The organism is Pseudomonas sp. 210_17 TE3656 (assembly GCF_054821965.1).
Window position 1 is genome coordinate 2,735,549 of the sequence record NZ_JBTRBC010000001.1, and the last position, 49,452, is coordinate 2,785,000.

The following is a 49,452-nucleotide window of genomic DNA, read 5'->3' on the forward strand; positions in this document are numbered from 1 at the left end:
GGCCTTGTCCAGCAGCAGCAAGGCACGACCGCCGTTGGTGGCGTCGTTGGGGATCACCACGGTGGCGGTCGATGGCAGCTCATCGAGCTTCTTGTACTTGCTCGAGTAGGCGCCCAGCGGCTCCAGGTGCACACCGGCAACGCTGACCAGCTTGGTGCCCTTGGCCTTGTTGAACTCATCCAGGTACGGCTGGTGCTGGAAGAAGTTGGCGTCCAGGCGCTTCTCGGCAACCTGTACGTTCGGCTGGATGTAGTCGGTGAACACCTTCACCTTCAGGTCCACGCCTTCTTTGGCCAGGGCCGGTTTGACGAACTCGAGGATCTCGGCGTGCGGCACCGGGGTAGCAGCAACCGTCAGGGTATCGGCCTGGGCGGAGAAGGCCGCAACGGCGGCGACAACAGCAAGCAGCTTTTTCATCAAATCACTCCTTGTGAGGGCCGGTCCGGCCCCCGGTGCGTCGGCGTCGCCGACCCATGGGGTTACTTACGGGAAAAATGCACAACCAGTTTGTCGCCCACGCTCTGCAGTACTTGAACCAGTATCAGCAGCAGGACCACGGTGACTACCATCACATCGGTCTGGAAGCGTTGGTAGCCGAAGCGGATGGCCAGGTCACCCAGGCCGCCCGCGCCAACCACACCCGCCATCGCGGTGTAGGACACCAGGGTAATGGCGGTGACGGTGATGGCTGCGAAGATGCCCGGACGGGCCTCAGGCAGCAAGGCATTGGTGATGATCTGGCGAGTAGTGGCACCCATCGACTGGGTCGCCTCGATAATGCCGCGATCAACCTCACGCAAGGCAGTTTCCACCAGACGCGCGAAGAACGGCGTAGCTCCCACCACCAGCGGCGGGATAGCCCCGGCGACGCCCAGCGAGGTGCCGGTGATCAGCACGGTGAACGGAATCATCACGATCAGCAGGATGATGAACGGCAGCGAACGCAGCACGTTGACCACCAGCGACAGCAGCGCATACACGCCCTTCTGCTCGAACAACTGGCGCGGGCCGCAGAGGAACAGCAGCACGCCCAATGGCAGGCCGAGCAGCACGGTGAAGAACAGCGAGCCGAACAGCATGATCATGGTGTCGATGGTCGCCAGCCAGATTTCGGCCCAGTCGACGTTGGCAAAGAAACTCAAGGCGTCCATTAACGCAGTACCTCCATATGAACATCAGCCGCCGTGAAGCGGGCGAACGCCGCTTCCATGTCGCCGCCAGTGACGGCCAGGGTCAGCTGCCCATACGGGGTGTCTTTGATACGGTCGATGCGGCCAGCGAGGATGCTGTAGTCCACGCCGGTTTCGCGGGCCACAGTGCCCAGCAGCGGCGCGTAGGTGGAATCGCCCTGGAAGGTCAGGCGCACGATGCGCCCCGGTACATGGGCGAAGTCGTCGCGCTGTTCGTTCTCGTCGATCTGCTCGTCTTCCTGGACGAAGCGCTTGGTGGTCGGGTGCTGCGGGTGCAGGAATACATCAGCCACCGGACCATGCTCGACGATCTGCCCGGCATCCATGACCGCAACCCGGTCACAGACCCGGCGGATCACGTCCATTTCATGGGTGATCAGCACGATAGTCAGTTTCAGTTCACGGTTGATCTCTGCCAGCAATTGCAGGACCGAAGCCGTGGTCTGCGGATCGAGCGCGCTGGTGGCTTCGTCGCAGAGCAGGATTTTCGGCTTGGTCGCCAAGGCGCGGGCAATGCCGACGCGTTGCTTCTGGCCACCGGACAATTGCGCCGGATATTTTTTCGCGTGCTCGGACAGGCCGACACGGGCCAGCAGTTCACTGACACGGGCGTCGATTTCCTTGCGCGACAGCTCGCCGGCCAGGGTCAGTGGCAGCGCGACGTTATCGGCCACGGTCTTGGACGCCAGCAGGTTGAAATGCTGGAAGATCATCCCGACCTGCTGGCGGAAGCGCCGCAGGTCGTTGGCGTCGAACGCGGTGACATCTTCACCGTCAACGATGATCTTGCCGCCGCTTGGGGCTTCCAGACGGTTTATCAGGCGCAGCAGGGTACTTTTACCGGCACCGGAGTGGCCGATCAGACCGAACACCTGGCCGTCTTCGACACTCAGGTTGGTCGGGTGCAGCGCGGGGATGTCCCTACCGGCGACGCGGTAGGTTTTATGCACATTTTGAAACTCGATCACGTAGCGAACCTTGTGGGGCGCATGGAATATGGGTCAGCGGTTAGCCGGGGGGCGCATTTTAGCCTGTTCGTATAGAGGTTCTTAGCATTTATTTCGCAATTGACCAATGCTACGGGAATAACGCGATCAGTGGTCAAACCGAATGAACGCTCGCCGGGCCCGCCCTGTATCGGGCGTGGCAGCGGGTGGGGGCGCCACCCGGCTGCTCAAGGACGACGCGGAATCAGAACCGCCTGGGCAGGCTGGTTGCGATGGATTTCATGGGACTGCTGCAGGGCGAACTCGCTGTCGAGCTTATGCACGCGCTTGCCCAGCAGGGTCTTGAGCCACGGGGCGTCATCCTTGCGTGGCACCTGGAACACCACATCGCACTGGTAGTTCACTACATCAGTGGCGATGTCATCCAGTTGCCGGCGCATTTCGCGAATATTGGTGGTTTTCAATGCCACGACGGTGCTCGGTGCGCTCGGGTCGATAAGCTTGGCCTTGGGACGTGCTTCCGCTGCTTTGAGGGCCGCTTCGGCTTTTTCCAGTTCAGCCTTGCGGGCCTGGGCGATGGCGCCATTGACGCCGCCGGTCAGGGCCGGAGCCTTGGGCATCAGCGCGCGGGCACGGCTCAGGGCGGTGGCGGCGGCATTGACGTCGCCCTTTTGCAGGACGATCTGGCTGCGTTGCAGGTAGGCTTCGGCCAATTGCCGTTGGTGCTGCTCGACCCGGCTGTCATTGGGGTACTGGGCCTGCAGGGCGGCCAGCTGATCTTCGGCGGTGGCCAGCTCACTGCTGGCGATACTTTGCTCCAGCTGCTGCCAGGCATCGGCCTGGGCAGGCGTGGTGGCGTTATCGGTCGGGGTGCTGGAGCACGCAGCCAGGATCAGCGAAAACGCGGCAAGGAGCAGATAACGGGAGGCGAACGGCTTCATTCCTGCGACTCTCTATTTGCGCAAAAAGCGAGCAAGTCTACACCCAGTCCGTAGACTCGAAAATAAATCTTCAAGGCCCTGCGTGATTTAACTGTCGCAGGGTGCAACCGCCCTGGCTGCACCCTGCGGTTCAGCGCCGGGGCCAGGCCAGGCTCAGCAAGAATAGCACCGCGGCACAGACCACGATCGACGGGCCGGCCGGGGTGTCTTTGAACCACGACAATGCCAGGCCCCCGCACACTGCGGTAACCCCCAGCAGGCTGGCGCCCAGGGCCATCTGCTCGGGCGAACGGGCGTGACGTTGCGCCGCAGCGGCCGGGATGATCAGCAGCGAGGTAATCAGCAGCACCCCGACGATCTTCATCGCCACGGCAATCACCACCGCGATCAACAGCATCAAGGCTAGACGCAGCGCCGCCACCGGCAGGCCTTCGACCATCGCCAGCTCTTCATGCACGGTCACCGCCAGCAACGGGCGCCAGAGCACCACCAGCAACAGCAACACCGCCGCACTGCCGCCGAGGATCCAGGCCAGATCGCCGGGGCTGATCGCCAGCAGATCACCGAACAGGTAAGCCATCAGGTCGATGCGCACATCGTGCATAAAGCTCAGTACCACCAGGCCGAGCGACAGGGTGCTCGGGGCGAGAATGCCCAGCAAGGTGTCGGAGGCCAGCGCCTGGCGTTGCTGCAGCGTGACCAGCAGGATCGCCAGCAACAGACAGCCGACCGTTACCGCCAGCGCCGGGCTGATATCCAGCACGAAGCCCAGGGCTACGCCGAGCAGTGCGGCATGTGAAAGGGTGTCGCCGAAATAGGCCATGCGCCGCCAGACCACGAATGATCCCAAGGGGCCTGCCACCAGCGCCAGGGCCAAACCTGCGAGCAGGGCGTAAAGCAGAAAATCAGCCATGCTTGCAGTGTTCTCCGTGTACGTGGCCGCCTTGGGCCGGGGCAACCACCGAGCCATGCAGGTCGTGGGCGTGGTCGTGATGGTGATGGTAGATCGCCAGGCTTGGCGCATTGCTGCCGAACAATTCGACGAAGGCTGGATCGCCGCTGACCTGTTCCGGGTGGCCGGAGCAGCAGACGTGGCGGTTCAGGCAAACCACCTGGTCGGTGGTGCTCATCACCAGATGCAGGTCGTGGGAGACCATCAGTACGCCGCAGCCATGGCGGTCGCGCAAACGCGTGATCAGGCTGTACAGCTCGGCCTGGCCGGCGACATCGACGCCTTGAACCGGCTCATCCAGCACCAGCAGTTCAGGCTCGCGCAGCAGCGCCCGGGCCAGCAGCACACGCTGCATTTCACCACCGGAAATACCCTGGATCGGGCTGTCGATCACCTGTTCGGCACCGACTTCCTGCAACGCGCTGAGGGCGGCGGCACGGTCGACACCTGGTACCAGGCGCAGAAAGCGCAGGACCGACAGCGGCAAGGTGGCATCCACGTGCAGCTTTTGCGGCATGTAGCCGATGCGCAGGCGCGGCTTGCGCCAGACCTTGCCGGTGTGGGGCTTGAGCAAGCCAAGCACGGCGCGCACCAGGGTGGTTTTGCCGGCACCGTTGGGGCCGATCAGGGTGACGATCTGCCCGGGTTCGACGGCCAGGTCGATGCTGTCGAGCACGGCCTGTCCGGAGAAAGCCACGCCGACCTGTTCGAGGCGAATCAGCGCATTGCTCATCAGGCGCTCCGGCAGTTGCCGCACAAGCCGACCACTTCGACGGTTTGCGCTTCGACGCTGAAGCCGACGTCCTTGGCGCTGGCGACGATGGCGTTGCTGATGCTGGTCTGCTCCAGCTCGATCGCCACATGGCACTCCCGGCAGATCAGGAACTGCCCTTGGTGGGCATGCTCGGGGTGACTGCAGCCGATGAAGGCGTTGAGCGAGGCGATACGGTGCACCAGGCTGTTTTCCAGGAGGAAATCCAGGGCCCGGTAGACGGTTGGTGGCGCCGCGCGACGACCGTCCTGCTCGCTCAATACCGCCAGAATATCGTAGGCACCCAGCGGTTTATGGCTCTGCCACACCAGCTCCAGCACGCGCCGGCGCAGGGCGGTCAGGCGCAGGCCTTTGCGTGCGCACAGCACATCGGCCTCGGCCAGGGCGCTGTGGACGCAATGGGAATGGTCGTGGGGACGATTGGCCAACGGGGTTATAGGCATGAGCGGCGACGGTTCTGATTAGAGACGTTATTATGTTACCTGTTCCTGCCCCTTTGAGTGGTCATCGTGTCCCGATTTTTTGCCCTTTTTGTCGCTTTTATCACCACTCTGGTGATGGCCCAGGCACAGGCCGAGGTCCGTGTCCTGACCAGTATCAAGCCCCTGCAGCAGATCGCCGCGGCAGTTCAGGACGGCGTTGGCAGCCCTGAAGTGCTGCTGCCGCCAGGCGCCTCCCCGCATCACTACGCACTGCGTCCCTCCGACGTACGGCGGGTGGGTGACGTCGAACTGCTGTACTGGATCGGCCCGGACATGGAAGGCTTCCTGCCACGGGTGCTCAAGAGCCGCAGTAAACCCAGTGTGGCGGTGCAGGACCTGCCCGGCTTGCACTTGCGCCATTTTGGCGAGGATAGCCACTCGCATGATGAAGAGGGTGACGAGCACGACCACGATCACCGCCCTGGCAGTCTCGATGCCCACTTGTGGCTATCGTCAGCCAATGCCCGGGTGATTGCGGCGAAGATGGCCGCAGACCTCAGCGCTGCCGATGCGGCCAATGCCGCACGGTACCAGAGCAACCTGAAGGCCTTTGGCGAACGCCTGGATGCCCTGGATGCGCGTTTGAAAAAGCGCCTGGCCGGTATCAGCGGCAAACCGTTCTTCGTGTTCCATGAGGCGTTCGATTACTTCGAGTCGACTTATGGCATCAAGCACACCGGGGTGTTCAGCGTGGCGGCCGAAGTGCAACCGGGCGCTCAGCATGTGGCGGCGATGCGCAAACGCTTGCAGGAAGTGGGCAAGACCTGTGTGTTCAGTGAGCCACCACTGCGCCCGCGCCTGGCCGAGACGCTGACCGCAGGTTTGCCGGTGACCCTGGCTGAACTGGATGCGCTGGGCGGGACAGCGCCGGCCAGTGCTCAGGGCTATGAGCAGTTGCTGGAGACGCTGGGGAATGATCTGGCGGGGTGTCTGGAAAAGCTGTAGCGCCTTTTTCGCGGGGCAAGCCCGCTCCCACCGTGGGAGCGGGCTTGCCCCGCGATAGCTTACAAAGCAAACGGCAAGGCGATTTCCACCTGCTGGCGCGCTGCCAGGCGCACTTCAAAATCGGCCGGATCGTGAATCAGCACGTCCATTCCGGCAAACGACTCGGCAGCGATCAAGCGCGACAGCCAGAAACGCACGCAAGCAATGCGCAACATTACCGGCCACAGCTGCGCCTCAGCCGAGGTGAAAGGACGCAGCGCTGCATAAGCGCCCAACAATGCCCGCGCACGCGCTCCATTGATCTGTCCGGCATCGTCACAGCACCAGTCATTGAGGGTGATCGCCAGGTCATACAGCATCGGCCCCGAGCAGGCGTTGTAGAAGTCGATCAGACCGGTAAGGTGGGTGCCTTCGAACAGCACGTTGTCGCGGAACAGGTCAGCGTGCAGGTTGGCCCGCGGCAGGGCCATGATCTGCGCGTGGTGCTCAGCGATCTCGTCCAGGCAAGCCTGTAGCAGCTGGCGTTGCTCGGCGTTCAGGCGCGGCATCAGCTCGGCGCCGGTCTCCAGCATCCAGTCCAGGCCGCGGTCGGTCTTGCGCTCAAGGACCTTGTCACGGGTGGCCAGGTGCAGGTGGCCGAGTAGCTCGCCGATCTGCACACAGTGCTGGTTGTTGACGTCCTTGATGTGCTTGCCGGGCAGGCGCGGTTGCAGCAGCGCCGGTTTGCCGGCCAGCTCGCGCAGCGCCACGCCGTCATTGCCACGCAAGGCGTAAGGCACCGGCAGGTCAGCGTCGTGCAGTACATCAAGCAACTCGATGAAGAACGGCAGGTCCTGGATCGGCCCGCGTTCGACCAGCGTCAGCACGTACTCTCCCTGTTCCAGACTGACAAAGAAGTTGCTGTTCTCGGTGCCGGCGGCAATGCCCTGGAAGTCCCGCAGGCGGCCCAGGCCGTAAGGCGCCAGAAAGGTTTCCAGCTCAGGCCGGGTCAGGGGGGTGAAGACTGACATGATCAAAAATTGCCCATACGGGCACTTCAGCAGGGAAGTGCCAGGTTGATGTAAAGGGTACGCCTTACCACTCGAAGATTTTCCACGAGGGGATCAGCATGTCCGGATAGTCGGAGCGAATGAAATTGCCCTCCGAACCATCAGCGCGTACCAGGAAATAAGGCTTACCCCCTTTCGGGGTGACCTTGATTGCATACAGGAAGCCATTCTGACGGTACTCCTGAATGGTTTTGTCGCCTTCCGTGCGAATGGTTACTTCCGGATCAGCCGATGGCGCGTCTTCCGCTGCCAGAGTGACGACCGGAGTGACTGCCAGCAGGCTGAGCAGCAACAGGCGATTTAGTCTACGCATGATAACCTTGTCCCTTTGTCGTCAATGTTCCGGACATTCTAGCGCCGGGCCCGTCGAAAAGGTTGATTCTGCTCATGAGCCAAGCTCCCCTCGTCCTGGTGGACGGTTCCTCATACCTCTACCGCGCCTTTCACGCGTTGCCGCCGCTGACCACTTCCAAGGGCATGCCGACCGGTGCGGTCAAAGGCGTGCTGAACATGCTCAAGAGCCTGCGCAGGCAATACCCGGACAGTCTGTTCGCGGTGGTGTTCGACGCCAAGGGCGGGACCTTTCGCGACGAAATGTTCGCCGAGTACAAGGCCAACCGCCCAAGCATGCCGGACGATCTGCGGGTGCAGGTTGAGCCGTTGCACGCCAGCGTCCGCGCCTTGGGTTATCCACTGCTGTGCGTCGAGGGTGTTGAAGCCGACGATGTGATCGGTACCCTGGCCCGCAGCAGTGCCGCAGCCGGTCGTCCGGTGATCATCTCCACTGGCGACAAAGACATGGCGCAGTTGGTCGATGGCCACATTACGCTGGTCAACACCATGACCGGTACTGTCCTCGATGTGCCTGGCGTACACGAGAAATTCGGCGTCGGTCCTGAGCACATCATCGATTTCCTCGCCCTGATGGGTGACAAGGTCGACAACATCCCGGGTGTGCCTGGCGTGGGTGAAAAAACCGCCGTCGGCCTGCTCACCGGTATCGGTGGTGGCCTGCGCGAGCTGTACGAGAACCTCGACAAGGTTCCGGGCCTGGCCATTCGCGGCGCCAAGACTCTGCCTGCCAAGCTTGCGGAGCACCGCGATGCGGCCTTCCTCTCCTATGAACTGGCGACCATCAAGATCGATGTGCCGCTGGAGGTTGAGGTGGATGAGCTGGTCTGCGGCGAACCGGATCGTGATGCGCTGCTTGAGCTGTATACAGAGATGGAGTTCAAGAGCTGGATCGACGAAGTGCAGCGCGACGCCAAGCGCGCCGGTCAGGAAATCGTTGTCGAGACGCCTGAGGAAACTGTCGAAGCGAAATATGAAACCATCCTCGATCAGGCCCGCTTCGACGTCTGGCTGGAAAAGCTGCGTAAAGCGCCACTGTTCGCCTTCGATACCGAGACCACTGGCCTGGATGCGCAACAAGCGCAGCTGGTTGGCCTGTCGTTCGCAGTGCAGGCCCATGAGGCCGCTTATGTGCCGTTGACCCACACCTACATGGGCGTACCTGAGCAGTTGGACCGCGACACAGTGCTGCTGGCGCTCAAACCGCTGCTCGAAGATCCGAAAAAGCTCAAGGTCGGGCAGAACGCCAAGTACGACATGAACATCCTCGCCAACTGCGCCATCGGCGGTGATATCGCCAACGGCATCCTGATGCAGGGCGTGGCTTACGACACCATGCTTGAGTCCTATGTGCTCGACTCGACGGCTACCCGTCACGACATGGACAGCCTGGCGCTCAAGTACCTGAACCACACCACCATCGGTTTCACCGACATTGCTGGCAAAGGCGCCAAACAGCTGACCTTCGACCAGATCAGCCTTGAACAGGCCGGCCCCTACGCCGCGGAAGACGCCGATGTGACCCTGCGCCTGCACCAGGCGCTGCAACAGAAGCTGGCCAAGACCCCAAGCGTGTTGCCAGTGCTGAACGATATCGAGATGCCGCTGGTGCCGGTACTGGCGAAGATCGAGCGCCAGGGTGCGCTGGTCGATGCCAACCTGCTCGGCATCCAGAGTGTCGAGCTGGGCGAAAAGCTGGTGCAGCTGGAGCGTGAGGCCTTCGACATTGCCGGTGAGGAGTTCAACCTCGGCTCGCCCAAGCAGCTGGGCGTGATCCTCTACGAAAAGCTGGGCATGCCGGTACTCAACAAGACCGCCAAAGGCCAGGCTTCGACGGCCGAAGCAGTGCTGGCGGAGCTGGCCGAGATGGACTTCCCGCTGCCCAAGGTGCTGATGCAGTACCGCTCCCTGAGCAAGCTCAAAAGCACCTACACCGACCGCTTGCCGGAGCAGATCAACCCGCGCACCGGGCGTATCCACACTTCCTACCAACAGGCGGTGGCAGCCACCGGCCGTTTGTCGTCCAGTGACCCGAACCTGCAGAACATCCCGATTCGTACCGCCGAAGGCCGGCGAATCCGTCAGGCCTTCATTGCCGCGCCCGGCTACAAGCTGTTGGCGGCCGACTATTCGCAGATCGAACTGCGGATCATGGCGCACCTGGCCAAAGACGAGGGGCTGCTGCACGCCTTCCGCAACGACCTGGACGTACACCGGGCAACCGCTGCCGAGGTGTTTGGCGTCGACCTGGCCGATGTCACCACCGACCAGCGGCGCAGCGCCAAAGCGATCAACTTCGGCCTGATCTACGGCATGAGCGCCTTTGGTCTGGCCAAGCAGATCGGTGTCGACCGTAAGCAGTCGCAGGCCTACATCGATCGCTATTTCGCCCGTTACCCTGGCGTACTGGCGTACATGGAGCGCACCCGGGCACAGGCCGCCGAACAAGGTTTCGTCGAAACCCTGTTCGGTCGTCGCCTGTACCTGCCGGAAATCAACGCGAAGAACCCGGCCTTGCGCAAAGGCGCGGAACGCACAGCGATCAACGCGCCGATGCAGGGCACGGCGGCAGACATCATCAAGCGCGCCATGGTGGCTGTGGATAACTGGCTGACCGACTCGGGACTGGACGCCCGGGTGATCCTGCAGGTGCACGACGAACTCGTGCTGGAGGTACGCGAGGACCTGGTTGAGCAGGTGCGTGAACAAATTCGTCCACACATGAGCAATGCTGCAGCACTCGATGTACCGCTGCTGGTTGAGGTCGGTGTGGGGGCAAACTGGGACGAAGCGCATTAAAAATGCAGTTAAATGCGGGGAAAAGCTGCGGCATATCGTCGCGGCTTTTGGCCGGCCCAGAGGCTTGGTAGTAAAAAATATCTGCCCTATCGCAAATAGTTTTCAAACCTTTGGAACTAAACCGGTGAACCACGACTCAGAGTAACTGAATGGCTGGTGAAGCCCTTCGATGCTCCTATGTTGTGTTAAGTGTTGGCAGATATCTGGACCCCGCCCTAGCGGTCCGGAACTTGAACCCCGAACTTCCCCCTCCCCATACGAAGTCCGGGGTTTTTTTTGCCCGGCGTTTGCCGGGCAGCCCTTATTCTGCGGGCTTGTCCGCCAGTTCCATCCAGTTTGCCAACACCCCGTAGGCTTCTTCCAGGCCCTGGCGCTTGGGCGCCGAGAACAGCTGGATGGTCACCGTATCGCCCCAACCTTTGCGGATTTCCGCCTGCACTTTGAGCAGGGTGTTCTTGGCCGCGCCGAAGGTCAGCTTGTCGGCCTTGGTCAGCAGGATGTGCATCGGCATGCCGGCCGCCTGGGACCAGTCGAGCATCATCTTGTCGAAGTCGGTCATCGGATGGCGCACGTCCATCATCAGGATCAGGCCCTTGAGGCACTCGCGGCTGCCCAGGTAGGCCTCCAGGTGCTTCTGCCAGTGCTGCTTGAGCGGAATCGGCACTTTTGCATAACCGTAGCCTGGCAAGTCGACCAAACGCCGTTCATCGTCCAGACTGAAGAAATTCAGCAGCTGGGTGCGCCCCGGGGTTTTCGAGGTGCGGGCCAGGCTGGCGTGGGTCAGGGTATTCAGGGCGCTGGACTTGCCGGCGTTGGAGCGGCCGGCAAAGGCCACTTCATAGCCCTGGTCGTCCGGGCACTGGTCGACCTTGGCAGCGCTGAGGGCGAATTTGGCCTGTTGGCAGAGACCGAGGATGGGGTTTTTGACTTGCATGGTTTATCCGGTTGGGCGTTGCGCGAGGGGGTCTCGGCAAGCGGTGTCGTTTCCGTTTCAGTAACGGGAGTATATAATGCCCCAGTTTTTGTGTGCGCATTATCCCGGCGTAGGAGGATGTGCACGGGGGCGGTTGATTCAAGCTTGCGCAGTAGAACGCAGTGCAACCCCCAACCCTGAAAGGTCGTTCGTATGACGAAATGGCTGCTTGCTGCAGGTGTCTTGATACCGTTGTTCAGCGCTCAGGCTACACAGGATCCCCAGGCAGTGTACAAGCGAGCATGTGCCGCTTGCCATGCCGGACAGCTACCGCAGGCACCGCAACCAGGTGACCGGGCAGCATGGGAGCCGCGGCTGGCGCAGGGGATGGAGACGCTGGTGAAGCATGTCACACAGGGTTTCAAGGCTATGCCGCCGCGTGGATTGTGCATGGACTGCAGTGCCGAGGACTACCAGGCGATCATCCAGTGGATGAGCCGGAGTCCCGATACATAACTCTTTCACCCTTAGCCGTAGTTGGATTAGCTGATGAACAAACTACTCGTGAGTCTGCTGTTGACCTTGGGCGTCACTGGTGCAGCCAATGCCGCAGAGCCTATCAAAGGGGATGCCGCTGCTGGTCAGGCCAAAACTGCTGTATGTGGCGCGTGTCACAATCCGGACGGCAACAGCCTGGCGCCGAACTTCCCGAAACTTGCAGGCCAGGGTGAGAAGTACCTGGAAAAACAATTGCACGACATCAAGTCGGGCAAGCGTACCGTGCTGGAAATGACCGGCATGCTCGCAGCCTTCAACGATCAGGACATGGCCGACATCGCCGCCTATTTCGCCAGCCAGAAAGGCAGCGTCGGTGCTGCTGATCCGAAGCTGGTCGAACGCGGACGTGCCCTGTTCAACGGTGGTGACATCGAGAAAGGCCTGCCGGCCTGTACCGGTTGCCACTCGCCGAACGGCGCAGGTCTGGCCCTGGCCGGCTTCCCGCACCTGGGTGGCCAGCATTCGCAGTACGTGACCAAGCAGTTGACCGACTTCCGCGAAGGCAACCGCACCAACGATGGCGATGCCACCACCATGCGCACCATCGCGGCCAAGCTGAGCAACAAGGATATCGAAGCGCTGTCCAGCTACATCCAGGGTCTGCACTGATCCGCGCTTTAACGCTGGGTTAATACTGCGGCGTAAAGATGAAAAGGGTGGCTTCGGCCGCCCTTTTTTGTGCCCGCTGCCGTTACACTAACGAACTCGGGCCCGCTTCGACCTGTCTTATGGCAGGTCGCGTCGAGGCGACCAAATAGATTGCTCAGGAGTGAAGCATGCGTAATTTGATTCTCAGCGCCACGCTGGTCGCCGCCAGTGTATTCGGCATGACTGCCCAGGCTGCCGATCCTATTGTGGAGGGCAAGGAGTATGTCCAGCTGAGCAACGCGGTACCGGTGTCGGTGCCAGGCAAGATCGAAGTGGTCGAGCTGTTCTGGTACGGCTGCCCACACTGCTACAGCTTCGAGCCAGTGGTTAATCCTTGGGCCGAGAAGCTGCCGGCCGACGTCAACTTCAAGCGCATTCCCGCCATGTTCGGCGGCCCATGGGACGCCCATGGCCAGATGTTCCTGACCCTCGAAGCCATGGGTGTCGAGCACAAGGTTCACGCGGCAGTGTTCGAAGCCATTCAGGTTCAGCGCAAAAAGCTGACCTCGCCTGACGAGATGGCCGAGTTCCTGGCTACCCAAGGCGTCGACAAGGACAAGTTCCTCGCCACCTTCAACTCCTTCGCCATCAAAGGCCAGGTACAGAAGGCCAAAGAGCTGGCCAAGAAGTATGAAATCACCGGCGTTCCAAGCATGGTCGTCAACGGCAAATACCGCTTCGACCTCGGCACCGCCGGTGGTTCGGAAGGCGTCCTGAACGTCGCTGACCAGCTGATTGCCAAGGAGCGCGCCGCCAAGTAAGCGGCGACTACCATGCGCCGCTGGAGAGCTGAGCGAAGCGTTGGCCTGCACGATCCGCGGGTCAACGAACATCACCTGCAGGCTAACGGCCTGCCAGAGGATGGGCGACTGCGCCTGCTCAGTTTCAATATCCAGGTGGGCATCAGCACCGAACGTTACCGGCACTACCTGACCAAGAGCTGGCAGCACCTGCTGCCGCACACCGGGCGTGCCGGCAACCTGCAAAAGATCGGAGAGCTGCTCGGCGACTTCGACCTGGTGGCCCTGCAGGAAGCCGATGGTGGCAGCCTGCGCTCCGGCTACGTCAATCAGGTCGAACACCTGGCCCAGCTGGGCGCCTTCCCTTACTGGTATCAGCAGCTCAACCGTAACCTCGGTCGTTTTGCCCAGCACAGCAATGGCGTGCTCAGCCGCCTCAAGCCGCAACTGCTTGAAGATCACCCCCTGCCCGGCCCGGCCGGACGTGGAGCGATCCTGGTGCGCTTCGGCGAGGGCGAAGACGCGTTGGTGGTGGTCATGATGCACCTGGCGCTGGGCTCCAAGACCCGTGCCCTGCAGCTGGCCTACATCCGCGAGTTGATTGGGGGTTACCGCCATCAGGTTTTGATGGGCGACATGAACACCCACGCCAACGACCTGCTTGAGCGCTCTCCTCTGCGCGATCTGGGCCTGGTCGCACCCCAGGTGCAGGCCACCTTCCCCAGTTGGCGCCCGCAGCGCTGCCTTGATCACATCCTGCTCAGCCCGAGCCTGACCCTGGAACGGGTCGAGGTGCTGGCCCAGCCTATTTCCGATCATCTTCCGGTCGCGGTTGAGATTCGTTTGCCTGATGCCCTCGCTGTGGATACGCTGCCCGCTTTGAGCTAATTGCCATCACCCCTCTGCGGACCCAGGCATGACCGACGAAGCCCAGCGCTGGAAAGAAAAGTACCTCAAGAGTATCGAACAGCAAGAGAAGCTCGAGCGCCGTTGGGAAGCCCGCCTCGACCTGTTGCGCCGTGGTCTGGTGCGCAGCACCCTGGCCGCCGAAGGCAGCGACCGGGCGGTGGATCAGTGCATGAAGGAGATGCGTGAGGTCATCCGCACCGACAACATGGACGCCGCCCTCGCCGGGCTGATCCCGCGCCTGGAAAAAGCCGTGCTCGATTCCGAGCAACGCCGTGAGACCCGTATCGCGCAGGTCAGCACCGCCCTCACCTCATTGGTTACCCAGTTGCAGACCTTGCCGTTGCCCAGTGACGTCAGCCGGCCGCTGAAGAAGTTCGCCAAACAGGTCGAGGCCCGCGCCAGTCAATCCCGCGAGGTGCCGCTGCTGCTCGGTGAGTTGAGTGGCTTGCAAGGCCAGGCCCTGTCCGCGCTTGAGCGCCCTGAAGAGGCACAACGCCCTGGGTTGCTGCAGCGCCTGTTCGGTGGTCGCGAGGCTGAAGCGCAGGCGCTGCAACCAGCCCTGGCGGGCGCTGTGGCGTTTGCGCCAGAGACCATCGAGCCGCCGGCGCCAGTAGTGCATGCTCATCAAGACGTTGAGCCACAGGCCGAGGCCGTTGTCGATATCGACGAGTTGCGACCGCTGGAGGTTGTCACCGAATCGTTGGCGCCAACGCCGGTCGAAGCCGAAGACGAAGCCAGCGAGGCAGCGGAAGTCGAGCCTGGCCCGGCTGCCGACTTGCCAACGGTTCCAGCGTTTGAAGCCGAAGTGCCAGCACCGCTCGAGCTTCCCCCGGCAGCGAACGAGCCCGAACTGCCAGCGTTGCCCGAGCCCGGCCCGGACGAGCCTGAGGAAGATCAGCCTGAAGTCGCCCAAGCGTTCGATGAGGACCCTCACTACGCCCTGCCCGACGGCACCGAGCCGACCTACAGCTCGGTCGCCACGCATATCGAGGAAACCCTGCTCGGCCTGCTTGATGACCTGACCCTGCCCGAACGTCACAAGGCTCAGGCGCAATCAATGCGCGAACGTCTGGAGCATGGCCTGAACTGGTACGAGTTGTTGCCGGTGCTCGATGACCTGGCCGTGCTGATGCTGGCGATCAACGACAGTGGCCAGCATGAGTTTGAAGCTTATCTGCAACAACTCAACGAGCGCCTGGAGTCGTTCCAGAGCCATTTGCATGAAGCCAGCGAAGGCCATGCCGACAACACCTCCGCGGCGCGTGACCTGGACAGCCAGCTGCGTGAACAGGTCGATGGCCTGCAAAGCAGTGTGCAGGGCGCTGCCGATCTGGACAGCCTCAAACACATCCTGGAAAACCGCCTCGAAGGCTTGCTCGGCACCATGGACGAGCATCAGCAGCAGCGTGACCAGCGCGAACAGGACATGGCCAACCGCTTGCAAGGCCTGGCTGAACGGGTTGCGAACATGGAGCAGGAAGCCATGGGTTACCGCGAGCACCTGGAAGAACAGCGCCAGAAAGCCCTGATCGACCCGCTCACCGGTTTGCCCAACCGGGCCGCCTGGTCAGAACGGGTGGATCAGGAAGTGCTGGAATGGCAGGAAAGCGGTGGTCATCTGCTGATGGCGATCCTCGATCTCGATCACTTCAAGCGCATTAACGACAGCTACGGTCACCTGGCCGGCGACAAGGTCCTGAAGATTGTTGCCAACGTGTTGCGCAAACACCTGCGCAGCCGGGATTTCATCGCCCGCTTCGGCGGTGAAGAGTTCGTCCTGCTGATCCCGCAGACTGCCATGCCAATCGGTTACCAGCTGGCGGAAAGGCTGCGGGCGGCCATTGAGGCCTGCCCGTTCCACTTCAAGGGCGAGCGAGTGACCATTACCTTGTCGATCGGCATCAGTGCGTTTCGCAGTGGCGAGCGCAGCGAGGTAGTCCTCAAGCGCGCCGATGAAGCGCTGTACCGGGCGAAACATCTGGGCAGAAATCGGATCGAACAGGGGTAAGTGGCGGCTGCGTGGATACGTTATGCTATTGCATTGCAGATCATCACATGTGCCAGTCCCCATGAAAGCCATCATTACCGCGCTCCTGCTGTTGACCCTGGCAGGTTGCAGTAGCGGCTTGCGGATCGACCGCAGCCATACCTCCGTCAACCAGGACGGCCGTATTCAGTTTGTCGTGCTGCACTACACCAACGCGCCACTGCAGCGTTCGCTCGACTTGTTGACCCATGGTGAGGTCAGTAGCCATTACCTGATCGGTGACTCACCAGCGACCGTCTATCAACTGGTCGACGAAAGCCGTCGTGCCTGGCATGCCGGTGACAGCCAATGGGATGGCCGGACCTGGCTCAACTCCAGCTCCATTGGCATCGAGATCGTCAACCCCGGTTTTATCGATACTCCGACAGGACGGGTGTGGCAGCCGTACACCGAAGCGCAGATCGAAGCGCTGATCGCGTTGCTCAAGGACATCGTCAAACGCAACAATATTCAGCCCCGCTACATCATTGGCCACAGTGACATCGCACCGGCGCGCAAACTGGATCCGGGGCCGCTGTTCCCCTGGAAGCGCCTGGCCGATGCCGGTCTGGGTGTCTGGCCGGATGCGCGCGCGGTGGCTCAGCAGCAGGCGCGGTTCAGCGTCAATCCACCAAGTATCAGCTGGTATCAGCAGCAATTGGCGCGCTTTGGTTATGCCATCGAACAGACTGGCGTCTACGACGTCAGCACCAAGCATGTGCTCGCGGCATTCCAGATGCGCTTCCGTCCCCAGCGATTTGACGGTGTGGCGGATGCTCAAACGGCAGCGATGTTGCAGGTACTCAACAGCCGCTGAGCAACGGCGCCGCCAAACGGGCAGGCTGACTTGTCCGGCAGTTGCTATACCTCTTGGTATTCAACTGGATGCTTTTAATGTCAGCTGCCCTCTCCGTGCTGCGCCACTTGCTCTACCGTCCCTGGTTACTGGCCACACTTGCGGCTTCGGCCAGCGCAGTACTGTTGCTGGTCGCCAGCATCGGCGTAGCCATGCACCAGATGCAGCAAAGCGAAAGTGAGCAGATGAACGCCAAGGGCGAGCGTTTCCTTGAGCGTCTGGAACAGATTTTCGGGCAGTTGCGCGAAGGTGTCGACGAACTTCAGGCGCAACCTCTTCGCGGCTGTGATGCGGCGATGCTGGGTGTCCTGCAACAGATAGGCTTTCGCTACCGCTTCGTCTATGAAGCCGCCTATGTTGATGGCAACGTTGCCTGCTCCAACCGCATTGGCACACGTACCATCAAACCTTTGCGGCCCCCGGACATTCAGGGACCGACGTACAGCTATTGGCTCAATACCACTACCGAACCGGATGACAATCTCGCCGCGTTGATGCTTGGGCGCGGCAAGTTCGTGGTCGCGACCTCACGTGGGCATTTGACGGATGTGGTCGACTTGCCGCCGGAAGGCAGTTTGCTGGTGGTGCTGGATAACGGTACGCGTGCAGTGCCGGTACTTGGCCCGCCTCAGGCCTGGCCGCCCTCGGCCGATTGGCCACCGACATCCAAAGATGCCCTGCTGGAGCTGCCCGACCGCTTGATCTACCGCATGCCGACCAAATCGCCGGACTATCAGCTGGTTTTGATTGCCCCGCGTGCCAGTTTGCCATTGAAGATGAATGGCGTGCTTTGGTTGTTGTTTCCCGGCAGTCTGGTGCTGGCCTGGTCCCTGGGTTGGCTGGTGTTGCAACTGGTGCGTCAACGTCGCTCGATGAGTTCCGAACTGCAGGGGGCGCTGCGCCGCGGCGAGTTGCAGGTGTTATACCAGCCCATCTTCGAACTCAACAGCCGCCGTTGTGTCGGGGCCGAAGCGCTGGTGCGCTGGCGCCGGCCGGACGGCACCCTGACCAGTCCTGATCTGTTTATCCCGTTGGCGGAAAACACCGGCCAGATCCGGCAGATAACCGACTTCGTCCTGCAGCGCGTGCTCGAACAGCTGGGGCAGTTGTTGCGGGCCAACCGACAACTTTATGTATCGGTCAACCTGGCTGCCTGCGATGTCATGGTGCCGCGGATTGGTCGGGTGGCGGCGCGCTTGCTGGCGTTGCACCATGTCTCTGCCAGCCAGATTGCGTTCGAGGTCACCGAGCGCGGGCTGATCGACGTGGTAGTCGCCCGCGACAACCTGCAGGCCTTGCGCGCGGTGGGTCACCAGGTACTGATCGATGACTTCGGTACCGGTTACTGCAGCCTGGCGTACTTGCAGACCCTACCGGTGGACTGTCTGAAAATCGACAAGGCGTTTATCGACGCCTTGGGTCACGATGCAGCCAGCAGCGGTGTGGCGCCGCATATCATCCGTATGGCGCATGCCCTGCAGTTGCGGGTGATTGCCGAGGGAATCGAGTATGAAGACCAGGCCATGCTGCTCAACAGCGAAGGGGTGAATTACGGTCAGGGATGGCTGTTTGCGCATCCGCTCAGTGCCCGCCAGTTCGTTGAGCTGATTACCCGTGGGCGACGGATTGTTCCGCGGCGGATCGATGATGAAGCTTGATGCTGCGAGGCTTCAGACCGGCAAGGCCATGTAGAACTGAGTGCCTTGTCCGGGGCGTGAATAAACGCCCATGCGTCCTCCATGCAACTGGACGATTTCCTTGCACAACGCGAGCCCCAGTCCAGCCCCGCCTTTTTTGCGTCCGACCTGGACGAACGGTTCGAAGATCCGTCCCTGCTGGCTGTAAGCAATGCCTTCGCCGCTGTCTTCAACGCTGATGATGACCCGCTCGGCATGCCATCGAGCGTGCAGGCGAATGCTGCCGGCCACAGGGGTGTGGCGCACAGCATTGTCCAGCAGGTTATCCATGACCCGATCAAGTTGCGCTGCATCCGCCTGAATGTGCGGCAGCGGCGATGCCAGCTCCATCTGCAGCTCAATCTGTTTATCACCCGCAGGGCCGGCAAAGCGTTCGCAGGCACGCGTCAGTAGATCGTTGACGGCGCAGGGCATCAGTTCGAGCTTCTGCTGGCCGCTCTGGTAGCGGGAGAAGTTCAGCAGGTCGTTGATCAATTGGGTCAGACGCTGCATTTCCTCACCGACGGTATCGAGCAGGTCGGCCTCACGCGTCTGTGGCGCAAACTTCAGGCGCTCGCGCAGCAGTCCGAAAGCCATGTGCATGCCCGTGACCGGGGTGCGCAGCTCATGCGAGGCGCGCAAGACAAACTCGCTGCGCACGCGCTCGAAGGCACGTTGTTCGGTGACGTCGTGCAGCACCATGACCGCGCCGAGAATCTGCCCGTCGGGGTGGCAGACCGGAGTCAGGCTGTAAGCCAGTAAACGAAGTTCTTCCTCTACCTCCAGGCTCAGGTCCTCCGGCACCCGATCCAGGGGGGAGCCACGCAGCACCAGGCGCAGTTGTTCATCCAGCTCCGGGCGCTGCAGCGCCTCACCAAGCCCACGGCCCAGGCGGCTTTCGTTCCAGCTCAGTTGCCGCTGGGCGACTGGATTGATGTGCTCCAGATGGCCTTGGCGGTCGATGATCAGCAGGCCATCATCAATGCTGTCGAGTACCGCTTGCAGACGTTGTTGGCCGGCGAGCAGTTCATCGACGTTGGTTGCCTGATGTTTGCGCAGCGCTTCAGCCATCAAACCAAAACGCCGGGTCAGCTGGTTCATCTCCAGGGCCTGGGAGACCGGCAAGGTGACCTCGAAATCGCCCTGACCTATCTGATCGGCTGCTTTGGCCAGGGCTTCGATCGGCTGGCCAAAGCGTCGGGCGATGCCATGGGCGGTGACAAAGCCCAGGATCAGCACGCTCAGGCCCACCAGGCCGAGCAGGCCGGAGATCAACAACGCGCGATTATAGGTCAGCTGCTCGCTCTGGTTGATGTGCTCAAGGGCGCGCTTGTGGGCGTCGAGGAGGTCATTGCGCAGCACGCCGAAAGCTTGACCCAGAGGTTGCTCGGTGCCCAGGCCACGTGCCGGAACAGGCGTGTCGCGAAAAGCCTGGAGGTAGTGCTGATAATGGCGGTTGGTGTCGGCGAAGTCTTTACCGGCATTGTCATCACTTTGCTGGTTGAAGCCTTCGTCCAGCAAGTGCTGGAATTGAGCCTGCAGCCCCTCAAGCGTCTTCAGGTCTGCTGGCTCGTTGAGCATCAGCGTCAGCTGTTCTCCGAGGTTCTGCCGCAGTTTCAGGCCCAGATCGAGGGTCGCGGTGTTTTCGTGGATCAGGGCCTGCTGCGACCTGGCCATCTGCAGGACGCTGACCAGGCCTAGCAGCAAGCCCAACAAAGCCACGGTAATGAGCGCCGAAATGCTGAGAAAAAGCCGCGTACGCAGCTTCATCGTCCATTTCATAGGTTGTACTGCTTACGCTTGCGATACAGGGTCGAGGCATCGATTCCCAGGGTCTTGGCTGCCTGGTCCAGGGTTTCACTGGTGGCCAGCACCGCTTCGATATGGGCGCGTTCCAGTTCGTCCAGGCTCATTGCCGCGCCGATGCGCGGGGCATTGCTGATGGTCTGTTCGGCCATGCCCAGGTGGCCGATGTCGACCCGCTCCTGCGGGCAGATGATGCTGGCGCGCTCGACTACATTACGCAGTTCGCGAATGTTCCCTGGCCAGCGGTAGTTGAGCAGCGCCGCCTGCGCTTCGTCGCTGAAACCGCGAGCGGGCCTTGAGTACTCTTTGACGAAGCGTGCCAGGAAACGATCGGCAAGGTGCAGGATGTCTTCGCTGCGCTCACGCAACGGCGGCAGGTGCAAGGTGATGACATTCAGACGATACAGCAGGTCTTCGCGAAAGCGTCCGTCGCGCACCATGTCTTCAAGGTTGAGGTTGGTCGCAGCCAGGATACGTACATCGGCGCGGCGGGTGACCGGGTCACCGACCCGCTCGTATTCCTTGTCCTGGATAAAGCGCAGCAGCTTGGGCTGCAGTGTCAGTGGGAAATCACCGATTTCGTCGAGGAACAGGGTACCGCCATCGGCCTGATTGACCCGCCCCAGGGTGCTTTCACTGGCCCCGGTAAACGCCCCGCGGCTATGCCCGAACAGTTCGCTTTCCATCAGCTCGGTGGTGAGTGAAGGGCAGTTGATGGTGACGCAGGCTTTACGGGCGCGTTTGCTCCAGCCGTGAATCGCTCTGGCCAGCTCGCCCTTGCCGGTTCCGGACTCACCAAGAATGAGGATGTTGGCATCGGTGGTGGCGACCTGGCGCGCGGTCTCCAGCACCGCCATCATCGCCGGGCTGTGCGAGTCCAGGCCGTCCTTGGGTTTGTTGACTTCGCCTTCCAGTGCCTCCAGGCGTGCCGACAGCTGGCGCACTTCCAGCTGTTTGGCCGCAGCCAGGCGCAGTTGGTCAGGGCTACAGGGTTTTACCAGGTAGTCGGCCGCACCCGCCTGGATGGCGTCGACTGCGGTATCGACCGCCGAGTGGGCGGTGATGATGACGATCCGCATCCAGGGTGCCTGAATACGCATCTGCGCCAGTACATCGAGGCCATTGTCTTCACCCAGACGCAGGTCGAGAAAGCACAGGTCGAAGACCTGACGCTGCAGCAAGGTATCGGCCTGGGCCGCACTGTTGGCCGTGGCCACGGTATAGCCTTGATCTTCCAGGCAGTAACGAAAGGTACGCAGGATGGCGGATTCGTCGTCGACCAACAGGATACGGCCTTGATGTTCCTGGGTTGACTCCATTTCCTGCGCTCCTTTTAAGAATGTTCTCTATTAGTGCCGGAGAAATCGGGCAAGTTGCATGTTTTTTCCGATTTGTTCCGTTCACTGCAGGGTAGCTCATCATGCAAATCGCACGACCCCACGCTGGGTATCGTGCAGGATGCGCTCCGATGAAATCTGCGATTCTTTATATCTAGTTGATTTTATTGAATATTTTTTAAATGCGTGGCTGGCATGCACGCTGCAATGACTACTGCAGACAACAATCAATGCAGCAGGAGGAGCTCGGCATGATCCGCCAAATCGCCACCCTGGCGCAGATTTCTCCACTTCAGGTGCGCCAGGGCCTGTTCTTCAGTCTGGCGCTGCTGCTGACCCTCATTGCCGGCCAGCTCCACCACAGCTGGCAGCTTGTACAGGATGCTCGCGCAGTAGCTGCCCAGGCCGCCCTGATGATCAGGACTCCCGTGCCTGCCCAGACAGCGTTGATGCAATCGCAGCCTGCGGCAGTCAGCAGCATCCCGGCTGATGCCCGCGCGCCGCGTGATCGTTGGGTGTTCTGAACGTCACCAGAGGAATTCTTTCAACAACAGTAAGGAGAATCACCATGTTGAGTTGGGCTATCACCTTCCTGATTATCGCCATTGTCGCCGCCGTACTGGGCTTCGGTGGTATCGCCGGCGCCGCTACCGGAATCGCGAAGATCCTTTTCATCGTCTTCCTGGTGCTGTTCGTGGCTTCTTTCTTTTTCGGCCGTGGTAGAGGCTGAGTCATAACAGGTACTGAATGCGACTGGGCATTCACGTACATATATATAGAAGCTGAACCTTTTTCCGTTCCAGGCTTCTATGTTGTGCCCGCCTGAGGAAGGCCGGCACATGACCAAGGGGCCGGGCTGCTCTGATTGTTTCAGGATCGGAGGGGCCTAGGGGTACAAGGAGTGCCTCCGATGAGGGCCGGGTCGGGTGAAGCGGTGGCGGAAGTTCCAGGTCGGGTGGGTCCTCTCGGAGGGAAACGCTTGATCTGACTTCCGCATCGCTTTGGTAATCGTTCGCTTCCTACCGTTCTTTTCCGACTTTCCTACCAGAGGCGTCGACGCATATTTTTGCGCGACCGTACATCGATATTTTTTCAGCCTGCCCAGGTGTTCGAACCGAGGCGATTTCACGCATTCGGATTGTCGAACAATGACTTTATGCATTCAGCTGGATACGTCCAAATCTGCCGGAATGTGGCGCTTTGGCCATCGTCGGAATTCCGAACGGTAGTCGGGCAACCCATTGTGACGTACGTTTTGGCCGATAAACCTCATGCCGATTCGGCATGGGGTAGTCGTTTACGGCATTAGACGGAGCCCCCCCACGTCGGAATAGTTGCGCCTTTTTTCGCTGGCCTGAGCGTTCCTACGCTCGCTTGCGGTGACCTTTTACGGTTTCACCGGCGGATAGCCAAAAACGATACGGATCGCTGACAACAGCTCTGGATTGCGGTTATCAGCCTGGTGATCGGTTCCACTTGAAGAAAAGGTAACGACATGAAGAAGGCAAAGCTAAGCCTCGCCTGGCAGATCCTCATCGGTCTGGTACTGGGGATTGCAATCGGCGCTTTACTGAACCATTTCAGTGCAGAAAAGGCATGGTGGATCAGCAACGTCCTGCAACCTGCTGGTGATATCTTCATTCGCCTGATCAAGATGATCGTCATCCCGATCGTGATTTCGTCGCTGATCGTGGGTATCGCCGGGGTTGGCGATGCGAAAAAACTCGGCAGTATTGGCCTCAAGACCATCATTTACTTCGAGGTGGTCACCACCATCGCGATCGTGGTCGGTCTGGTCCTGGCCAACCTGTTCCATCCGGGTGCCGGTATCGACATGAGTACCCTGGGTACCGTCGATATTTCCAAGTATCAGGCCACTGCGGCTGAGGTTCAGCATGAACACGCGTTCATCGAGACCATCCTCAACCTGATTCCGTCGAACATCTTCGCAGCGCTGATGCGTGGCGAGATGCTGCCGATCATCTTCTTCTCGGTGCTGTTCGGCCTGGGCCTGTCGAGCCTGCAGGCAGAGATTCGCGATCCGTTGGTGAAAACCTTCCAGGGCGTTTCCGAAGCCATGTTCAAGGTCACTCACATGATCATGAACTACGCGCCAATCGGTGTGTTCGCGCTGATCGCCGTGACCGTTGCCAACTTCGGCTTCGCTTCGCTGCTGCCGCTGGCCAAGCTGGTCCTGCTGGTTTACTTCGCCATCGCCTTCTTCGGCTTCATGGTGCTGGGCTTGATCGCACGCCTGTTTGGTTTCTCGATCCTGAAGCTGATGCGTATCTTCAAGGACGAGCTGGTCCTGGCTTACTCCACTGCCAGCTCCGAAACCGTGCTGCCGCGCGTGATCGAGAAAATGGAAGCCTACGGTGCGCCGAAAGCCATCTGCAGCTTCGTGGTACCGACCGGTTACTCGTTCAACCTTGACGGTTCGACCCTGTACCAGAGCATCGCGGCAATCTTCATCGCCCAGCTGTACGGTATCGACCTGTCGATCAGCCAGCAATTGCTGCTGGTACTGACCCTGATGGTGACCTCCAAGGGTATTGCCGGTGTTCCGGGCGTGTCCTTCGTGGTACTGCTGGCCACCCTGGGCAGCGTTGGTATCCCGCTGGAAGGTCTGGCCTTCATCGCCGGTGTCGACCGCATCATGGACATGGCCCGTACCGCCCTGAACGTTATCGGCAACGCCCTGGCAGTGCTGGTAATCGCTCGCTGGGAAGGCATGTACGACGATGCCAAAGGCCAGCGCTACTGGAACTCGCTGCCACACTGGCGCAGCAAAGAAGCTGCACCTGCTGGCAAGACTGCCAACCACTAAGGTGCAGTTTGCCTGAACGAAGAGCCCCGACCTGGTCGGGGCTTTTTCGTTTCAGTTACACACATAGTGGCGGTGCAATGCCTGGCCCGGCCCGCTATCATTCGTCGCAACTTTGTGGGGGAACAACGGATGCTCAACGGCCTTTGGCTTGGCTTTTTCCTGGTCGCGGCCATCTCCGCGCTGGCGCAATGGCTGGTAGGCGGCAATGCCGGCATTTTTGCCGCGATGGTCGAGAGCATCTTCGCCATGGCCAAGTTGTCGGTCGAGGTGATGGTCTTGCTGTTCGGCACCCTGACCCTGTGGCTGGGCTTTCTGAAGATTGCTGAAAAGGCCGGCGTCGTCGACTGGCTGGCCAAAGTACTCGGCCCGCTGTTTGCCCGCCTGATGCCGGAAGTACCGCCCGGCCACCCGGCCCTGGGCCTGATCACCCTGAACTTCGCCGCCAATGGCCTGGGCCTGGATAACGCCGCCACACCCATTGGCCTCAAGGCCATGCGCTCGCTGCAGGAGCTCAACCCCAGCTCGACCACCGCCAGCAACGCGCAGATCCTGTTCCTTGTACTTAACGCTTCGTCGCTGACCCTGCTGCCGGTGACCATCTTCATGTACCGCGCTCAGCAAGGCGCACCGGACCCGACCCTGGTATTCCTGCCGATCCTGCTGGCCACCAGTGCCTCGACTCTGGTCGGCCTGCTGTCGGTGGCGGTGATGCAACGCTTGCGTCTGTGGGATCCGGTGGTCCTGGCTTATCTGGTGCCGGGCGCCCTGCTGTTGGGCGGCTTCATGGCGTTTCTGGGCACCCTGTCGGCCACCGCTCTGGCCGGCTTGTCGTCGATCCTGGGCAACCTGACGCTGTTCGGCCTGATCATCCTGTTCCTGGTGATTGGTGCGTTCAAGCGGGTGAAGGTCTATGAAACCTTCGTAGAGGGCGCCAAGGAGGGTTTTGACGTCGCCAAGAGCCTGCTGCCCTATCTGGTCGCCATGCTCTGCGCCGTCGGCGTGCTGCGCGCCTCAGGCGCTCTGGAGCTGAGTCTGGACGGTATCCGCCATGTGGTGGAATGGCTGGGGATGGATACGCGCTTCGTCGAGGGATTGCCTACCGCACTGGTCAAGCCGTTCTCGGGCAGCGCGGCACGGGCGATGCTGATCGAAACCATGCAGACCCATGGCGTCGACAGCTTTCCGGCGCTGGTGGCAGCGACCATCCAGGGCAGCACCGAAACCACCTTCTACGTGCTGGCGGTGTACTTTGGTGCCGTCGGTATCCAGCGAGCCCGCCATGCGGTGGGCTGCGCACTGCTCGCCGAGCTGGCCGGAGTGGTCGCGGCCATTTGCGTCTGCTACTGGTTCTTTGCCTGAGCCTGGTTGGCCTGGGCCAGCGTCCAGGCCACCAGTTGCGCCATCAGTTGGTCACTGGCGCTGCCGAAACCGTTGACCACTGCCGGCACTTGCTTGTCGCTCAGCGGCTGACGCACTTCAAAGCGGCGGCTGGCGAGGATGCGCTGGCTGCGCCCTTGCACCAGGCGGGCGTCATAGCGGATCACCACGGCCAGGCCGTCGGCGCTGTACTCGCTCTGGAACGCCTGTAGCTCGCCAGCCAGTTCATAGTCAGCCTGCAGGTTGCTGTCATCGGCACTGAGCCGGGGTACGCGGCCATCGCGCTGGAAGGCATCGAGCATGCGGTTGCGCAGCAGCAAGGGGGCCGGATCGCTCCAGCGTGCGCCTTTGTAGTTACTGATCAGGTTGCCTTGAGGGACCACGGCAATTTTCGGGTTGTTCAGGGCATCACTGGCCAACGGCTTGTTCAGTCGCAGCGACCAGCTGGCTGCAGCGCTCCCAGATGTGGCCTGGCTGGTTTGCGCTGAAGGCAGGCGATAGACATCAGCAGGTTCGGCCTGCGGCAGGATCGAGCAGGCACTGCCCAGGCTCAGCGCCACAGCCAGGGCCAGGTAGCGGCAGGTACGACTCATGGCGTGAACTCCTTGTTGGTATCTCGGCCGAGCAGGTAGCCGCTGGGGTTGGCTTCCAGGCGCTGGGAAATCGCTTTCAGCGAGTTGAGGGTCTCGCGCAGCTCACGGATGGCCGGAGCCAGCTGGTTCAGGCCCTGGGCGCCACCGTCGAGGGCTTCGCGGTTGTCGTTGAGCAGGCTGTTGATGGTGGCTGTGCTCTGCGCCAGCGACTGCATGGCCTGTTCGGCGCTGCCGAAGGCTTGCTTGCCCTGGTTGTTGAGCAGGCCATTGGCATTGCGCATCAGTTCGCTGGTTTGCTCGAGCATGGAGCTGGCCTGGTTACCGACCTGGGCCAGTTGCTGGATCGCAGTGCGGATATCCCCGCGTTGCTCGCTGAAGGCTGCCGAGGTCTGCTCCAGGTGATTGAGGGTGTTGCTCAGGCTCTTGGCGTTGTCTTCGGAGAACAGCTGGTTGGCGTTATGCACCAGCATGTTGATGTTGGTCAGCAGGTCGCTGCCGTCATCGAGCAGCCGGGCAATCGGCGAAGGCGAGGCAACAATCACTGGTAGTTTGCCGTCTTTGCCCTTGAGCTCCGGGCTTTGCGGCGTACCGCCACTGAGCTGGATGAAGGAGGTGCCGGTGATACCGGTCAGGGTCAGTTTCGCACGGGTGTCTTCCTTGACCGGGGTATCGGCGCTCAGGCGCACCTGGGCCAGGACCCGGCGCGGGTCCTTGGGATCCAGGCGCAGGCTGGTGACGTCACCTACCTTGATACCGCTGTACTGCACCGAGCTGCCCCGGGACAAACCAGAGACCGCTTCGTTGAACACTACCTCGTAGTCCTTGAAGGTGCTGTCGACACTGGACTTGGTCAGCCACAGGCCGAACAGCATGGCACCGGTGACCACAATGACCGTGACCAGGCCGATCAGCACATGATGTGCACGGGTTTCCATCTCAGAGCTCCTTTGCCGCTGTGGCGGCCTGATACGCCGCACGGCCACGCGGGCCATGAAAGTATTCGTGAATCCAGGCGTCGTCGGTGTCTTCGACCTGGGCAATCGGGCCTGCCACCAGGACTTTCTTCTGCGACAGCACCGCCACCCGGTCGGTGATGGTGTAGAGGGTGTCGAGGTCGTGGGTGATCAGGAACACGCTCAGGCCCAAGGCGTCGCGCAGGGTCAGAATCAACTGGTCGAAGGCTGCCGCACCGATCGGGTCGAGGCCCGCGGTGGGTTCATCGAGAAACAGAATGTCCGGGTCCAGGGCCAGGGCGCGGGCCAGCGCGGCGCGTTTGATCATGCCGCCGGACAGTGATGAGGGGTATTTGTCGGCGGCGGAAATCGGCAAGCCGGCCAGGGCCAGCTTGACCCCGGCCAGGTGCTCGGCGTCGGCGCGGGACAGGCCGGCATGTTCGATCAGCGGCAAGGCGACGTTCTCGGTTACCGTCAGCGAAGAGAACAGCGCGCCCTTCTGGAACAGCACGCCAAAGCGTCGTTCGACCTTCGAGCGCTGCTCGTCGTTTACACCGCTGAGGTTCTGGCCGAATACCTTGACCTGACCTTCGTTCGGCCGCCGCAGGCCGACGATGCTACGCAGCAGTACCGACTTGCCACTGCCCGAACCACCGACCACGGCGAGAATTTCGCCGCGGTACAGGTCCAGGTCCAGTTGTTCGTGCACGCTCTGGGTACCGAAGCGGTTGCAGATGCCACGCGCTTCGATCACCGCCTCGCGGCGCTCGGGGGTTGTCTGGCTCACCAGCCCATCTCCATGAAGAACAACGCAGCCACCGCATCGAGGACGATCACCACGAAAATCGACTGCACCACGCTAGAGGTGGTGTGGGCCCCCACCGACTCGGCGCTGCCGCTGACTTTGAAGCCTTCCAGACAGCCAATGGCCGCGATCAGGAAGGCAAAGAACGGCGCCTTGGCCAGGCCGACGAGGAAGTGCTGCACACCGATGTCGCTTTGCAACAAGGACAGGAACATGGCGGGCGAGATATCCAGCGACAACGCGCAGACCACTCCGCCACCGATGATGCCGCAGATCATCGCGAGGAAGGTCAGCAGCGGCAGTGCAATCAGCAGTGCCAGCACCCGAGGCACCACCAGCAGCTCTACCGGGTCCAGACCGAGGGTACGGATGGCGTCGATCTCTTCATTGGCTTTCATCGAGCCGATCTGCGCAGTGAAGGCACTGGCGGTACGACCGGCCATGAGGATGGCGGTCAGTAATACACCGAATTCACGCAGGAAGGAGAATGCAACCAGGTCAACGGTGAAGATACTGGCGCCAAACCCGGCGAGCACCGTGGCGCCGAGGAAGGCCACCACTGCGCCGACCAGAAAGGTCAGCAGGGCAACGATGGGCGCGGCATCCAGGCCGGTCTGTTCGATGTGCGCGACGACTGCAGTGACCCGCCAGCGCCGTGGCTGGAACAGGCGCAGCACCAGGGTTTGCAGGATCAGGCCGACAAAACCGAGGATCTGCAGGGTGTCTTGCCAAAGGGTGTCGACCGCGCAGCCAATGCGGCTGAGCAGCTGGATCAGTACCGATTTCTCGGGCTGCTTTTCCGGGATGCAGAAGTCTTGCACCGAGCAGTAGACCGTCTGCAGCAGTGCCCGGCTGGCTTCGGGCAGCTGGGCGGTCTCGGTCAGGCGCGATAATCGCTCGGCACCGAGCAGTTCAGCCAGCAGTGAAGCGCCAGCGGTATCCAGCTGGCCCAGCTGTTCGAGATCGATCTCGGTGCGCTGGTCATACTGGCCGGCCAGGCGCTCGCTGCTGCGCTTGAGGTTGGCGTAGTTGGCCAGGGTCCAGTCACCGACAATCCGCAGGCACGCCGGGTTGCTCGTGGTGTCGAGGGTTGCGCTGGCTTGTGTAGTCATAGGCTCCATGCAGTCGACCGACAGTTTCGCAGCCTCAGAGCATAGCGTTACTCGGCCTTCGGCGCTTGACCATCGTCAACCACCCGGAAGCGCAGCACTCCGATGACCTGGCCATCTTCGGTCAGCACCCTCACCTGCCAGCGGCCCACCGGGTTGGCGGGGAAGTTCTGCTTATGCGTCCAGGCCCGATAGCCTTCCTTGCGGCCACCGTGGATGTCCAGGGCAATGCGATCGACTTCTTTGCCGTTGAACTGCCAGACGTGATAAATCCGCTCGTTCAGCCCGCGCGGGGCATTGATAGCGGTAAAGGCGTAGAGCCCGGCGCGGATCTCGCTGGCCTTGACCTCACTCAGGCTCTTGCCTGGCGTGCGGTTCTCCAACTGGGTGCTGACGGCCACGTCAGTCATCCACAACGTGGCCGGTGGAACCCAGGAACGCAGCATCCAGCCGCTGGCGCCAACGGCCAGGGTCAGCACTACCAGCATGACCCCGCGCCGCCAGTGCTGAATGGGGAAGCTGCTGGCCAGGCTTGGGAACGACAGCAGCATGGCAGTCACCAGGGCCAGCTTGAAGCTTTGTGAGGTGGTCAGGTGCAAAATGATCGGTAGCGCGGTGAGCAACGCCGCGAACAGGGTCAGGGTATGCAGCGCGAGGAACAGCCAGCGCCGCGGGGCCAGCCATTTGTAGTACAGGGGATCAATGATCGATATCAGCCCGGCGGCGCCAAGCAGGCCGGTAAATACCAGTTGGCCGCTGTTCCAGGTGGTAGTGACGAAAAAGAACGGCAGGACGAAGAACAGGCTTTCCTGGTGAATCATCTGCGTGGCATAGCGCAGCAGTGGCTGCGGGATCTCGCGCTTGAACACCTTGGTGAACAACTGGGTGAAGGTGTTTTCCAGCATCAGCCAGATCCAGCTGATCAGCATCACGATGGCAATCCAGCTGGCCAGGCCTTCCTGGCGGTCGACCAGGATGAAGCTGGCGATCCCGGAGATAAAACCGCCGAGGGCGATGACGCCGGGGTAGCGCTTGATCAGTTCGATCAGCCGCTGGAGATAATGAGGCATGAAGGTGTTCGCAGGGTGAGGTTAAAACCGCTACAGGATACCGTGCTTTGTACTGGCCAGCTGCCTTGTCTTGCTATTTCGCCGGGGCCTGCTTGTGCCTGCGTCGGCTCCAGATCAAACCACCGGCCAGAAGCCCTCCCAAACCCAGTGCCACCAACCCATACAACTGGTCATAACTGATCAACGGCTGCTCGATTCGCACAAACCCGGGCCTGGCCAGCAGCTGCCGCAGTGCCTGATTGGCATCACTCAGGCTGACCCGGCGCATGGCGCGCACCGGGTCGGCAAAGCGTCCGTCAAGGTAATCGTTCAGCGCGCCCCAGTAGTAGTCCGCCAGTGCCGCGTTGCCCTGGGTGGTCCAGGCTTCGCGATCGATTGCCGCCTGTTTGACCCGCTCGAAGGTGGCCGGGTCCAGGCCGTGCTTGCGCAACTGCTCAAGCATGTCGCTCAAGGCCTGCTCGGCTTCCTTGATGTCGGCGCGGTCGAGGTCGGCATTGAGGCTCATCACGCCGGTATCGCCGAAGCTTTCCCGTTGGCTGAAAGGTCCGTACGACAGCCCGTGCTTGAGCCGCAACTGTTCATACAGTGCCCAGTCCAGATAGCGTTGCAGCAGGTCGTAGGTCTGGCTGTGATCGTTGTCCAGCACCGGTTCGAGGAACAACCAGTGCAGGCGGGCACTGTCGCCGAGCCAGCCGCGGATCAGTTCACGACGGGCTTCGGCTTTGTGGGTAACGCCTTCCAGTGTGCGGCGTTTGCCGGGTTCGGCTGGCTGCAGTTCGCCATAGCTGCGTTCCAGGTAGGCTGGTAGCAGACGATCGAGGCCGCCGACCACAATCAGGCTCATGTTGTTGGCGGCGTACCAGTGCTGGCGCACATCCTTGACCTGTTCCACGGTCATGTCGGCCACCGCCGAGCGCTCGGCGCACTTGAGCCCCAGCTCCACTGCCAGCTGGTCGCTGGCGCGGTGGCCGAGGTCCTGGCGGTCCAGCCAGCGCTGCAGGTGGGAATAGTGACCGCCATCTTCGCGTTCGACGATCTTCTTCGACAGCGCCAGCGCCTTTTCGTCGATCTCGGTGTCTTTGATCACCGCCAGCAGCAGGTCGAGCACCTTGCGCTGGTTACGGGCCGGAGCTTCGATGACAAAGGTGGTGTCGGCACTGCTGGTGTAGGCGTTCCATTCACCGCCGAGAACCTGCATGCGCGCTTCCAGGCCGCCTTCGCCGCTGCCGTCGAGGCCACTGAACAGCACGTGCTCGAGCAAGTGCGGCAGCTCTTGCTGTTCACAGGGAAAATCATCGAAGCCAACCCCGACCACCAGCCGAATCGACACATGATTGCGCTCATAGCCCGACTTGAGCAGCACCTGCAAACCATTGGGCAGCAGGTAGCCTTCGACCTGTGAGCGGTCGAGGGCAAAGCCGGGCATGGCCCCCAGCAGCAGGCACAGGAACATCAGGCAACGCATGGCGAGCTTCCTTGCGGGGGTTCTACGGTAGCGGTCAAGGTGAATGGGCATCGTCCGGGACACTGTCGAGCAGCAAACCGCCGGTATCGGAACCACCCAATACTACATAGGCACTGCTGCAGAACAAGGAGTTCAGTCGTTTCATATCGGCAATCAGTTCCAGGTGCAAGGCGCTGGTTTCGATACTTTGCACCACTTTACGTTGCAGGCGGCTGACATGCGCATGGGCCAGGCGCCGTTCCTGAGCGCGAAAGCGGCGTTTTTCCCGCAGCAACTGGCGGGCACTTTCCGGGTCGGCACTGAGAAAGACCGACAGCCCCAGGCGCAGGTTGGCGAGTAACTGGCTGTGCAGGCCGGTCAACTCCTCCAGGCCGACATCAGAGAACTCCCGGCGCTGGGAGGTCTTCTGCTGCTGCACCTTGCGCAGCATGCGTTCGATCAGGTCGCTGGCCAGCTTGAGGTTGATCACCAATTCGATGATTTCCGCCCAGCGCTTGCTGTCCTGAGTGCTGAGGTCTTCGCGGGGCATTTGCGCCAGATACAGTTTGATCGCGTTGTTCAGCGCTTCGACGTCTTCGCCCAGGCTGCGTACCTGCTGCGTCATCGCTGTGTGGGTGCCCAGCAGAACGCCGTGCATGGCGTCGAGCATGTTGTCGATCAGGTCGCCCACACGCAAAGTCTCACGCACAGCGTTGGCCAGGGCCAGGCTCGGGGTGCTCAGCGCCGCCGGGTCCAGGTGACGCGGCCGGGCCCGGCCATTGGCCTCGGCCCGCTCCGGTAGCAGCCAGCTGCAGATGCGGGCCATGGGTTTGACCGTCGGCAGCATGATCAGGCAGCGCAGGGTGTTGTAGAGCAGGTGAAATCCGATCACCAGTTCCTGGGCACTGAACGTCAGGCTGTCCATCCAGCGTACCAGCGGGTCGAGCACCGGGATGATCAGGATCAAGCCGATCAGCTTGTACAGCAGGCTGCCCAGGGCCACCTGGCGCCCGGCGGCGTTCTGCATGCTGGTGCTGAGGAAGGCCAGCAAGCCGCTACCGATGTTGGCGCCAATGACCAGGCCGATGGCCACCGGCAGGCTGATCAGCTCGGCGCCGGCCAGGGTCGCGGTGAGCAGTACTGCGGCCAGGCTTGAGTAGGAAATCAGCGCAAACAACGCACCGACCAGGGCGTCGAGGAGGATATCGCCAGTCAGCGAGGCGAACAGCACTTTCACCCCCTGGGCCTGGGTAATCGGTGCAGCGGCTTCGACGATCAGTTGCAGGGCAAGAATGATCAGGCCCAGGCCAATACCGACGCGGCCCAACTGTCCGGCCCGGGTCTGTTTGCGCGAGAGAAAAAAGATCACCCCGAGGAAGATCAGCAGCGGCGACAGCCACGACAGGTCAAAAGTCAGCACCCGCGCCATCAGCGCCGTACCGACATCGGCGCCGAGCATGATCGCCAGCGCCGGGGTCAAGGACATCAGCCCCTGACCGACAAAGGAGGTCACCAGCATCGCCGTCGCGTTACTGCTCTGGACCATGGCGGTCACCAGGATCCCGGCAAGGAACGCCAGCGGGCGCCTGGACATGTTCTGACTCAGCACGCGCCGCAAGTTGGAGCCATACACCCGCAGGATGCCAGTACGCACAATGTGCGTGCCCCAGATCAGCAGCGCCACGGCGGAAAGCAGATTGAGCAGGGTCAGCATTGAACAGGCCCCCTGTTGATCGTGCCCCAGTGGGACAAATGGATGGTGCCGTGAGCCTGGCCTGATCGCAGGCGGTTTTTCCCAGTGCTCACTTAAGCTGTAGTCGGCCCAAGGGCTTGGCGCCAGCATCGCATAGCCAGCGCGAGCTTTGAAACAAAACCGTCATGAAATCAAATGAAAAAAGGGCCCCGCAGGGCCCTTTCAACAGATGCTCCAGGTTTACTGACCCGGAATATCCTTGCGAAGTTTCACCGGTTCGCCTTGTTCCTGGTTTCTTTTCCGGGCCATGGCGGTGCGCATCTTGATGTTGATGGCCTCGACTGCCAGAGAGAAGGCCATGGCGAAGTAGACGTAGCCCTTCGGCACATGCACCTCGAAGGCTTCGGCGATCAGCACGGTACCGACGACGATCAGGAACGACAGGGCGAGCATCTTCAGCGAAGGATGCTTGTCGATGAAGTTACTGATGGCACCGGCGCAGAGCATCATCACCAGTACGGCGACCACGATCGCCGCGATCATCACCGGAACATGGGAGACCATGCCGACTGCGGTGATCACCGAGTCCAGCGAGAACACGATGTCGATGATGGCAATCTGGATGATGGTGTAGAGGAACTTGCCGCCTTTACCGGCAGGCTCGTCGTGGGTTTCATCCTCGCCTTCCAGACCGTGGTAGATCTCTTGCGAGCTTTTCCACAGCAGGAACAGGCCACCGAAGAACAGGATCAGGTCGCGACCGGAGATACCCTGGTCGAACACCACGAACAGGTCGGCCGTCAGGCGCATCACCCAGGTGATCGACAGCAGCAGCAGAATGCGGGTGACCATGGCCAGGGCCAGGCCGAAAATCCGGGTGCGTTGCTGCATGTGCTTGGGCATGCGGCTGACCAGGATCGAGATCATGATGATGTTGTCGATGCCGAGAACGATCTCAAGAGCCGTCAGGGTAAAAAAGGCAACCCAGATTTCTGGGCTGGTCAGCCATTCCATGTGTATTCCTTCGTGCGATAAATGCAGAACGCCCGGGCAAGGGGCGTGCTGCGGTTGTATGAAGCTGTTGTCTTATAGGCTGCTGAACAGTGGGAAAATTCCCATGAGCAGCGCGGCGAGCATTATGCACAGGCAGACCAGCACTGCCCACTTCAAGGTGAAGCGCTGATGATCGCCGAAGTCGATGCCAGCCAGGGCCACCAACAGATAGGTAGAGGGTACCAGCGGGCTGAGCAGATGCACGGGTTGGCCGACGATCGACGCGCGGGCCATTTCCACTGGCGAGATGCCGTAGTGGCTGGCGGCTTCGGAGAGTACCGGCAGCACCCCGTAGTAGAAGGCGTCGTTGGACATGAAGAAGGTGAACGGCATGCTCACGATCGCGGTTATCACTGCCAGGTAGGGGCCCAGTGCTTCAGGAATCACTGCCAGCAGGCTCTTGGACATGGCTTCGACCATGCCGGTGCCCGACAGAATGCCGGTGAAGATACCGGCGGCGAAGATCAGCCCGACCACCGCCAGTACACTGCCGGAATGCGCGGCAACGCGGTCTTTCTGCATTTGCAGGCAAGGATAGTTGACGATCATGGCAATACTGAAGGCAACCATGAAAAGCACCGGCAGCGGCAGCAGGCCAGCGACTAGGGCAACCATCAGCGCGCTGGTCAGAGCACCGTTGAACCAGATCATTTTCGGACGACGAGCATCGGGGAACTGCGAAACGCTGATTTCGCTGTGGTCGATTTCGTCACCTGGCAGGTGCAACTCGCCCAGGCGGGCGCGTTCGCGCTTACCGTACATGTAGGCAATCGCAAGAATCGCCACTACACCTGCGAGCATGGCCGGGATCATCGGCACGAAGATGTCCGAAGGGTCGACATGCAGGGCGCTGGCCGCACGTGCGGTCGGGCCGCCCCAAGGGGTCATGTTCATCACTCCGCCAGCGAGAATGATCAGGCCGGCCATGATCCGTGGGCTCATGCCCAGGCGGCTGTACAGCGGCAGCATGGCCGCCACGCAGATCATGTAGGTGGTGGCGCCGTCGCCGTCCATCGACACGACCAGAGCCAGCACAGCGGTGCCCACCGAGACTTTCAGCGGGTCACCTTTGACCATCTTGAGAATCTTGCGCACGGCCGGATCGAACAGACCGGAATCGATCATCAGACCGAAATACAGGATGGCGAACATCAGCATCACCCCGGTCGGGGCCAGCTTGGTGATGCCTTGCAGCATCATCGGTCCGATATCGCCCGAGAAGCCACCGAACAGGGCGAAAATGATCGGCACCAGGATCAGGGCGATCAAGGCCGACAGGCGCTTGCTCATGATCAGGTACATGAAGGTGATGACCATGGCAAAGCCGAGGAAGGTCAGCATAGGAGTACTCCAGGCGTATCGCGTCGAAAAAGGAACGAGTCGGGCGGATCAGCGCGCGAGGCGCGGCGCATGGAATAGCGGAGGGTGTGCAGCGGGGAGGCGGTTGTAAGCAAACATCAGAATCACCATTGTTGTTGTTAATTGGGCCGGGCGCTGTACAGGAAGTCAGGTGCCCTGGCTGACCGGTCTGTGCCGGTAGTGGCGGTCATCCTAAGCCGGCAAGCTTTCAGCCAGCTTTCGCTGGCCCAATGGCGACGAGAGGTGCATTGTTGGCGTCAGGTCACAGGTGCGGGAGGGACAAGTGATGGGCGATACATACGAAGGCGGCTGCCATTGCGGCGCCTTGCGCTACCGGGTTCGAGGGCCGTTGACGGACGTTGCGCACTGTCATTGCTCGGTCTGCCGGCGGGTCAGTGGCGGGCTGCTGGTGACCTGGGCGACCCTGCCCTGCGCAGATTTCCAGTGGTTGAGCGGTACGCCGCAACGCTACGATTCTTCACCCAGCTGCGTACGCTACTTCTGCAGCCGATGCGGGGCGCATGTGGCGCTGACCACCGACCTGAGCCCGGAAACCATCGACATCACCATCACCACCCTGGATCAGCCTGAACTGGCCCGGCCGCAACGGCATATCTGGACCAGTAGCCGCCTGCCCTGGCTGCATCTGGATGAGCATCTGCCGGGCGAGCCTGAAGAAACCCTCTAGATGTGGTGCTCAAGGTAGCTGCAGACCACCGGCGGCCTTGTGCAGGGCGCGCAAATGTTCGCCAACCTGTTTGATGTTGGCTTCGACCGCGGCAATTTCAGCTGCCCTGTCCGGGCCCAGTAGCGCACGTACTTCCTTGTCCAGATCGGCACTGAGGGTTTGCAGCTGCTTTTGTCGCTGGCTGGACTCGCTGATCAACAGCTTGCGTTCCCCTGCCTGTGGCAAGCCATAGCCGCTGCTGCCCAGCAGCTCTGCCGGTCGGCTGAGAAAACCGCTGTTGGCGAGAATCTGCTGCAGCGTGCCATTGGCCTTGGCCACGCTGGCATCGTTCGCTGCCCGACCCGTCAGGTAGCGCTGTTTAACCTCGTCCTGGGCCAGCAGCAGTTGCTTGCGCAAGCTCGCCTGCTCAAGCAGGAGCAGCGCTGCACTGGTGCGCAGATCAGCCTGTGTGAACCATTGCTGGCGTTGCTTGGCAGATTGATCAAGCCAGGCTTCGACACTGTCCTGGGGGATTGGCAACTGCTGTTTAAGCACCAGGAACATGGCCTGGTAGCGGTCACGGTAGGAATCGAAGCGGTAACCCAGGCGCAGCGCCTCGCGGGGATCATCGAGCACGCTGACATCGGCCAGCCCGCGTCCTTGCAACACTTCCAGCAAGCCATTGGGCACGATGCTGTCCAGATCGGCCAGGCGCGGGTTGGCGGTGCCGCTGCGCAACAGCTTGAGGGTTTCCACCGCACAGTTGTTGGACAGGAAGTAGTAGTTGCCGTCGTAGCTCCAGTGCATCTCGGCCGCCTGGCGCACCAGGCTTTCCAGCTCATTGCGGTCAAACTTGAGGGGGATCGAGGCAAGGCTGCGCAGTTCGGTCTTGGTGTACTCGTCGATGACCTGGGCCAGGGGCAGGACGAACAGGCGTGAAGGGTAAGCCCCGGTCAGGCCGTCCCAGCTCGATAGCTGCACGTCATTGACGAAGGCGCGGTACGACAGCACCAGGTGCTGGTCGAGGTCGAGCCGACAGTCAGGGCCGCGCGGGCGTCCGGGCGCGCAGATGACCAGGCGCAGCATGCTGTGGCCCCAGCGGCTAACCCAGTTCTGGTTGGCTTCGGCCAACAGGTAGTCCACGGCGTACACCCGCTCCGGGTCGATTTCGCCCAGTGGCGCCTTGGCAAAATCATTACCGGCGTTGAGAAACGGCAGCGCTTGCGGGCAGGCCGGATGTTCCGGCGCCCAGTCGAAGTGCTCTTTCAGATAGTTCTGCAGTGCTGGCCGCCGGCAGGCGAAGCTCGGGTCAAGGAGGAAATACTCCATGTTGACCGCGATGAACTCCTTCGGGCTGCTCAGCTCATAACTGTCGGGGCTGCGAGCCACCTGACGGTTATGTTGTTCGCGCTCCCCTCGCCTGCCGACATACTGCGGCCAGCCGGCCAGGTCGAGCAGGCGCGGATCATCGCTGAGGGTGAAGCGCCGTTCGGTTTGCCCGCGGCACTGTTCAGGCAGGCCAACCTTGCCCTGACTGCTCAAGTGCCGGGCGCACTGGTTGATCAGGCGTCGTTCGCTGCCCTGCCAGAGGCGGGCGCGATCGTAGATATGCGTCAGCTCATGCAGCACGGTGGCCAACAGCTCCTGGCGCACTGTGCCGTGGGGGCGACCGGTTTTTTGGCTGGCTGCGCTGCCATCGGTGAGGTCGGGCAGCAGCCGGCGATTGAGTTCGAGCGTTGATACCAGCGATGCCTGGCCGTAGGCATCTTCAGGCATCTTCGTGCTCCAGCTGACCCGGACACGCCGATCCAGTCGCGCCTTGAAGCTCGGCGGCAGCGCCTGCATGGCTTCATCCAGCAGTGCCTGGCTGGCACGCTGCTGAGCAGGCTCAAGCCCCTCCGTCTGCAGTTGCAACTGCAGCTCGGCCAGGGCTGGGCTGCCGAGTAGCGTCAGCAGGCCACCCAGCAACCAGGCGCGCAGGGTGTTCACAGGGCGAGAATGGCTTCAGCCAGGGCTTGATCGCTGGCCTGACGTGCTTCAGGAACACGCTGGCGCAAGGTATCGAAGGCGGCTTCCAGTTGCGCACCACGGATTTCACCGCTGCTGGCGACGTAACTGGCGGCATCGTCACGGGCCTCACGGACGACTTTGGAGTCGCGGATCGAGGTGGTGGTATCGGAAGTGAAGTCGAGCGAGCGGCCGAACGCGCGCACGATGATGTTGCTGGTGGCCACCAGGGTTTGTGCCTGGGCAACATCGGCCAGCAACAGAAGGCCAAGGGTGGCGGCAATCAGCGGGTTACGCATGGAGCATCTCCGGAAGAACGGGGGTAATCATTGGACGAGAATTGCCTGCGCCAGTTCAAGGTCGGCGACAGCAAGTTCGGGGTGGGTCTCGCGCAACCGGCTCAGGGCGGCCTGCAGTCGGACACCGTGTATCTGGCCGTCGCTGGCGACAAACGCGGCGGCATCATCCTGGGCATTGAGCAGCAGTTTGCGATCGAAGGGCGCCGAGGTCACCTTGCTGGTGACGTAACCGCTGACGACAAGATTGTTGGTGGTGAGGTCCAGGGCCTGGGCAGCACCGGTCCAGCACAACGCAAGCAACAGTAATGACAGATAACGCATGGGTCTCGTTAGGCTGGCGAATCAGACGGCAAAGGCTATCCCAATGCGCTGGCAAGGACCAGCGCAGGGCGTCCGGCTTCTTTGCATGTTGTTACATGCTGAAGCCGGAAACAGGCGAACTCAGAGCGCCAGGATGGCCTGGGCCAGTTGTGCGTCGCTGGCCTGCAGGCTTGGCGCCTGCTGACGGATGTGGGCGAAGGCACTTTCGAGCTTCACGCCGCGGATCTCGCCGTGGCTGGCAACGAAGCTGGCGGCGTCGTCACGGGCGGCGCGCACGATCTTGTCGTCACGGAACGATGAGGATACATCGGAGGTGGCATCGGTGGACGCCGCGACGCCGCGAACGATAGTGTCAGTGGTTACGACGAAGCTGGTGGCGTTGGCAGTGGAAGCCAGAGCCAGTACCAGCGCGGCGCCAAACAAGCGAGTACGGAACATGGTCGATCTCCTGGTTGAAGCGGGTTCTTTGTGTCAGACGCACGCTCAGCCGGTTGCGCTACTTTTTACCAGACTGGGTGTCCTAAGGGTATCACGCGATCAGCGTCTGCGAATTGGACAAGGTTTCAGCAAGATTTATCAACTGTACCTATAAAAAATAACTCTTCGCAAACTGTACCTGTTGCGTTCGCAGCCGCTCTATCTTGCGGCTTCAGAACGAAAAAACCCGTCTGCAGTGACCTGCGACGGGTTTTCGGAATTCGAGGTGCCGGCCTTGGCCGGCGAGCCCTGCATTAACGCCAGAACGGCTTGCTCAGCTCTTCGTAGCGTTGTGCTTCGCTGATCCCGGCGTCGGCCAGCAGGCGCGAATCCAGACGGGCCAGTTGGTGGCGGCTGGCGATGCGACGTTGCCACAGCATCAGGTTGGCCAGCAGGCGCAGTGGCAGCGCGGCCTTGGATTGTTCGTTGGAGCGTTCGAAAACCAGATCGGAACTGAGGGTACGTTCCATGATGTCATCCTTCCGCTTGTGGCGGCATTAGGTAGTGATTTAACTGATGCCAATGATCCTCCTCTGTCGTCCATAACAGTAGATACAGTTCACCTACATTGTGATGGGCCAGTTAACTGTTTTAGGGCACTGTTGCACTCCGAATATGCGCAACTGTACTGGTCTGCACTTAAGTGGTGCGTTATTGCTTGAGGGGAGAGTGCGGAGAGGGAAAATCGGGGTGAAAACACCGGTACAGTAGAACAGTTTATGCTGGATCAAGGTTGCCAACTGTTCAGCCGGTGAGCATTGCGCACCACCGGCTGAAAACTGTGTGGCTTAGCTGGCGAGCATGCGCCCGGTTTCTTCCAGGTTTTCGTGCCAGGCCAGGGCTTCGCGCAGGATATGCGGGGTATGGCCGCCCTTCTCGCAGGCGCGGGTGAAGTAGTCGTTCAGCGCCTCGCGGTAGTCAGGGTGCACGCAGTTGTCGATGATCACCCGTGCACGTTCACGCGGCGCCAGGCCACGCAGGTCGGCCAGGCCTTGCTCGGTGACGAGGATATCGACGTCATGCTCGGTATGGTCCACATGGCTGACCATTGGCACCACGCTGGAGATCGCACCGCCTTTGGCAATCGACTTGGTGACGAAGATTGCCAGGTGAGCGTTGCGGGCGAAGTCGCCCGAGCCACCAATGCCGTTCATCATCCGCGTGCCGCAGACGTGCGTGGAGTTGACGTTGCCATACAGGTCGAACTCAAGGGCGGTGTTAATGCCGATGATGCCCAGGCGTCGCACCACTTCAGGGTGGTTGGAGATTTCCTGCGGGCGCAGGACCAGTTTGTCCTTGTAGCGCTCCAGGTTTCCGAACACGTCGGCGTTGCGACGGCTCGACAGAGTGATGGAGCTGCCCGAGGCAAAGCTCAGTTTGCCGGCGTCGATCAGGTCGAAGGTCGAGTCCTGCAGTACTTCGGAGTACATGGTCAGGTCTTCGAACGGCGAATCGATCAGGCCGCACATCACCGCGTTGGCGATGCTGCCGATACCGGCGCCTGCAGCGGGCCGAGCTTGTTGGTCATGCGCCCTGCGTCTACTTCCTGCTTGAGGAAGTTGATCAGGTGGTTGGCGATGCCCTGGGTTTCATCATCGGGCGGCAACACGGTGGACGGTGAGTCCGGTTGCTCGGTGATGACGATGCCGACAATCTTGGCCGGGTCGATCGGGATCGCGGTGCTGCCGATGCGGTCATCGACTTTGACCAGGGGGATCGGCGTGCGGGTTGGCCGGTAGGTCGGGATATAAATGTCGTGCAGACCTTCCAGGTTGGCGTTGTGGGCCATGTTGATCTCGACGATCACCTGTTTGGCGAAGATCGCGAAGCTGGCCGAGTTCCCCACCGAAGTGGTCGGTACGATATGGCCCTGCTCGGTGATGGCAACCGCTTCGATGACCGCGATGTCCGGCAGCTTCAGTTGCTGGTTGCGCAGCTGTTCCACGGTTTCCGACAGGTGCTGGTCGATGAACATGACTTTGCCATCGTTGATGGCCTTGCGCAGCGTGCTGTCGACCTGGAATGGCATGCGACGGGCCAGAACGCCGGCTTCGGTCAGTTCTTTGTCCAGGTCGTTGCCCAGGCTGGCACCGGTCATCAGGCTGATTTGCAGCGGAGATTGCTTGGCACGTTCGGCCAGTGCATGCGGCACCGCCTTGGCTTCGCCGGCGCGGGTGAAGCCGCTCATGCCGACGGTCATGCCGTCCTCGATCAGGCCAGCGGCATCAGCCGCACTCATTACCTTGCTGTGCAGGGAGGACAAGCGGATACGATCACGGTACATGGATTGTTATCTCAGGCTACTAAAGCTAGATGCGCAGTCTAGTGATTTAGCAGCCCGCCGTCCCGCGACCAAGGTCGAATGCGAAGCCAGGAAATAGAGCCTTCTGTCGGCGGGCCGGGCATTAAAAAGCCCCAGCCGGTACCGCGCTGGGGCTAATTGTCACAGCCTGACAACGACTTAGTCGACGGCTTTGACCATGTCCTCGATGACCTTCTTGGCGTCGCCGAAAACCATCATGGTTTTGTCCAGATAGAACAGTTCGTTATCAAGCCCCGCATAGCCACTGGCCATGGAGCGCTTGTTGACGATGATGGTCTTGGCCTTGAACGCTTCAAGGATCGGCATACCGGCGATTGGCGATTTCGGATCGTTCTTCGCTGCCGGGTTGACCACGTCGTTGGCGCCGAGCACCAGCACCACGTCGGCCTGGCCGAACTCGGAGTTGATGTCTTCCATCTCGAACACCTGGTCGTACGGCACTTCGGCTTCGGCCAGCAGTACGTTCATGTGCCCAGGCATGCGCCCTGCCACCGGGTGAATCGCATACTTCACGGTGACGCCGTTGTGGGTCAGCTTCTCGGTCAGTTCCTTCAGCGCGTGTTGGGCACGGGCCACCGCCAGGCCATAGCCTGGAACGATGATCACGGTGTCGGCGTTGCTCAGCAGGAAAGTGGCGTCATCGGCCGAACCGGATTTCACCGGGCGGGCTTCCTGCGCACCGGCTGGACCGCCGGCGTCTGTAGCACCGCCGAAACCGCCGAGGATCACGTTGAAGAACGAGCGGTTCATCGCCTTGCACATGATGTACGAGAGGATGGCACCCGACGAACCCACCAGCGAACCGGCAATGATCAGCATCGAGTTGTTCAGCGAGAAGCCAATACCGGCCGCCGCCCAGCCCGAGTAGCTGTTGAGCATCGACACTACGACCGGCATGTCGGCGCCGCCGATCGGGATGATGATCAGCACGCCCATGACGAACGCCAGGATCAGCATCAGGGCGAAGGCGCTCAAGTTGCCGGTAAAGGTGAAGACCAGACCCAGGCCGATGGTAGCCAGGCCCAGAATCAGGTTCAGCTTGTGCTGGCCGGTGAACTGTACCGGTGCGCCCTGGAACAGGCGGAACTTGTACTTGCCAGAGAGCTTGCCGAAGGCAATCACCGAACCGGAGAAGGTGATCGCACCAATGGCGGCACCGAGGAACAGCTCCAGGCGGTTACCGGTCGGGATCGGGTCGCTGATGCTGGAAACGATACCCAGCGATTGCGGCTCGACCACTGCGGCGATGGCAATGAATACCGCGGCCAGACCGATCATGCTGTGCATGAAGGCCACCAGCTCGGGCATCTTGGTCATTTCAACGCGCTTGGCCATGATCGAACCGGCGGTGCCGCCGACCAGCAGGCCGACAATCACATAACCGATACCGTCAGTGGCCAGCTCCGCACCCAGCTTGTAGATCAGGCCGACGGTGGTGACGATCGCCAGCGCCATGCCAAGCATGCCGAACAGGTTGCCGCGCCGCGAGGTGGTCGGGTGCGACAGGCCCTTGAGCGCCTGGATGAAGCAAATCGAGGCGACGAGGTAGAGAAGTGTTACCAGGTTCATGCTCATGTTTACTGCTTCCCCTCAGCCTTTACGGCTTTCTTCTTGAACATCTCCAGCATGCGCCGGGTGACGAGGAAACCACCGAATACGTTGACCGCTGCCAGGGCCACCGCGAGGGTGCCCATGGTTTTGCCCAGCGGCGTTACGGTCAGCGCGGCAGCCAGCATGGCGCCGACGATGACGATGGCGGAAATGGCGTTGGTAACCGCCATCAGAGGGGTATGCAGTGCCGGGGTGACGTTCCACACCACGTGGTAACCGACATAGATCGCCAGCACGAAAATGATCAGGTTATAGACGCCGTGAGAGATCAGCATGTCTTCCATTGTCTGGCTCCTTATCCGTTCTTGCGGATGATCTGGCCGTCGCGGCACATCAGGCACGCGGCGACGATATCGTCTTCGAGGTTGATCACAAGCTGACTGTCCTTGTCGAACAGCAGCTTCATGAAGTCGAGCAGGTTGCGTGCATACAGTGCCGAAGCATCCGCCCCCACCTGCGCTGGCAGGTTGGTCGGGCCGACGATGGTCACGCCATTCTCGATCACCACCTGGTCGGCGACGGTCAGCGGGCAGTTGCCGCCCTGGGCTGCGGCCAGGTCAATGACTACCGAGCCCGGCTTCATTTGCGCGACGGTCTCGGCGCTGAGCAGCGTCGGTGCCTTGCGCCCAGGAATCAGGGCGGTGGTGATGACGATATCGGCTTGCTTGGCGCGCTCGTGCACGGCCAGGGCCTGACGCTGCATCCAGCTGGCGGGCATTGGTCGGGCATAGCCGCCGACACCTTCGGCGCATTCGCGTTCTTCATCGGTTTCGTAGGGGACGTCGATGAACTTGGCACCCAGCGATTCGATCTGCTCTTTCACCGCCGGACGCACGTCCGAGGCTTCGATCACCGCACCCAGGCGCTTGGCCGTGGCGATGGCCTGCAGCCCGGCCACGCCGGCACCGAGAACCAGCACGCGAGCGGCTTTCACGGTCCCGGCTGCGGTCATCAGCATCGGCATGAAGCGCGGATAGTGATGCGCCGCCAGCAACACCGCTTTATAACCGGCAATGTTGGCCTGCGAAGACAGTACATCGAGGCTCTGCGCCCGGGAGGTGCGCGGCGCCGCTTCGAGGGCGAAGGCGGTAATGCCGCATTCAGCCATCTTGGCGATGATGTCGTTGTTGAACGGATTGAGCATGCCCACCAGTACGGTGCCGCTCTTGATCTGGGCCAGTTCGCTATCGTCGGGAGCCACAACTTTCAGAACAAGCTGTGCACCAAACGCATCGGCAGCGCTGCCAATGGTGGCGCCTGCTGCTTCATAGGCACTGTCCGGAACGCTGGCGTTGATGCCGGCGCCGCTCTGGACGGTAACCTGATGCCCCTGACCAATCAGTTTCTTGATGGTTTCCGGGGTTGCAGCAACCCGTGTTTCGCCCGTCTGCGTTTCGAGTGGAACACCAATGTGCACGTCAAATCTCCTGCGTGATCTTTTGTAGGTAAACCAGTGCACTGCGGATGGTGCTTCTGGGGCGGCCGATCAGCACGATCCCGCCGAATTCCGGCGGGGCGCGGCATTTTGCAGGTGATTCCTGAATTGCTTCAACCAGTTTTGAAGGGTGACGCTAATCAAACTACAAGTCACCCTGTGACCGAATGTCGCAAGAACAGGCCTGGAGCCCGCAAACTATGGGCTTCAGGGAGATTACGGTAAATTTTGAAAAAATTCCGCCGAATTCTCTGAAAGCGCTGATCAAAACGTGATTTATGCTGTGAAGGCCGCATAAACAGCAGGGTTAAGAGGTGCTGGAGGGGGTGGCAAAACAGTTGTGCAAATTGCGACATTTACGTACATCTGTAGGGCTCCATTTTTACTGACTACGAGGTCAGGTTATGGCTGTCGTCCTTGTGTGCCGCGGCGTAGCGCTCGGCTTCAACTACCAGCCAATCACGAAAAGCACGCAGCGAGGCGGACTCGACCTTACGTTCCGGGATCATCAGGTAATACGCCTTGATGCTCGACAACCCGTGTCGGTTGGCCACAACCAGGCGCCCTTCTGCCAGTTCACGCTGGATAAGGAACGGTGGAATCAGCGCCACACCCATCTCGTGCATGGCGGCCTGTGCCAACATCGAGAATAGCTCATAGCGCGGGCCAGTCATGTCGCGCGCAACGTTCATCTCCAGGCTGTTGAACCATTGGCGCCAGGCGTAGGGGCGCGTGGTTTGCTGAAGCAGAGGCAGCTGGGCGATCTGTTCGCCATCCAGCTGCCCTGCTCCGCCCAGCAAGCCCGGGCTGCAGACCGGCACCGGGTTCTCGCCCATCAACCGATGGGAGTGCGTACCGGACCAATCGGCATCACCGAAATAGATGGCGGCATCGAAAGGGGTGTCAGCAAACAGGAAAGGTCGGGTGCGGTTGGTCAGGTTGACCGTGACTTCCGGATGACGTTGCTGGAAGTCCTTGAGCCTGGGCAGCAGCCATTGGGTGCCAAAGGTCGGAACCACGGCGAGCTCAATGACGTTGGCGCCCTGCTGGCCCATCACCGACAAGGTATCGCGTTCCACCGCATCCAGCTGCGTGGCCACCCGGCGGCTGTAGGAGAGCCCGGCTTCGGTGAGCTTTACCCCGCGACGCGAACGGCGAAACAGTTCGACATTGAGAAAGTCTTCAAGCCCGGCAATTTGCCGACATACGGCACCCTGAGTGAGGGACAGCTCGTGCGAGGCCTTGGTGAAGCTCTCGTGGCGGGCAGCTGCTTCGAAGCAGACCAGGGCTGCGGTGCTGGGGATCTTCCGTCGCATGTACGTCAATCTCACTAATGGTGCGTAAGGATGGGCTTTTTGCTCGTTACGAAGTGAGAAATTATCACAAGACTATGCGCATTCCTCGTTTGTCTCGTCGGCTGATCAGGCCTAGGATCAATGCACAACAACTCTGGTCCCATTTTTCGAGGATTCGCTCATGGCCGGTAAAGCAAGCTTCAACTGGATCGACCCACTGTTGCTCGACCAGCAGCTCACTGAAGAAGAGCGCATGGTGCGTGACAGCGCGTATCAGTTCGCCCAGGACAAGCTGGCCCCGCGCGTGCTGGAAGCGTTCCGTCATGAGCATACCGATCCTGCGATCTTCCGCGAAATGGGCGAAGTCGGCCTGCTCGGCGCGACCATCCCTGAGCAATACGGTGGCAGCGGCTTGAACTACGTTTGCTACGGCCTGATCGCCCGTGAAGTGGAGCGCATCGACTCGGGCTACCGCTCGATGATGAGTGTGCAGTCTTCACTGGTCATGGTGCCGATCAACGAGTTCGGCTCTGAAGCAACCAAGCAGAAGTATCTGCCCAAGCTTGCCAGCGGCGAATGGATCGGTTGCTTCGGTCTGACCGAGCCTGATCATGGTTCCGATCCGGGCTCGATGATCACCCGGGCGAAGAAAGTTGACGGCGGCTATCGCCTGACCGGCAACAAGATGTGGATCACCAACAGCCCGATCGCCGATGTCTTCGTGGTCTGGGCCAAGGACGATGCCGGCGACATCCGCGGTTTCGTGCTGGAGAAAGGCTGGCAGGGTCTCAGTGCTCCGGCCATTCACGGCAAGGTCGGCCTGCGCGCTTCGATCACCGGCGAAATCGTCATGGATAACGTTTTTGTGCCGGAAGAGAACATCTTCCCGGATGTACGTGGCCTGAAAGGTCCGTTCACCTGCCTGAACTCAGCCCGCTATGGCATCTCCTGGGGTGCGCTTGGCGCCGCTGAGGCCTGCTGGCATACCGCTCGCCAGTACACCCTGGATCGCAAGCAGTTCGGCCGCCCACTGGCAGCCAACCAGCTGATCCAGAAGAAGCTGGCCGACATGCAGACCGAGATTACCCTGGCCCTGCAAGGCTGCCTGCGTCTGGGGCGGATGAAGGATGAAGGTACTGCAGCGGTAGAGATCACTTCGATCATGAAGCGCAACTCCTGCGGCAAGGCCCTGGATATTGCCCGTATGGCCCGCGACATGCTCGGCGGCAACGGCATCTCCGACGAATTCGGTGTGGCCCGTCACCTGGTCAACCTGGAAGTGGTCAATACCTATGAAGGTACCCACGACGTGCACGCGCTGATCCTCGGTCGCGCACAAACCGGCATCCAGGCCTTCTACTAATAAGGAGCCAGCCCATGGGCGCGCTATCTCATCTGCGGGTGCTGGATTTGTCGCGAGTGCTGGCCGGGCCATGGTCCGGGCAGATCCTCGCCGACCTCGGGGCCGAAGTGATCAAGGTCGAGCGCCCGGGAACCGGCGATGACACGCGTGCCTGGGGGCCGCCCTTCCTCAAGGACGCCTATGGTGAGAACACCAGTGAGGCGGCCTACTATCTATCGGCCAACCGCAACAAGCGTTCGGTAACCATCGATTTCACTCAACCCGAAGGCCAGCGCCTGGTGCGTGAGCTGGCGGCGAAGTCCGATGTGGTCATCGAGAACTTCAAGGTCGGAGGCCTGGCGGCTTACGGCCTGGACTATGAAAGCCTGAAGGCACTCAATCCACGGCTTATCTATTGCTCGATTACCGGCTTCGGCCAGACCGGGCCCTATGCCAAGCGTGCGGGCTACGACTTCATGATCCAGGGGCTGGGTGGGCTGATGAGCCTGACCGGGCGTCCCGAGGGTGATGAAGGTGCCGGGCCGGTCAAGGTGGGGGTGGCGCTGACCGACATTCTTACCGGCCTGTATTCCACCGTGGCGATTCTGGCCGCCCTCGCCCATCGTGATCATGATGGCGGTGGCCAGCATATCGATATGGCGTTGCTCGATGTCCAGGTGGCCTGTCTGGCCAACCAGGCGATGAACTACCTGACTACCGGCACACCGCCCCGGCGTCTGGGCAATGCGCATCCCAATATCGTGCCTTACCAGGACTTCCCCACTGCCGACGGTGATTTCATCCTTACCGTGGGTAACGACGGACAGTTCCGCAAATTCGCCGAAGTGGCCGGGCAGCCGCAGTGGGCGGATGATCCGCGCTTTGCTACTAATAAGCAGCGGGTCGCCAACCGTGCCGAGCTGATTCCGCTGATCCGCCAGGCCACGGTGTTCAAGACTACCGCTGAATGGGTGGCGCAGCTGGAGACGGCAGGTGTGCCTTGCGGGCCTATCAATGACCTGGCGCAGATGTTTGCCGACCCGCAGGTCAAGGCGCGCGGCCTGGCTATCGAAATTCCGCATCCGCTGGCTGGCAAGGTGCCGCAGGTGGCAAGCCCTATACGCCTTTCCGAGACGCCGGTGGAGTACCGCAATGCGCCACCGCTGCTGGGGGAGCATACCCAGCAGATACTTGGCGAAGTGCTTGGCCTGGATGCAGCGGAGATCGAGCGACTGCAGGCAGCCAAGGTGGTCTAGTTGCCTTCCCTTCTATATAGCTAAGGCGCGTTAAGGGCTTATTGTCATAAGTTTGAAATAAGTCCTTGACGTGCCCGTGGATCTCTCTATAATTCGCCCCACTTCCGGCGCAGTCGGAACGGAAAACTCCTTGAGATTCAATGAGTTAGATGTTCCAGGTAATGCCGGAAGGGCTTCGATCGAAAGATCGGCAGCGGTGAAAAAGGTGGTTGACAGCGAGTTGAAACGCTGTAGAATTC

At 61.1% G+C, this 49,452-nt stretch carries 46 protein-coding genes and 1 pseudogene (1 of these 47 running past the window's edge); 16 read left to right on the forward strand and 31 right to left on the reverse strand.

Features of this window, described 5'->3' with window-relative positions; all coding sequences use genetic code 11:
* From ACVI9W_RS12845 to zur, 7 genes are all read right to left on the reverse strand, one after another.
* Window positions 1–417, reverse strand: partial view of a MetQ/NlpA family ABC transporter substrate-binding protein gene (locus ACVI9W_RS12845; protein ID WP_038605234.1) — the 5' portion only. The gene continues 354 nt to the left of window position 1, outside the view; 417 of the gene's 771 nt are visible here — the first part of the coding sequence; it begins with the start codon at window positions 415–417; its stop codon lies off the left edge, out of view.
* Window positions 418–479: 62 nt separating this feature from the next.
* Window positions 480–1,151, reverse strand: a complete 672-nt coding sequence (locus ACVI9W_RS12850) for a methionine ABC transporter permease (RefSeq protein WP_038605236.1) — start codon at window positions 1,149–1,151, stop codon at window positions 480–482.
* Window positions 1,151–2,158, reverse strand: a complete 1,008-nt coding sequence (locus ACVI9W_RS12855) for a methionine ABC transporter ATP-binding protein (protein ID WP_038605238.1) — start codon at window positions 2,156–2,158, stop codon at window positions 1,151–1,153. Before ACVI9W_RS12855 ends, ACVI9W_RS12850 begins: the two co-directional genes overlap by 1 nt.
* A gap of 206 nt (window positions 2,159–2,364) precedes the next feature.
* On the reverse strand, window positions 2,365–3,078 hold the full coding sequence (locus tag ACVI9W_RS12860) for a PA5502 family lipoprotein (protein WP_461530191.1): 714 nt from the start codon (window positions 3,076–3,078) through the stop codon (window positions 2,365–2,367).
* Between the two features lie 130 nt (window positions 3,079–3,208).
* Entirely contained in the window at window positions 3,209–3,991 is a 783-nt protein-coding gene (znuB, locus tag ACVI9W_RS12865; protein WP_038605242.1) for a zinc ABC transporter permease subunit ZnuB, read from the reverse strand.
* Window positions 3,984–4,763 (reverse strand): zinc ABC transporter ATP-binding protein ZnuC, encoded by a 780-nt coding sequence (gene znuC / locus ACVI9W_RS12870; RefSeq protein ID WP_038605244.1) that lies wholly within the window; start codon window positions 4,761–4,763, stop codon window positions 3,984–3,986. The genes znuB and znuC overlap by 8 nt, the downstream gene beginning before the upstream one ends.
* Window positions 4,763–5,245: a zinc uptake transcriptional repressor Zur gene (gene zur / locus ACVI9W_RS12875; RefSeq protein WP_461530192.1), complete on the reverse strand. Its 483-nt coding sequence runs from the start codon at window positions 5,243–5,245 to the stop codon at window positions 4,763–4,765. Before zur ends, znuC begins: the two co-directional genes overlap by 1 nt.
* A gap of 66 nt (window positions 5,246–5,311) precedes the next feature.
* On the opposite strand from zur, the gene ACVI9W_RS12880 reads away from it, so the two are divergent.
* Window positions 5,312–6,229, forward strand: coding sequence for a zinc ABC transporter substrate-binding protein (locus ACVI9W_RS12880; protein WP_461530193.1), 918 nt, complete (start codon window positions 5,312–5,314; stop codon window positions 6,227–6,229).
* A 59-nt stretch (window positions 6,230–6,288) separates the two neighbouring features.
* On the opposite strand, the gene ACVI9W_RS12885 is transcribed toward ACVI9W_RS12880, so the two are convergent.
* Together ACVI9W_RS12885 and ACVI9W_RS12890 are read right to left on the reverse strand one after the other, a co-directional pair.
* A complete protein-coding gene (locus ACVI9W_RS12885) occupies window positions 6,289–7,239 on the reverse strand; it encodes a homoserine kinase (RefSeq protein WP_038616167.1) in 951 nt (316 codons plus the stop codon).
* 64 nt (window positions 7,240–7,303) lie between these two features.
* Entirely contained in the window at window positions 7,304–7,591 is a 288-nt protein-coding gene (locus tag ACVI9W_RS12890; protein WP_461530194.1) for a DUF2782 domain-containing protein, read from the reverse strand.
* 74 nt (window positions 7,592–7,665) lie between these two features.
* Between ACVI9W_RS12890 and polA the strand changes: the two genes are divergently transcribed.
* Window positions 7,666–10,428, forward strand: a complete 2,763-nt coding sequence (gene polA / locus ACVI9W_RS12895; protein WP_461530195.1) for a DNA polymerase I — start codon at window positions 7,666–7,668, stop codon at window positions 10,426–10,428.
* Between the two features lie 301 nt (window positions 10,429–10,729).
* On the opposite strand, the gene yihA is transcribed toward polA, so the two are convergent.
* On the reverse strand, window positions 10,730–11,362 hold the full coding sequence (gene yihA, locus ACVI9W_RS12900; RefSeq protein WP_038605252.1) for a ribosome biogenesis GTP-binding protein YihA/YsxC: 633 nt from the start codon (window positions 11,360–11,362) through the stop codon (window positions 10,730–10,732).
* Window positions 11,363–11,554: 192 nt separating this feature from the next.
* Between yihA and ACVI9W_RS12905 the strand changes: the two genes are divergently transcribed.
* The 7 genes from ACVI9W_RS12905 to ACVI9W_RS12935 all read left to right on the forward strand — a co-directional run bounded on the left by ACVI9W_RS12905 (window position 11,555) and on the right by ACVI9W_RS12935 (window position 18,736).
* The gene (locus tag ACVI9W_RS12905) at window positions 11,555–11,857 is read left to right on the forward strand and encodes a c-type cytochrome (protein ID WP_038605254.1); all 303 of its coding nucleotides are present in this window, start codon (window positions 11,555–11,557) and stop codon (window positions 11,855–11,857) included.
* A 33-nt stretch (window positions 11,858–11,890) separates the two neighbouring features.
* Window positions 11,891–12,508, forward strand: coding sequence for a c-type cytochrome (locus ACVI9W_RS12910; RefSeq protein ID WP_461530196.1), 618 nt, complete (start codon window positions 11,891–11,893; stop codon window positions 12,506–12,508).
* Window positions 12,509–12,675: 167 nt separating this feature from the next.
* Window positions 12,676–13,308: a thiol:disulfide interchange protein DsbA gene (gene dsbA / locus ACVI9W_RS12915; protein ID WP_461530197.1), complete on the forward strand. Its 633-nt coding sequence runs from the start codon at window positions 12,676–12,678 to the stop codon at window positions 13,306–13,308.
* Between the two features lie 12 nt (window positions 13,309–13,320).
* Window positions 13,321–14,175: an endonuclease/exonuclease/phosphatase family protein gene (locus ACVI9W_RS12920; protein ID WP_422416228.1), complete on the forward strand. Its 855-nt coding sequence runs from the start codon at window positions 13,321–13,323 to the stop codon at window positions 14,173–14,175.
* Between the two features lie 28 nt (window positions 14,176–14,203).
* Window positions 14,204–16,204, forward strand: a complete 2,001-nt coding sequence (locus ACVI9W_RS12925) for a GGDEF domain-containing protein (RefSeq protein ID WP_461530198.1) — start codon at window positions 14,204–14,206, stop codon at window positions 16,202–16,204.
* A gap of 61 nt (window positions 16,205–16,265) precedes the next feature.
* Entirely contained in the window at window positions 16,266–17,039 is a 774-nt protein-coding gene (locus ACVI9W_RS12930; RefSeq protein WP_461530199.1) for an N-acetylmuramoyl-L-alanine amidase, read from the forward strand.
* 77 nt (window positions 17,040–17,116) lie between these two features.
* Window positions 17,117–18,736 (forward strand): EAL domain-containing protein, encoded by a 1,620-nt coding sequence (locus tag ACVI9W_RS12935; protein ID WP_461530200.1) that lies wholly within the window; start codon window positions 17,117–17,119, stop codon window positions 18,734–18,736.
* 12 nt (window positions 18,737–18,748) lie between these two features.
* Here ACVI9W_RS12935 and ACVI9W_RS12940 read toward each other — a convergent pair whose 3' ends face one another.
* Both ACVI9W_RS12940 and algB read right to left on the reverse strand, forming a co-directional pair.
* Entirely contained in the window at window positions 18,749–20,536 is a 1,788-nt protein-coding gene (locus tag ACVI9W_RS12940; protein WP_461530201.1) for a KinB sensor domain-containing domain, read from the reverse strand.
* Window positions 20,533–21,879 carry a sigma-54-dependent response regulator transcription factor AlgB gene (algB, locus tag ACVI9W_RS12945; RefSeq protein WP_191833166.1) on the reverse strand — a complete coding sequence of 449 codons (1,347 nt, stop codon included), beginning with the start codon at window positions 21,877–21,879 and terminating at the stop codon, window positions 20,533–20,535. The genes ACVI9W_RS12940 and algB overlap by 4 nt, the downstream gene beginning before the upstream one ends.
* A gap of 269 nt (window positions 21,880–22,148) precedes the next feature.
* On the opposite strand from algB, the gene ACVI9W_RS12950 reads away from it, so the two are divergent.
* The 4 genes from ACVI9W_RS12950 to ACVI9W_RS12965 all read left to right on the forward strand — a co-directional run bounded on the left by ACVI9W_RS12950 (window position 22,149) and on the right by ACVI9W_RS12965 (window position 26,083).
* Window positions 22,149–22,421 carry a hypothetical protein gene (locus ACVI9W_RS12950; protein WP_461530202.1) on the forward strand — a complete coding sequence of 91 codons (273 nt, stop codon included), beginning with the start codon at window positions 22,149–22,151 and terminating at the stop codon, window positions 22,419–22,421.
* A gap of 44 nt (window positions 22,422–22,465) precedes the next feature.
* The gene (locus tag ACVI9W_RS12955; protein ID WP_003252966.1) at window positions 22,466–22,627 is read left to right on the forward strand and encodes a DUF1328 domain-containing protein; all 162 of its coding nucleotides are present in this window, start codon (window positions 22,466–22,468) and stop codon (window positions 22,625–22,627) included.
* Window positions 22,628–23,392: 765 nt separating this feature from the next.
* Window positions 23,393–24,724, forward strand: coding sequence for a glutamate/aspartate:proton symporter GltP (gltP, locus tag ACVI9W_RS12960; RefSeq protein ID WP_038605269.1), 1,332 nt, complete (start codon window positions 23,393–23,395; stop codon window positions 24,722–24,724).
* A 129-nt stretch (window positions 24,725–24,853) separates the two neighbouring features.
* A complete protein-coding gene (locus tag ACVI9W_RS12965) occupies window positions 24,854–26,083 on the forward strand; it encodes a nucleoside recognition domain-containing protein (protein ID WP_038605272.1) in 1,230 nt (409 codons plus the stop codon).
* Here ACVI9W_RS12965 and ACVI9W_RS12970 read toward each other — a convergent pair.
* From ACVI9W_RS12970 to ACVI9W_RS13010, 9 genes are all read right to left on the reverse strand, one after another.
* Window positions 26,065–26,694 carry an ABC-type transport auxiliary lipoprotein family protein gene (locus ACVI9W_RS12970; protein WP_461530203.1) on the reverse strand — a complete coding sequence of 210 codons (630 nt, stop codon included), beginning with the start codon at window positions 26,692–26,694 and terminating at the stop codon, window positions 26,065–26,067. The two genes, ACVI9W_RS12965 and ACVI9W_RS12970, sit on opposite strands and share 19 nt — an antisense overlap.
* Window positions 26,691–27,629 (reverse strand): MlaD family protein, encoded by a 939-nt coding sequence (locus ACVI9W_RS12975; RefSeq protein WP_461530204.1) that lies wholly within the window; start codon window positions 27,627–27,629, stop codon window positions 26,691–26,693. Before ACVI9W_RS12975 ends, ACVI9W_RS12970 begins: the two co-directional genes overlap by 4 nt.
* A gap of 1 nt (window position 27,630) precedes the next feature.
* The gene (locus ACVI9W_RS12980) at window positions 27,631–28,401 is read right to left on the reverse strand and encodes an ABC transporter ATP-binding protein (protein WP_371262017.1); all 771 of its coding nucleotides are present in this window, start codon (window positions 28,399–28,401) and stop codon (window positions 27,631–27,633) included.
* 29 nt (window positions 28,402–28,430) lie between these two features.
* On the reverse strand, window positions 28,431–29,573 hold the full coding sequence (locus ACVI9W_RS12985; protein WP_461530205.1) for an MlaE family lipid ABC transporter permease subunit: 1,143 nt from the start codon (window positions 29,571–29,573) through the stop codon (window positions 28,431–28,433).
* A 38-nt stretch (window positions 29,574–29,611) separates the two neighbouring features.
* Window positions 29,612–30,631: a DUF5924 family protein gene (locus ACVI9W_RS12990; protein WP_038605283.1), complete on the reverse strand. Its 1,020-nt coding sequence runs from the start codon at window positions 30,629–30,631 to the stop codon at window positions 29,612–29,614.
* Between the two features lie 73 nt (window positions 30,632–30,704).
* Window positions 30,705–32,096, reverse strand: a complete 1,392-nt coding sequence (locus ACVI9W_RS12995; RefSeq protein WP_461530206.1) for a M16 family metallopeptidase — start codon at window positions 32,094–32,096, stop codon at window positions 30,705–30,707.
* A gap of 34 nt (window positions 32,097–32,130) precedes the next feature.
* Window positions 32,131–33,789, reverse strand: a complete 1,659-nt coding sequence (locus ACVI9W_RS13000; protein WP_038605295.1) for a Na/Pi cotransporter family protein — start codon at window positions 33,787–33,789, stop codon at window positions 32,131–32,133.
* A gap of 219 nt (window positions 33,790–34,008) precedes the next feature.
* On the reverse strand, window positions 34,009–34,782 hold the full coding sequence (locus ACVI9W_RS13005) for a TerC family protein (protein WP_038605297.1): 774 nt from the start codon (window positions 34,780–34,782) through the stop codon (window positions 34,009–34,011).
* A 72-nt stretch (window positions 34,783–34,854) separates the two neighbouring features.
* A complete protein-coding gene (locus tag ACVI9W_RS13010; RefSeq protein WP_038605299.1) occupies window positions 34,855–36,162 on the reverse strand; it encodes a CitMHS family transporter in 1,308 nt (435 codons plus the stop codon).
* A gap of 304 nt (window positions 36,163–36,466) precedes the next feature.
* Here ACVI9W_RS13010 and ACVI9W_RS13015 point away from each other — a divergent pair, with 304 nt between their 5' ends.
* Window positions 36,467–36,868 (forward strand): GFA family protein, encoded by a 402-nt coding sequence (locus tag ACVI9W_RS13015; protein WP_461530207.1) that lies wholly within the window; start codon window positions 36,467–36,469, stop codon window positions 36,866–36,868.
* A 9-nt stretch (window positions 36,869–36,877) separates the two neighbouring features.
* On the opposite strand, the gene ACVI9W_RS13020 is transcribed toward ACVI9W_RS13015, so the two are convergent.
* The 10 genes and pseudogenes from ACVI9W_RS13020 to ACVI9W_RS13065 all read right to left on the reverse strand — a co-directional run bounded on the left by ACVI9W_RS13020 (window position 36,878) and on the right by ACVI9W_RS13065 (window position 46,636).
* Window positions 36,878–38,836 (reverse strand): DUF7844 domain-containing protein, encoded by a 1,959-nt coding sequence (locus ACVI9W_RS13020; protein ID WP_461530208.1) that lies wholly within the window; start codon window positions 38,834–38,836, stop codon window positions 36,878–36,880.
* Complete coding sequence (locus ACVI9W_RS13025; RefSeq protein WP_038605304.1) at window positions 38,833–39,153, reverse strand: DUF2388 domain-containing protein; 321 nt, start codon at window positions 39,151–39,153, stop codon at window positions 38,833–38,835. Before ACVI9W_RS13025 ends, ACVI9W_RS13020 begins: the two co-directional genes overlap by 4 nt.
* 27 nt (window positions 39,154–39,180) lie before the next feature.
* Window positions 39,181–39,474, reverse strand: coding sequence for a DUF2388 domain-containing protein (locus ACVI9W_RS13030; protein WP_075226418.1), 294 nt, complete (start codon window positions 39,472–39,474; stop codon window positions 39,181–39,183).
* A gap of 120 nt (window positions 39,475–39,594) precedes the next feature.
* Window positions 39,595–39,912, reverse strand: a complete 318-nt coding sequence (locus ACVI9W_RS13035; RefSeq protein ID WP_157190692.1) for a DUF2388 domain-containing protein — start codon at window positions 39,910–39,912, stop codon at window positions 39,595–39,597.
* Between the two features lie 293 nt (window positions 39,913–40,205).
* Window positions 40,206–40,421, reverse strand: coding sequence for a DUF1127 domain-containing protein (locus tag ACVI9W_RS13040; RefSeq protein WP_038605311.1), 216 nt, complete (start codon window positions 40,419–40,421; stop codon window positions 40,206–40,208).
* A gap of 318 nt (window positions 40,422–40,739) precedes the next feature.
* Window positions 40,740–42,235: pseudogene (locus ACVI9W_RS13045) on the reverse strand (acetyl-CoA hydrolase/transferase family protein).
* 177 nt (window positions 42,236–42,412) lie between these two features.
* On the reverse strand, window positions 42,413–43,849 hold the full coding sequence (locus ACVI9W_RS13050; protein ID WP_157190693.1) for an NAD(P)(+) transhydrogenase (Re/Si-specific) subunit beta: 1,437 nt from the start codon (window positions 43,847–43,849) through the stop codon (window positions 42,413–42,415).
* Between the two features lie 2 nt (window positions 43,850–43,851).
* On the reverse strand, window positions 43,852–44,169 hold the full coding sequence (locus ACVI9W_RS13055) for an NAD(P) transhydrogenase subunit alpha part 2 (protein ID WP_157190694.1): 318 nt from the start codon (window positions 44,167–44,169) through the stop codon (window positions 43,852–43,854).
* An 11-nt stretch (window positions 44,170–44,180) separates the two neighbouring features.
* Entirely contained in the window at window positions 44,181–45,302 is a 1,122-nt protein-coding gene (locus tag ACVI9W_RS13060) for a Re/Si-specific NAD(P)(+) transhydrogenase subunit alpha (protein WP_461530209.1), read from the reverse strand.
* Between the two features lie 407 nt (window positions 45,303–45,709).
* The gene (locus tag ACVI9W_RS13065; protein WP_461530210.1) at window positions 45,710–46,636 is read right to left on the reverse strand and encodes a LysR family transcriptional regulator; all 927 of its coding nucleotides are present in this window, start codon (window positions 46,634–46,636) and stop codon (window positions 45,710–45,712) included.
* A gap of 160 nt (window positions 46,637–46,796) precedes the next feature.
* Between ACVI9W_RS13065 and ACVI9W_RS13070 the strand changes: the two genes are divergently transcribed.
* Entirely contained in the window at window positions 46,797–47,978 is a 1,182-nt protein-coding gene (locus tag ACVI9W_RS13070) for an acyl-CoA dehydrogenase (protein WP_038605324.1), read from the forward strand.
* A gap of 14 nt (window positions 47,979–47,992) precedes the next feature.
* Window positions 47,993–49,213, forward strand: a complete 1,221-nt coding sequence (locus ACVI9W_RS13075; protein ID WP_038605327.1) for a CaiB/BaiF CoA transferase family protein — start codon at window positions 47,993–47,995, stop codon at window positions 49,211–49,213.
* Window positions 49,214–49,452: the final 239 nt, after the last annotated feature.

Coding starts and splice junctions, on each gene's coding strand:
- algB (WP_191833166.1), bottom strand. CDS start 21,879: ATGGAGTCAACCCAGGAACATCAAGGCCGTATCCTGTTGGTCGACGAC.
- ACVI9W_RS13010 (WP_038605299.1), bottom strand. CDS start 36,162: ATGCTGACCTTCCTCGGCTTTGCCATGGTCATCACCTTCATGTACCTG.
- ACVI9W_RS12975 (WP_461530204.1), bottom strand. CDS start 27,629: ATGGAAACCCGTGCACATCATGTGCTGATCGGCCTGGTCACGGTCATT.
- zur (WP_461530192.1), bottom strand. CDS start 5,245: ATGCCTATAACCCCGTTGGCCAATCGTCCCCACGACCATTCCCATTGC.
- ACVI9W_RS12905 (WP_038605254.1), top strand. CDS start 11,555: ATGACGAAATGGCTGCTTGCTGCAGGTGTCTTGATACCGTTGTTCAGC.
- ACVI9W_RS12910 (WP_461530196.1), top strand. CDS start 11,891: ATGAACAAACTACTCGTGAGTCTGCTGTTGACCTTGGGCGTCACTGGT.
- ACVI9W_RS12940 (WP_461530201.1), bottom strand. CDS start 20,536: ATGAAATGGACGATGAAGCTGCGTACGCGGCTTTTTCTCAGCATTTCG.
- ACVI9W_RS13030 (WP_075226418.1), bottom strand. CDS start 39,474: ATGCGTTATCTGTCATTACTGTTGCTTGCGTTGTGCTGGACCGGTGCT.
- ACVI9W_RS13025 (WP_038605304.1), bottom strand. CDS start 39,153: ATGCGTAACCCGCTGATTGCCGCCACCCTTGGCCTTCTGTTGCTGGCC.
- ACVI9W_RS12885 (WP_038616167.1), bottom strand. CDS start 7,239: ATGTCAGTCTTCACCCCCCTGACCCGGCCTGAGCTGGAAACCTTTCTG.
- ACVI9W_RS12935 (WP_461530200.1), top strand. CDS start 17,117: ATGTCAGCTGCCCTCTCCGTGCTGCGCCACTTGCTCTACCGTCCCTGG.
- ACVI9W_RS12925 (WP_461530198.1), top strand. CDS start 14,204: ATGACCGACGAAGCCCAGCGCTGGAAAGAAAAGTACCTCAAGAGTATC.
- ACVI9W_RS13005 (WP_038605297.1), bottom strand. CDS start 34,782: ATGGAATGGCTGACCAGCCCAGAAATCTGGGTTGCCTTTTTTACCCTG.
- ACVI9W_RS13065 (WP_461530210.1), bottom strand. CDS start 46,636: ATGCGACGGAAGATCCCCAGCACCGCAGCCCTGGTCTGCTTCGAAGCA.
- ACVI9W_RS12930 (WP_461530199.1), top strand. CDS start 16,266: ATGAAAGCCATCATTACCGCGCTCCTGCTGTTGACCCTGGCAGGTTGC.
- ACVI9W_RS13055 (WP_157190694.1), bottom strand. CDS start 44,169: ATGGAAGACATGCTGATCTCTCACGGCGTCTATAACCTGATCATTTTC.
- polA (WP_461530195.1), top strand. CDS start 7,666: ATGAGCCAAGCTCCCCTCGTCCTGGTGGACGGTTCCTCATACCTCTAC.
- ACVI9W_RS12860 (WP_461530191.1), bottom strand. CDS start 3,078: ATGAAGCCGTTCGCCTCCCGTTATCTGCTCCTTGCCGCGTTTTCGCTG.
- ACVI9W_RS13035 (WP_157190692.1), bottom strand. CDS start 39,912: ATGTTCCGTACTCGCTTGTTTGGCGCCGCGCTGGTACTGGCTCTGGCT.
- ACVI9W_RS13070 (WP_038605324.1), top strand. CDS start 46,797: ATGGCCGGTAAAGCAAGCTTCAACTGGATCGACCCACTGTTGCTCGAC.
- ACVI9W_RS12965 (WP_038605272.1), top strand. CDS start 24,854: ATGCTCAACGGCCTTTGGCTTGGCTTTTTCCTGGTCGCGGCCATCTCC.
- ACVI9W_RS13040 (WP_038605311.1), bottom strand. CDS start 40,421: ATGGAACGTACCCTCAGTTCCGATCTGGTTTTCGAACGCTCCAACGAA.
- ACVI9W_RS12995 (WP_461530206.1), bottom strand. CDS start 32,096: ATGCGTTGCCTGATGTTCCTGTGCCTGCTGCTGGGGGCCATGCCCGGC.
- ACVI9W_RS12955 (WP_003252966.1), top strand. CDS start 22,466: ATGTTGAGTTGGGCTATCACCTTCCTGATTATCGCCATTGTCGCCGCC.
- ACVI9W_RS12850 (WP_038605236.1), bottom strand. CDS start 1,151: ATGGACGCCTTGAGTTTCTTTGCCAACGTCGACTGGGCCGAAATCTGG.
- yihA (WP_038605252.1), bottom strand. CDS start 11,362: ATGCAAGTCAAAAACCCCATCCTCGGTCTCTGCCAACAGGCCAAATTC.
- ACVI9W_RS13000 (WP_038605295.1), bottom strand. CDS start 33,789: ATGCTGACCCTGCTCAATCTGCTTTCCGCCGTGGCGCTGCTGATCTGG.
- ACVI9W_RS13050 (WP_157190693.1), bottom strand. CDS start 43,849: ATGAGCATGAACCTGGTAACACTTCTCTACCTCGTCGCCTCGATTTGC.
- ACVI9W_RS12920 (WP_422416228.1), top strand. CDS start 13,321: ATGCGCCGCTGGAGAGCTGAGCGAAGCGTTGGCCTGCACGATCCGCGG.
- ACVI9W_RS12990 (WP_038605283.1), bottom strand. CDS start 30,631: ATGCCTCATTATCTCCAGCGGCTGATCGAACTGATCAAGCGCTACCCC.
- ACVI9W_RS12985 (WP_461530205.1), bottom strand. CDS start 29,573: ATGGAGCCTATGACTACACAAGCCAGCGCAACCCTCGACACCACGAGC.
- gltP (WP_038605269.1), top strand. CDS start 23,393: ATGAAGAAGGCAAAGCTAAGCCTCGCCTGGCAGATCCTCATCGGTCTG.
- znuC (WP_038605244.1), bottom strand. CDS start 4,763: ATGAGCAATGCGCTGATTCGCCTCGAACAGGTCGGCGTGGCTTTCTCC.
- ACVI9W_RS12970 (WP_461530203.1), bottom strand. CDS start 26,694: ATGAGTCGTACCTGCCGCTACCTGGCCCTGGCTGTGGCGCTGAGCCTG.
- ACVI9W_RS12890 (WP_461530194.1), bottom strand. CDS start 7,591: ATGCGTAGACTAAATCGCCTGTTGCTGCTCAGCCTGCTGGCAGTCACT.
- znuB (WP_038605242.1), bottom strand. CDS start 3,991: ATGGCTGATTTTCTGCTTTACGCCCTGCTCGCAGGTTTGGCCCTGGCG.
- ACVI9W_RS13075 (WP_038605327.1), top strand. CDS start 47,993: ATGGGCGCGCTATCTCATCTGCGGGTGCTGGATTTGTCGCGAGTGCTG.
- dsbA (WP_461530197.1), top strand. CDS start 12,676: ATGCGTAATTTGATTCTCAGCGCCACGCTGGTCGCCGCCAGTGTATTC.
- ACVI9W_RS12950 (WP_461530202.1), top strand. CDS start 22,149: ATGATCCGCCAAATCGCCACCCTGGCGCAGATTTCTCCACTTCAGGTG.
- ACVI9W_RS13015 (WP_461530207.1), top strand. CDS start 36,467: ATGGGCGATACATACGAAGGCGGCTGCCATTGCGGCGCCTTGCGCTAC.